Annotated in this window: 49 protein-coding genes and 1 pseudogene (1 of these 50 running past the window's edge); 30 read left to right on the top strand and 20 right to left on the bottom strand. The window is 61.8% G+C overall.

Translation table 11 applies throughout. The features are described from left to right. Positions 1–230: 230 nt before the first annotated feature. Together PMI26_RS27990 and bfr are read left to right on the top strand one after the other, a co-directional pair. Positions 231–1685, top strand: a complete 1455-nt coding sequence (locus PMI26_RS27990) for a catalase (protein ID WP_007970122.1) — start codon at positions 231–233, stop codon at positions 1683–1685. A gap of 148 nt (positions 1686–1833) precedes the next feature. Then, complete coding sequence (gene bfr, locus PMI26_RS27985) at positions 1834–2298, top strand: bacterioferritin (RefSeq protein WP_007970123.1); 465 nt, start codon at positions 1834–1836, stop codon at positions 2296–2298. Positions 2299–2362: 64 nt separating this feature from the next. Here the strand turns inward: bfr and uvrA are convergent, their stop codons facing one another. Beyond that, positions 2363–5197: an excinuclease ABC subunit UvrA gene (uvrA, locus tag PMI26_RS27980; RefSeq protein WP_007970124.1), complete on the bottom strand. Its 2835-nt coding sequence runs from the start codon at positions 5195–5197 to the stop codon at positions 2363–2365. A gap of 191 nt (positions 5198–5388) precedes the next feature. Between uvrA and PMI26_RS27975 the strand changes: the two genes are divergently transcribed. Then, positions 5389–6786, top strand: a complete 1398-nt coding sequence (locus tag PMI26_RS27975; RefSeq protein ID WP_007970126.1) for an MFS transporter — start codon at positions 5389–5391, stop codon at positions 6784–6786. 9 nt (positions 6787–6795) lie between these two features. Then, a complete protein-coding gene (locus PMI26_RS27970) occupies positions 6796–7311 on the top strand; it encodes a single-stranded DNA-binding protein (RefSeq protein WP_007970128.1) in 516 nt (171 codons plus the stop codon). A 103-nt stretch (positions 7312–7414) separates the two neighbouring features. Here the strand turns inward: PMI26_RS27970 and PMI26_RS27965 are convergent, their stop codons facing one another. Next, complete coding sequence (locus PMI26_RS27965; RefSeq protein WP_007970130.1) at positions 7415–7963, bottom strand: cysteine hydrolase family protein; 549 nt, start codon at positions 7961–7963, stop codon at positions 7415–7417. A gap of 100 nt (positions 7964–8063) precedes the next feature. On the opposite strand from PMI26_RS27965, the gene PMI26_RS27960 reads away from it, so the two are divergent. The 3 genes from PMI26_RS27960 (at position 8064) to PMI26_RS27950 (ending at position 11215) form a co-directional block, all read left to right on the top strand. Next, the gene (locus tag PMI26_RS27960; protein ID WP_007970131.1) at positions 8064–9056 is read left to right on the top strand and encodes a GlxA family transcriptional regulator; all 993 of its coding nucleotides are present in this window, start codon (positions 8064–8066) and stop codon (positions 9054–9056) included. 301 nt (positions 9057–9357) lie between these two features. Next, positions 9358–10467 carry a DUF3182 family protein gene (locus tag PMI26_RS27955; RefSeq protein WP_007970133.1) on the top strand — a complete coding sequence of 370 codons (1110 nt, stop codon included), beginning with the start codon at positions 9358–9360 and terminating at the stop codon, positions 10465–10467. Beyond that, positions 10457–11215: an alpha/beta hydrolase family protein gene (locus tag PMI26_RS27950; RefSeq protein WP_007970134.1), complete on the top strand. Its 759-nt coding sequence runs from the start codon at positions 10457–10459 to the stop codon at positions 11213–11215. Before PMI26_RS27955 ends, PMI26_RS27950 begins: the two co-directional genes overlap by 11 nt. Positions 11216–11281: 66 nt before the next feature. Here PMI26_RS27950 and PMI26_RS27945 read toward each other — a convergent pair whose 3' ends face one another. From PMI26_RS27945 to PMI26_RS27930, 4 genes are all read right to left on the bottom strand, one after another. Next, positions 11282–12268, bottom strand: coding sequence for a lysylphosphatidylglycerol synthase domain-containing protein (locus PMI26_RS27945; protein ID WP_007970137.1), 987 nt, complete (start codon positions 12266–12268; stop codon positions 11282–11284). After that, positions 12255–13547: a cardiolipin synthase ClsB gene (gene clsB, locus PMI26_RS27940; protein WP_007970139.1), complete on the bottom strand. Its 1293-nt coding sequence runs from the start codon at positions 13545–13547 to the stop codon at positions 12255–12257. Before clsB ends, PMI26_RS27945 begins: the two co-directional genes overlap by 14 nt. Further along, positions 13544–14308: an endonuclease/exonuclease/phosphatase family protein gene (locus tag PMI26_RS27935; protein WP_033047344.1), complete on the bottom strand. Its 765-nt coding sequence runs from the start codon at positions 14306–14308 to the stop codon at positions 13544–13546. Before PMI26_RS27935 ends, clsB begins: the two co-directional genes overlap by 4 nt. Before the next feature lie 252 nt (positions 14309–14560). Continuing rightward, on the bottom strand, positions 14561–15772 hold the full coding sequence (locus tag PMI26_RS27930) for an MFS transporter (protein ID WP_007970141.1): 1212 nt from the start codon (positions 15770–15772) through the stop codon (positions 14561–14563). Between the two features lie 368 nt (positions 15773–16140). Here PMI26_RS27930 and PMI26_RS27925 point away from each other — a divergent pair, with 368 nt between their 5' ends. Further along, a complete protein-coding gene (locus PMI26_RS27925; protein WP_007970142.1) occupies positions 16141–18264 on the top strand; it encodes a mechanosensitive ion channel family protein in 2124 nt (707 codons plus the stop codon). A gap of 164 nt (positions 18265–18428) precedes the next feature. On the opposite strand, the gene PMI26_RS27920 is transcribed toward PMI26_RS27925, so the two are convergent. Continuing rightward, positions 18429–22745, bottom strand: a complete 4317-nt coding sequence (locus tag PMI26_RS27920) for a DNA glycosylase AlkZ-like family protein (protein WP_033047346.1) — start codon at positions 22743–22745, stop codon at positions 18429–18431. 308 nt (positions 22746–23053) lie between these two features. On the opposite strand from PMI26_RS27920, the gene PMI26_RS27915 reads away from it, so the two are divergent. Together PMI26_RS27915 and PMI26_RS27910 are read left to right on the top strand one after the other, a co-directional pair. Next, complete coding sequence (locus PMI26_RS27915; RefSeq protein ID WP_007970144.1) at positions 23054–23938, top strand: sugar nucleotide-binding protein; 885 nt, start codon at positions 23054–23056, stop codon at positions 23936–23938. After that, positions 23931–24860: an NAD-dependent epimerase/dehydratase family protein gene (locus tag PMI26_RS27910; RefSeq protein ID WP_007970145.1), complete on the top strand. Its 930-nt coding sequence runs from the start codon at positions 23931–23933 to the stop codon at positions 24858–24860. Before PMI26_RS27915 ends, PMI26_RS27910 begins: the two co-directional genes overlap by 8 nt. Before the next feature lie 128 nt (positions 24861–24988). Here PMI26_RS27910 and PMI26_RS27905 read toward each other — a convergent pair whose 3' ends face one another. The 5 genes from PMI26_RS27905 to PMI26_RS27885 all read right to left on the bottom strand — a co-directional run bounded on the left by PMI26_RS27905 (position 24989) and on the right by PMI26_RS27885 (position 29143). Then, entirely contained in the window at positions 24989–25687 is a 699-nt protein-coding gene (locus PMI26_RS27905; protein WP_007970148.1) for an OmpW/AlkL family protein, read from the bottom strand. Between the two features lie 222 nt (positions 25688–25909). Beyond that, complete coding sequence (locus PMI26_RS27900; protein WP_007970150.1) at positions 25910–26428, bottom strand: DUF3299 domain-containing protein; 519 nt, start codon at positions 26426–26428, stop codon at positions 25910–25912. 11 nt (positions 26429–26439) lie between these two features. After that, entirely contained in the window at positions 26440–27705 is a 1266-nt protein-coding gene (locus PMI26_RS27895) for an ABC transporter permease (RefSeq protein ID WP_007970152.1), read from the bottom strand. A gap of 1 nt (position 27706) precedes the next feature. Further along, entirely contained in the window at positions 27707–28417 is a 711-nt protein-coding gene (locus PMI26_RS27890) for an ABC transporter ATP-binding protein (protein WP_007970153.1), read from the bottom strand. Between the two features lie 135 nt (positions 28418–28552). Next, entirely contained in the window at positions 28553–29143 is a 591-nt protein-coding gene (locus tag PMI26_RS27885; RefSeq protein ID WP_007970155.1) for a DUF2796 domain-containing protein, read from the bottom strand. A 135-nt stretch (positions 29144–29278) separates the two neighbouring features. Here PMI26_RS27885 and PMI26_RS27880 point away from each other — a divergent pair, with 135 nt between their 5' ends. Beyond that, positions 29279–29620, top strand: coding sequence for a hypothetical protein (locus tag PMI26_RS27880; RefSeq protein WP_007970156.1), 342 nt, complete (start codon positions 29279–29281; stop codon positions 29618–29620). Between the two features lie 89 nt (positions 29621–29709). Here the strand turns inward: PMI26_RS27880 and trxA are convergent, their stop codons facing one another. The 3 genes from trxA to PMI26_RS27865 form a co-directional block, all read right to left on the bottom strand. Further along, positions 29710–30582 carry a thioredoxin gene (gene trxA / locus PMI26_RS27875; RefSeq protein WP_007970158.1) on the bottom strand — a complete coding sequence of 291 codons (873 nt, stop codon included), beginning with the start codon at positions 30580–30582 and terminating at the stop codon, positions 29710–29712. Between the two features lie 174 nt (positions 30583–30756). Beyond that, positions 30757–31410, bottom strand: a complete 654-nt coding sequence (locus tag PMI26_RS27870) for a class I SAM-dependent methyltransferase (RefSeq protein WP_007970160.1) — start codon at positions 31408–31410, stop codon at positions 30757–30759. After that, positions 31407–31871, bottom strand: a complete 465-nt coding sequence (locus PMI26_RS27865) for a YbaY family lipoprotein (protein WP_007970161.1) — start codon at positions 31869–31871, stop codon at positions 31407–31409. The genes PMI26_RS27870 and PMI26_RS27865 overlap by 4 nt, the downstream gene beginning before the upstream one ends. A gap of 127 nt (positions 31872–31998) precedes the next feature. On the opposite strand from PMI26_RS27865, the gene nrdR reads away from it, so the two are divergent. The 12 genes from nrdR to PMI26_RS27805 all read left to right on the top strand — a co-directional run bounded on the left by nrdR (position 31999) and on the right by PMI26_RS27805 (position 40794). Further along, entirely contained in the window at positions 31999–32463 is a 465-nt protein-coding gene (nrdR, locus tag PMI26_RS27860) for a transcriptional regulator NrdR (RefSeq protein WP_003228656.1), read from the top strand. Continuing rightward, entirely contained in the window at positions 32460–33593 is a 1134-nt protein-coding gene (gene ribD, locus PMI26_RS27855; protein ID WP_007970162.1) for a bifunctional diaminohydroxyphosphoribosylaminopyrimidine deaminase/5-amino-6-(5-phosphoribosylamino)uracil reductase RibD, read from the top strand. The genes nrdR and ribD overlap by 4 nt, the downstream gene beginning before the upstream one ends. 47 nt (positions 33594–33640) lie before the next feature. Then, positions 33641–34303: a riboflavin synthase gene (locus PMI26_RS27850; protein WP_007906836.1), complete on the top strand. Its 663-nt coding sequence runs from the start codon at positions 33641–33643 to the stop codon at positions 34301–34303. Between the two features lie 16 nt (positions 34304–34319). Continuing rightward, complete coding sequence (gene ribBA / locus PMI26_RS27845; protein WP_007970163.1) at positions 34320–35411, top strand: bifunctional 3,4-dihydroxy-2-butanone-4-phosphate synthase/GTP cyclohydrolase II; 1092 nt, start codon at positions 34320–34322, stop codon at positions 35409–35411. Between the two features lie 91 nt (positions 35412–35502). Beyond that, positions 35503–35979, top strand: a complete 477-nt coding sequence (gene ribH, locus PMI26_RS27840; protein WP_003228649.1) for a 6,7-dimethyl-8-ribityllumazine synthase — start codon at positions 35503–35505, stop codon at positions 35977–35979. Beyond that, a complete protein-coding gene (nusB, locus tag PMI26_RS27835; RefSeq protein ID WP_007970164.1) occupies positions 35976–36476 on the top strand; it encodes a transcription antitermination factor NusB in 501 nt (166 codons plus the stop codon). Before ribH ends, nusB begins: the two co-directional genes overlap by 4 nt. A 28-nt stretch (positions 36477–36504) precedes the next feature. Beyond that, positions 36505–37470, top strand: a complete 966-nt coding sequence (thiL, locus tag PMI26_RS27830; RefSeq protein WP_007970165.1) for a thiamine-phosphate kinase — start codon at positions 36505–36507, stop codon at positions 37468–37470. Then, on the top strand, positions 37467–37970 hold the full coding sequence (locus PMI26_RS27825) for a phosphatidylglycerophosphatase A family protein (protein ID WP_007970166.1): 504 nt from the start codon (positions 37467–37469) through the stop codon (positions 37968–37970). The genes thiL and PMI26_RS27825 overlap by 4 nt, the downstream gene beginning before the upstream one ends. 35 nt (positions 37971–38005) lie before the next feature. Next, positions 38006–38746 carry a substrate-binding periplasmic protein gene (locus tag PMI26_RS27820; protein WP_007970168.1) on the top strand — a complete coding sequence of 247 codons (741 nt, stop codon included), beginning with the start codon at positions 38006–38008 and terminating at the stop codon, positions 38744–38746. A gap of 214 nt (positions 38747–38960) precedes the next feature. Continuing rightward, positions 38961–39578 (top strand): GTP cyclohydrolase II, encoded by a 618-nt coding sequence (ribA, locus tag PMI26_RS27815; protein WP_007970170.1) that lies wholly within the window; start codon positions 38961–38963, stop codon positions 39576–39578. Further along, positions 39575–39994 (top strand): hypothetical protein, encoded by a 420-nt coding sequence (locus tag PMI26_RS27810; protein ID WP_007970172.1) that lies wholly within the window; start codon positions 39575–39577, stop codon positions 39992–39994. The genes ribA and PMI26_RS27810 overlap by 4 nt, the downstream gene beginning before the upstream one ends. Then, positions 39994–40794 (top strand): cobalamin-binding protein, encoded by an 801-nt coding sequence (locus PMI26_RS27805; RefSeq protein ID WP_007970173.1) that lies wholly within the window; start codon positions 39994–39996, stop codon positions 40792–40794. Before PMI26_RS27810 ends, PMI26_RS27805 begins: the two co-directional genes overlap by 1 nt. Before the next feature lie 124 nt (positions 40795–40918). Here the strand turns inward: PMI26_RS27805 and PMI26_RS27800 are convergent, their stop codons facing one another. The 5 genes and pseudogenes from PMI26_RS27800 to PMI26_RS30235 all read right to left on the bottom strand — a co-directional run. Then, complete coding sequence (locus tag PMI26_RS27800) at positions 40919–42805, bottom strand: TonB-dependent receptor domain-containing protein (protein ID WP_007970175.1); 1887 nt, start codon at positions 42803–42805, stop codon at positions 40919–40921. A gap of 157 nt (positions 42806–42962) precedes the next feature. Then, a complete protein-coding gene (dxs, locus tag PMI26_RS27795) occupies positions 42963–44861 on the bottom strand; it encodes a 1-deoxy-D-xylulose-5-phosphate synthase (protein ID WP_007970177.1) in 1899 nt (632 codons plus the stop codon). A 90-nt stretch (positions 44862–44951) separates the two neighbouring features. After that, complete coding sequence (gene ispA, locus PMI26_RS27790; RefSeq protein ID WP_007970179.1) at positions 44952–45839, bottom strand: (2E,6E)-farnesyl diphosphate synthase; 888 nt, start codon at positions 45837–45839, stop codon at positions 44952–44954. Then, positions 45836–46078 (bottom strand): exodeoxyribonuclease VII small subunit, encoded by a 243-nt coding sequence (locus tag PMI26_RS27785; RefSeq protein ID WP_007970180.1) that lies wholly within the window; start codon positions 46076–46078, stop codon positions 45836–45838. Before PMI26_RS27785 ends, ispA begins: the two co-directional genes overlap by 4 nt. Positions 46079–46197: 119 nt before the next feature. Further along, positions 46198–46278 (bottom strand): annotated as a pseudogene (locus tag PMI26_RS30235) (DUF4172 domain-containing protein); the annotation flags it as partial. A gap of 275 nt (positions 46279–46553) precedes the next feature. On the opposite strand from PMI26_RS30235, the gene PMI26_RS27780 reads away from it, so the two are divergent. The 7 genes from PMI26_RS27780 to PMI26_RS27750 all read left to right on the top strand — a co-directional run. Next, the gene (locus PMI26_RS27780; protein ID WP_007970181.1) at positions 46554–47345 is read left to right on the top strand and encodes a YfaP family protein; all 792 of its coding nucleotides are present in this window, start codon (positions 46554–46556) and stop codon (positions 47343–47345) included. A gap of 38 nt (positions 47346–47383) precedes the next feature. Next, positions 47384–49096 carry a DUF2138 domain-containing protein gene (locus tag PMI26_RS27775; RefSeq protein ID WP_007970182.1) on the top strand — a complete coding sequence of 571 codons (1713 nt, stop codon included), beginning with the start codon at positions 47384–47386 and terminating at the stop codon, positions 49094–49096. Further along, positions 49093–49731, top strand: coding sequence for a DUF1175 domain-containing protein (locus tag PMI26_RS27770; RefSeq protein ID WP_007970183.1), 639 nt, complete (start codon positions 49093–49095; stop codon positions 49729–49731). The genes PMI26_RS27775 and PMI26_RS27770 overlap by 4 nt, the downstream gene beginning before the upstream one ends. Beyond that, positions 49728–54287 carry an alpha-2-macroglobulin family protein gene (locus tag PMI26_RS27765; protein WP_007970184.1) on the top strand — a complete coding sequence of 1520 codons (4560 nt, stop codon included), beginning with the start codon at positions 49728–49730 and terminating at the stop codon, positions 54285–54287. Before PMI26_RS27770 ends, PMI26_RS27765 begins: the two co-directional genes overlap by 4 nt. Before the next feature lies 1 nt (position 54288). Next, positions 54289–55908 carry a DUF2300 domain-containing protein gene (locus PMI26_RS27760; protein ID WP_033047350.1) on the top strand — a complete coding sequence of 540 codons (1620 nt, stop codon included), beginning with the start codon at positions 54289–54291 and terminating at the stop codon, positions 55906–55908. A 3-nt stretch (positions 55909–55911) separates the two neighbouring features. Beyond that, on the top strand, positions 55912–56724 hold the full coding sequence (locus tag PMI26_RS27755) for a YfaP family protein (RefSeq protein ID WP_007970187.1): 813 nt from the start codon (positions 55912–55914) through the stop codon (positions 56722–56724). A gap of 297 nt (positions 56725–57021) precedes the next feature. Next, positions 57022–57671, top strand: partial view of a PDDEXK nuclease domain-containing protein gene (locus PMI26_RS27750; RefSeq protein ID WP_033047351.1) — the 5' portion only. The gene runs 364 nt beyond the window's last position; 650 of the gene's 1014 nt are visible here — the first part of the coding sequence; its start codon is at positions 57022–57024; the stop codon falls past the right edge of the window.

Consider the following 57671-nt stretch of genomic DNA (forward strand, 5'->3'; position numbering starts at 1 on the left):
CTAGGTTTTCACACAGCCTGCTAGTGCCCGGTTTTTTGTGCCTGTAAGAAACGCGCCGTTTGTACAAGTATCCCCTTCGCCCACATCGTCATCATGTGATGGGGGATGATCATTAGTTTTTAACTATCGATGCCTGCAAGTTAATGAATTTGTAGGTGTAACATTGATGATCAATACTCCTTCTCAGCCGATAGCCGGCAGTTCAAGACCGACAGAAGAAGGAAGATCTCATGAGCCAAAACAAAACGCTTACCACGGCCAGTGGCGCTCCTGTTGCCGATAACCAGAATTCCCGTTCCGCCGGCCCTCGCGGCCCGTTGCTGCTCGACGACTTTCATCTGATCGAGAAGCTTGCCCACTTCAACCGTGAAAACATCCCTGAGCGCCGTGTGCACGCCAAAGGCTCGGGTGCCTACGGTACGTTCACCGTGACGCGCGATATCACTCAATACACCAGCGCAAAGCTGTTTGAGGCCGTCGGCAAGCAAACCCCGACTTTCCTGCGGTTTTCCACCGTGGGCGGTGAGCGTGGTTCTGCCGATACCGAGCGTGATCCGCGTGGCTTTGCCTTGAAGTTCTACACCGAGGAAGGCAACTGGGACATCGTCGGCAACAACACGCCTGTGTTCTTCATTCGCGATCCACTGAAGTTTCCGGACTTTATCCACACCCAGAAGCGTTTGCCGCAAAGCAACCTGAAGAGTGCCCAGGCGATGTGGGACTTCTGGTCGCATTCGCCCGAGGCGCTGCACCAGGTCACCATCCTGTTCTCCGACCGGGGTATCCCTGACGGATACCGTCACATGCACGGCTTCGGCAGCCACACGTACAGCCTCATCAACGCTCAAGGCGAGCGCCACTGGGTGAAGTGGCACTACAAGACCCAACAGGGGATCAAGAACCTTGCTCCTGCCGAGGCTGCGCGCCTGGCGGGTACTGATCCGGATTACGCCCAGCGCGACTTGTTCAATGCCATCGAACAGGGTGATTTCCCGAAGTGGCGCGTGTGCATTCAGATCATGAGCGAGGCTCAGGCGGCGGCGCACTACGAGAACCCGTTTGATGTGACCAAAACCTGGTCGCAAAAAGAGTTTCCACTGATTGAAGTCGGAGAGCTGGAGCTCAATCGCAATCCGCAGAACTACTTCGCGGAAGTCGAACAGGCGGCGTTCGGTCCCAGCAATATGGTGCCAGGCGTTGGTCTGTCGCCGGACCGCATGCTGCAAGGGCGGGTGTTCGCCTACGCGGACGCTCACCGCTACCGTGTCGGCACCAACCACCAACAGTTGCCAGTCAACGCTCCGCGCAGTCCGGTCAACACCTATCAGCGCGATGGCTCGATGGCCTTTGGCAGCAATGGCGGTGCGGCGCCGAACTACGAGCCGAACAGCTATGTCGAGTCGCCGAAGCAGGCACCTCGTTACGCAGAGCCCGCGTTGACGCTCAGTGGTGCCGCCGATCGTTACGACCACCGCGAAGACACTGATTACTACAGTCACGCCGGCGCGTTGTTCCGCTTGATGTCTGAACAGCAGAAATCGCTGCTGGTTAGCAACATCGCCGGTGCGATGGCGGGGGTGACGAGTGATGTGGTTGATCGCCAGCTGCAACATTTCTACAAGGCTGACCCGGCGTATGGAGAAGCAATCGCAAAGCTGCTCAACGTACAGCTTAACGAAGTCTAAATGAGAAGCAGAACCGCCCTTGTTTGGGCGGTTTTTGCGTTATTTCAGCTGGTTTTCTCAGAATATCTTCGCTTTTATTGCGTCTTGCGAGTGACGATAAGGGCATGTTGGTTCAAACTACAACTTTCAAGCAGGGAGATGTAGGGCGATGCAAGGCCACCCAGATGTGATCGATTACCTCAACACGTTGCTGACCGGCGAACTGGCCGCGCGTGATCAATATTTCGTCCATTCGCGGATGTATGAGGACTGGGGTTTCACCAAGCTCTACGAACGAATCAACCACGAGATGGAAGAGGAAGCAGGGCACGCTGATGCCCTGATGCGCCGGATCCTGATGCTCGAAGGTACTCCGCGCATGCGTCCGGACGATCTCGATGTCGGCACCACGGTGACCGAGATGCTCGAGGCGGATTTGCGCCTGGAATACAAGGTGCGGGCTGCGCTGTGCAAGGGCATCAAGCTCTGCGAGCAGCACAAGGACTACGTCAGCCGCGAAATGCTGCGGGTTCAATTGCATGACACCGAAGAAGATCACACTTACTGGCTCGAAAAGCAGCTGGGTCTGATCAAGTTGATCGGGCTTGAGAACTACCTGCAATCCCACGCCTGATTCAGCGAATACAAAAAAGCCCCTGCCACCGATGAAGTGACAGGGGCTTTTTCATGGCGTCCGGTTAAGCCCGGTCACGCTCCAGCAGCGGTTTGAGGTAGTAGCCGGTGTGAGACTGCTTCATCTCTGACACTTCCTCCGGTGTACCGACGGCGATGATCTGACCGCCCTTGGAACCACCTTCCGGACCGAGGTCCACCAGCCAGTCGGCGGTCTTGATCACGTCCAGGTTGTGCTCGATGACCACCACGGTGTTGCCGTGGTCGCGCAGGCGATGCAGCACGTCCAGCAGCTGCTGGATATCCGCGAAGTGCAGCCCGGTGGTCGGTTCATCGAGGATGTACAGGGTCTTGCCGGTATCACGCTTGGACAATTCGCGGGACAGTTTCACCCGCTGGGCTTCACCTCCGGAGAGCGTGGTCGCCGATTGTCCCAGCTTGATGTACGACAGGCCGACGTCCATCAACGTTTGCAGCTTGCGCGCCAGGGCCGGCACCGCATCGAAGAACACCCGCGCTTCCTCGATGGTCATCTCGAGGGTTTCGTGGATGCTCTTGCCCTTGTACTTGATCTCTAGGGTTTCACGGTTGTAGCGCTTGCTCTTGCACACGTCGCATGGCACGTAGATGTCCGGCAGGAAGTGCATCTCGACCTTGATCAGGCCGTCGCCCTGGCAGGCTTCGCAACGCCCGCCCTTGACGTTGAAGGAGAAGCGCCCCGGGCCATAGCCCCGGGAGCGGGACTCCGGCACGCCGGCGAACAACTCGCGGATCGGCGTGAACAGTCCGGTATAGGTCGCCGGGTTGGAGCGTGGCGTACGGCCGATTGGGCTCTGGTCGATGTCGACGACCTTGTCCAGGTGCTCCAGGCCCTTGATGCTGTCGTGGGCGGCCGCCTCAAGCGTCGTTGCGCCATTCAGCGCGGTGGCGCTCAACGGGAACAGCGTGTTGTTGATCAGCGTCGATTTACCCGAACCGGATACGCCGGTGACACAGGTCAGCAGGCCGATCGGAATCTCCAGGTCGACATTGCGCAGGTTGTTGCCACGCGCGCCCTTGAGCGCCAGCGTCAGCTTCTTGTTGCGCGGCGTACGTTTGGCCGGGACTTCGATTTTCACCCGGCCCGACAGGTATTTGCCTGTCAGCGAGTCCGGATGCGCCATGACCTCGGCCGGTGTGCCTTCGGCGACGATATGCCCGCCGTGCACGCCGGCGCCCGGGCCGATGTCCACCACGTAGTCGGCCAGGCGGATCGCGTCTTCGTCGTGCTCGACCACGATCACCGTGTTGCCGATATCGCGCAGATGCTTGAGGGTGCCCAGCAGCCGGTCGTTATCGCGCTGATGGAGGCCGATGGAAGGTTCGTCAAGGATGTACAGGACGCCCACCAGGCCGGCGCCAATCTGGCTGGCCAGGCGAATGCGCTGGGCCTCGCCACCGGACAAGGTGTCGGCACTGCGGTCCAGCGACAGATAGTCGAGGCCGACGTTGACCAGGAACTGCAGGCGTTCGCGGATTTCCTTGAGGATCTTGTCGGCAATTTCGCCACGCCGACCGGTGAGCTTGAGCCCGCCAAAATATTCGGACGCATCGCCGATCGGCAGGTTGGTCACCGCCGGCAGGGTTTTCTCGCCGACCCAGACGTGCCGCGCTTCACGCCGCAGACGGGTGCCACGGCAATCCGGGCACGACTGGGTGCTGAGGAATTTGGCCAGCTCCTCGCGCACCGATGCCGATTCGGTTTCGCGGTAACGGCGCTCCAGGTTCGGCACGATGCCTTCGAACGGGTGCGAGCGTTTGACGATGTCGCCGCGGTCGTTCAGGTATTTGAAATCGACGTTTTGCGAACCGCTGCCATGCAGGATGAATTTCTGCTGGTCGGCGGGCAGTTCGTTGAACGGTACTTCCAGGCTGAACTTGTAGTGCGCGGCCAGTGATCCGAGCATCTGGAAGTAATAGACGTTACGCCGGTCCCAGCCACGAATCGCCCCTTCGGCCAGGGTCAGTTCGCCGTTGACCAGGCGCTTGATGTCGAAGAACTGCTTTACCCCCAGACCATCACAGGTCGGGCAGGCGCCGGCCGGGTTGTTGAAGGAGAACAGCTTGGGTTCCAGCTCACTGATCGCATGGCCGCAGATCGGGCAGGCGAAGCGTGCGGAGAAGATCATCTCCTCGCCCGGCTCGTCGTCCATCGGCGCTACAAGGGCGATGCCGTCCGCCAGTTTCAGCGCGGTTTCGAAGGATTCGGCCAGGCGTTGTTGCAGGTCGGCGCGAACCTTGAAACGGTCGACCACGACATCAATGGTGTGTTTTTTCTGCTTGTCGAGCTTGGGGGCTTCGTCCAGCTCATAGAGCTTTCCGTTGATCCGGGCACGGACGAACCCTTGGGCGCGCAGTTCTTCGAAAACCGACAGGTGCTCGCCTTTGCGCTCGCGGATGACCGGGGCCAACAGCATCAGCTTGCTGCCCTCCGGTTCGGCGAGGACCAGGTCGACCATCTGGCTGACGGTCTGCGCTTCCAGCGGAATGTCGTGGTCCGGGCAACGGGGAATACCCACGCGTGCATACAGCAGGCGCAGGTAATCGTAGATTTCGGTAATGGTGCCGACCGTCGAACGCGGGTTGTGCGAGGTCGACTTCTGTTCGATGGAGATCGCCGGCGACAGGCCTTCGATGGTGTCGACGTCAGGCTTTTCCATCATCGACAGGAACTGCCGGGCATAAGCCGACAGCGATTCGACGTAGCGGCGCTGGCCCTCGGCGTACAGGGTGTCGAACGCCAGGGACGACTTGCCGGAGCCGGACAGGCCGGTGATGACGATCAGCTTGTCCCGTGGCAGGGTCAGGTCGATGTTCTTCAGGTTGTGGGTTCGAGCCCCACGAATCAGGATCTTGTCCAAGGTGGCCTCGCTCGGCGGGCGTCGAAAACGTAGGAGTATACGGCCAAATACTGGATGGATGCACACTATCAAACGAGAGGGTTACTGTCTTACATGAAGAGTGTGTCAGCAATGCGCGTCAAAGCGTCGCGATATACCCCGCCAATCGATGGGACTGGTAGAATCGCCGCCGGTTCACATGAGGTTTTTCCATGCACGATCCCCACAGCGAGCGCATGAGTGGTAGCGAGACCCGCGCGGCAAGCGGTCTGGCCCTGGTGTTCGCCTTCCGTATGCTTGGCATGTTCATGGTGTTGCCGGTACTGGCGACCTATGGGATGGATCTGGCCGGTGCCACTCCGGCCCTGATCGGCCTGGCGATTGGCGCTTATGGCCTGACCCAGGCGGTCTTCCAGATTCCGTTCGGTTTCATTTCCGACCGCATCGGCCGTCGCCCGGTGATTTACCTGGGCTTGATCGTCTTTGCCCTCGGCAGCCTGCTGGCCGCCAATGCCGATTCGATCTGGGGCGTGATCGCCGGGCGAATCTTGCAGGGTGCCGGGGCGATTTCCGCTGCGGTCATGGCCTTGCTGTCCGACCTGACCCGCGAGCAGCACAGGACCAAGGCCATGGCCATGATCGGCATGACCATCGGCCTGTCGTTTGCGGTGGCCATGGTCGTCGGCCCACTGCTGACCCGCGCGTTCGGGTTGTCCGGGTTGTTCCTGGCCACCGGCGGCATGGCGCTGTTCGGCATCGTGATCGTGATGTTCATGGTGCCGCGCTCCACCGGCCCGTTGCAGCACCGTGAGTCCGGAGTCGCGCGCCAGGCATTGATGCCGACGCTCAAGCATCCGGACCTGCTGCGCCTGGACCTGGGCATTTTTGTCTTGCACGCGATGTTGATGTCCAGCTTCGTCGCCTTGCCCCTGGCGCTGGTCGAGAAAGCCGGGCTGCCCAAAGAGCAGCACTGGTGGGTGTACCTGACGGCGCTGCTGATTTCTTTCTTCGCCATGATCCCGTTCATTATCTACGGCGAGAAGAAACGCAAAATGAAACGAGTTTTACTCGGCGCCGTCGTGACGTTGATGCTCACTGAGCTATTCTTCTGGCAGTTCGGCGACAGCTTGCGGTCTCTGGTGATCGGTACGGTGGTGTTCTTCACCGCGTTCAATCTGCTGGAGGCTTCATTGCCGTCGCTGATCAGCAAGGTTTCACCGGCAGGCGGCAAGGGCACGGCGATGGGGGTTTATTCCACCAGCCAGTTCCTCGGCTCGGCACTGGGGGGAATCCTCGGTGGCTGGCTGTTCCAGCATGGCGGTCTGTCGGTTGTGTTCCTCGGATGCGCCGCTCTCGCTGCCCTCTGGCTGGCCTTTGCTGTTACCATGCGCGAACCTCCCTACGTCACAAGCCTGCGCTTGCCGTTGTCGCCCGAGGCGATCCGCGAAGCGGGTCTGGTCGAGCGCCTGAAGGCGGTCGTAGGGGTAACAGATGCAGTCATCGTCGCGGAAGAGGCGGCGATTTACATCAAACTGGACACCGAACTATTGGATCGCACCACCCTTGAGCGCCTGGTGAACAACCCGGTCGGGGCAGCGTGCGTAGCCTAGGAGAACGTTATGGCCCGTGGGGTTAACAAAGTCATATTGGTCGGCACTTGCGGCCAGGATCCCGAAGTTCGCTACTTGCCTAACGGTAACGCCGTGACCAACCTGAGTCTGGCGACCAGCGAACAGTGGACCGACAAGCAAACCGGTCAGAAAGTCGAAAAGACCGAATGGCACCGTGTATCGATGTTCGGCAAGGTTGCAGAAATCGCCGGCGAGTACCTGCGTAAAGGTTCGCAGGTATACATCGAAGGCAAGCTGCAGACCCGCGAGTGGGAAAAAGACGGTATCAAGCGTTACACCACCGAAATCGTGGTCGACATGCAAGGCACCATGCAACTGCTGGGCGGCCGTCCACAGGGCGACCAGCAGGGCCAGGGCGGCGGTAACAACTACCAGCAATCCGCTCCGCGCCAGCAGGCTCCACGTCCTGCTCCGCAACAGCAGCCACAGCGTCCGGCCCCTCAACAGGCCGCACCGCAACCGGCTCCGGATTTCGACAGCTTTGATGACGATATTCCGTTCTAAAGCGGCTGCAAGCCTAAAGCTACAAGCAGCAAGCTGACAAAACAAAACCCGCACTTCGGTCTGAAGTGCGGGTTTTTTATGGGCGGTGAAATTTGGTGCAGACTCAGGCCGCGAGGAACTCGTCGGCCGACACCACGCTGGCATAGGCAAACGCCAGGGCCGCCATGAACGCCGCATGAACCTGGGCCGCCGGGACCGACACGCCATTGAATTCCAGGTCACGGGTGGCGCAGGCGTCGTGGATCACGGTCACCGTGTAGCCGAAGTCCGCCGCCGCACGGGTGATGCCGTCGACGCACATGTGGCTCATGCTGCCCACGATCACCAGTTCCTTGATGCCTTGCTCGTCGAGGATCGATTTCAGCTCGGTTTCGCGGAACGAGTTGACGAAGTGCTTGAGCACCACCGGTTCGTCAGCGCGGTTGATCACTTTGGGGTGCAGCTTCGCGCCTTCGGAGTTCGGGGTGAAGAACGGCGCCTCTGCGGAGGTGAATTCGTGGCGGATGTGCACCACCGGATCACCGGCATCACGGAAGGCCTTGATCAGGCGGACGGCGTTGTCGGCGGCGGCATCGGCGCCGACCAGTGGCCACTTGCCTTGGGGGAAGTAGTCGTTCTGGATATCGACTACGATGAGCGCTTGCTTGGCCATGACTGTTTCCTCGAAGTGTGTTTGGTGTGGAATGAAGTATTGGCGCTGGCAGGCGGTCCGGGGATTGGCCGCACCGACAATAAGAGGGGGAAAACTGACAATGGACGCAGAAAGGGCAATCGCCGAACTCGGTGTGCTGATCTATCCCGGCGCACAGATGGCGGCGGTGCATGGCTTGACGGACCTGTTCGGGGTGGCGAACCGGATCGCTGCTGAACATCAGTCTGCACAGTTGCCCCTGCTGCGGGTCAGCCATTGGCAGGTCGAGGGTGATCAGCCGCCAGTCCGGGTCTTCGACAGCCTTCCCGGCCCGCAGCGTGCCTTGGTGGCCGTGTTGATCCCGCCATCGATTGCCGGTTTTTCCGAGGGCCAGGCGCCACGGGGCTTGATTCGCTGGTTGCGCGAGCAACATGCCAGCGGCGCGACACTGGGCGGGGTTTGCGTGGGCTCGATCCTGTTGGCTGAAAGCGGTCTGCTCGACGGTCGCAGCGCCACCACCCACTGGACCTCGGCCAAGACCTTTGCCGAACGTTATCCGGCGATCCAGCTCAAGGCCGATACGCCGATTGTCGATGACGGCGACCTGATCACCACCGCCGGACTGATGGCGTGGTCTGAACTGGGTTTGCGCCTGGTCAACCGGCTGCTGGGACCGAGCATCGCCACCGGTACCGCGCGTTTTCTGGTGGTGGAACACAGCGACAGCGCCAGCGAGTGCGGCAGCAATTTTGCGCCGATTCTCAGTCATGGCGATGCGGCGATCCTCAAGGTGCAACACTGGTTGCAAAGCACCGGGGCGACCGATGTATCGCTGGCGGCGATGGCCGAAAAGGCAGGGCTGGAGGAGCGCACCTTCCTGCGACGCTTCCGCTCGGCCACCGGGCTCAAACCCACCGAATACTGTCAGCATCTGCGAGTCGGCAAGGCCCGGGAACTGCTCGAATTCACCAACGGTACCATCGACCATATTGCCTGGACGGTGGGTTATCAGGACCCCGGCGCGTTTCGCGCGACATTCAAGAAAATCACCGGGCTGGCGCCGAGTGATTATCGGATGCGGTTTGGGGTGAGCCCTGGATCGGTTGCACGGTAGTCGCATCACCCCCGATCTCCTGTGGGAGCGAGCTTGCTCGCGATGAGGGCATGACATTCAACATTGATGTGTCTGGAACACCGCTATCGCGAGCAAGCTTGCTCCCACAGGGTCGGGTGTGTGGGCTGGAGTCGTGCAAAATGCCGGTATATCAAAGTGCATCGTGCAGAATAAAACAGGCCTCATGCCATCATGTTTTAACCAACCGGCTGATTTGAAAACCGTTTCCCTGCACTGTGCCTTGGCCTGATCCCTGCACCCCTTCAACTACATTCATCAAGCGTCGATTGAAGGGGGATGCATGACCCCAACAAACCGCAAGAAACTGGTGGTTGCCCATTCGGTACGCGCCGACGCGCCGCTGCACGAAGTCGAGACCAACCGTGCGCTGGCGCGCTGGCTGGCGCAGATAATGGGACTCAAGTACGGCGGTAGTTACGATGCGCAATTGCACAACGGTCGGGACCTCTACCTGTTGCCGACCCAGACGCTGGTGGGCGCTCAGGCTGCCCGGCAGCTGGGGGTCAAGGGACCGGAGGATTTGTGGGGTGGTTATGTCGACCATGATTTCATCTGCACCAAAGCCATCAGTCATGGGCTGCTCAATCACCATGCCCATGCGCCGCCAGGCTGGGCTCCTTTGTTTTCCCAGCGGGTACGCAGCGTCGTACTCGACGGTCTCAGCGTGTTCTGCCTGGAGGATGCTCGCCCGGCGGCGGAACATCTGTTGTACACCGGACCGATCCGCCTGAAGCCGATACACGCTTGCGCCGGACGTGGTCAGGAAGTGATCCAAAGCCTCGACGAGTTCGACGAAATTCTGGCCAGACCCGAAGCTGACGCGACCTTCAGCGAAGGCGTGGTGCTGGAACAGGACCTTGATCAGGTGATTACCCATAGCGTCGGCCAGAGTTTCATCGGCGACAAGGTGCTGAGTTACTGCGGTGATCAATACTTGACCAAGGACGCAGAGGGCGAGGAGGTGTATGGCGGCTCGAACCTGTTGGTGGTGCAGGGCAGTTACGACGATTTACTGAAGCTGGACCTGGCCGATGACGTGCGGATGGCTATCAAGCAGGCGCAGGTGTTCGACAGCGCCGCGGATGAAGCCTATCCGCGTTTCTATGCGTCACGGCGCAACTACGACATCGCTCAGGGCATCGATAGCGACGGCAAACAGCGCAGCGGCGTGCTCGAACAATCCTGGCGCATGGGCGGTGCGAGCAGTGCCGAGGTGGCGGCTTTGCAGAGTTTCGTCAACCATCCGGGGATGCGCGCGATTCGTGTGTCTTCGGTGGAAACCTACATCGATCAGCCGCTGCCGGCAGATGCCATCGAGGTGTATCGCGGGCCGGCGCAAAGCAGTGACTTTCTTCTCAAGTACGTAACGGTTAAATCCTATGACGGCTAGAAGCGAATCCATTCAGATCGACATCGATAACGAACAGATGAGCGGGACTTTTCTGAGCCCCAAATCGAAAGTGCCCGGCGTACTCTTCGTACACGGTTGGGGCGGCAGTCAGGAGCGGGACCTGGAACGCGCCAAAGGCATCGCCGGTTTGGGTTGTGTATGCCTGACCTTCGACCTGCGCGGGCACACCGGCGGCACCGGCATTCCATTGTCCCGGGTGACCCGGGAGGACAATCTGCGCGACCTGCTGGCAGCCTATGACCGCTTGCTCGCGCACCCGGCCCTCGATACCTCGGCTATTGCCGTGGTGGGCACCAGTTATGGAGGTTATCTGGCCTCGATTCTGACTTCGCTGCGGCCGGTGCGCTGGCTGGCGCTGCGGGTGCCGGCGCTGTACCGCGACGAACAATGGCACACGCCGAAACGCGACCTGGACAAGCTGGATCTGCGTGATTACCGAGGCACCCTGGTGCGTGCCGACAGCAACCGGGCCTTGCATGCCTGCTCGCAATTTCGCGGAGATGTCCTGCTGGTGCAGTCCGAGACCGACGACTACGTGCCCCACGCGACGATCATGAGCTACCGGGCGGCCTGCCAGCAGACGCACTCAATGACTCACCGCATCATCGACGGTGCCGACCACGCCTTGAGCGACCCGGTTTCCCAGCAGGCCTATACCTCGATCCTTGTCGACTGGATTACCGAGATGGTGGTCGGGGAGCGGTTGAGCATTATTCAATCCCAGTGATTTGCGGTGTGCATGCGGACGCCTTCGCGGGCAAGCCCGCGATGGCGGACTAGCAGACACCACAGATCACTTGGGTTTCCTTGAGATTCGCAACGACTTGGCCTTGGCCTCCACCAACAGGTACATCACCAGGGTAATCAACAATGGCAGGATGAAATAAATCGCCCGATAGGCCAGCAGCCCAGCCACCAGGCTGCCCCGCGACACTTCATGCTGCAGCAGCGCCACGAACACCGCCTCGAGCACGCCGAGCCCGGCCGGGATGTGGGTGATGACCCCGGCGATGGCGCTGATCAACAGCACGCCCAGCACCAGTGGATAGTCCAGTTTGCTCGGCAGCAAGGTGAAGATCACCGCCGCCATCAGCGACCAGTTCAGCGCACCGAGGGTCAGTTGCAGCACTGCCATGCGCAAGGACGGAAGGTCGATTTCGATGCCGCGAATCGCCCACTCCCGACGTTTGGCAAACTGGCACGCCACCAGGTAGCCGGCGCTCAACAGCAACAACAAGACTCCCACGCCTTGCAGCGCACTGCTGCTGAGCTTCCAGCCCGGCGGCATGCGCACCAGCCCGCTGCTGAACACGGCGCCGGCAATGACCATGTAGCCGAACCAGTTGGTCGCCAGGCTCAGGCCAAGGATCTTCGCGATGTTGCTCTTGCTGACCCCGAGCCGCGAATACAATCGGTAGCGCATGGCGATGCCGCCGACCCAGGCGCTCAGGTTCAGGTTGAAGGCGTAGCTGATGATCCCCACGGGCAGAATCTGTTTCCAGGTCAGGTTCTGGCGTATGTAGGTGCGGCCGATCAGGTCGAAGCAGGCGTATACCAGAAAGCTCACCAGGGTCAGCCCCGACGCAATGATCAGCGTGCGCACCTTGAAATCGGCCAGGTTATCGAACACTTCGTTCCACTCGAGGCGCTGGGCGAGCATCGTGAACAACACGATCAGCATCAGGAAAAACAGCATCGTCAGCGGTCGTTTCCAGCGGCTCCAGTGCGACTTGCCCGGGCTTTTGGCGTCAGTTGCCATGTGAGGCTCAGCGCGGTTCATGGTCAGCGCTCCCGGTCGGAGGGGGGATGGGTTTCAGGCGAGGCTTGTGCGCCGGCAACCAACCGGCCCAAGCCGGGAAATGCCGCAGGAAGTGAAACACCAGAAAACCTATGGTCATGTGCCAGACACGCCCGCGCGGCGGGATGTCGTGAGACATGGCCTTGCAATGGTTATCGCTGAGGTCTTCCAGGCGATCGAACAGAATTCGATTGAAGCCACGGTCGCGGATCAGCACGTTGGCTTCCAGATTCATCGACAGGCTCAACGGGTCGAGGTTGCTGGAGCCGACGGTGCTCCAGTCTTCATCCACCAATGCGACCTTGCCGTGTAGCGGGCGGTCGCAATATTCGTAGATCTTCACTCCGGACCGGAGCAGGTAATCGTAGGTCATGCGCGCGGCGAGTTTGGCCACCAGCATGTCCGGTTGCCCTTGCAGGATCAGCCGCACATCCACACCCCGGCGGGCCGCGTTGCGGATATCGCGCAGCAGGCGCAAGCCGGGAAAGAAGTAGGCATTGGCGATCACCACCCGACGCTTGGCCTGGCGCAACACCTGGCGGTAAACCTCTTCAATGTCGCTCGGGTGTTCGCCGTTGTCGCGGTACACCAGACGCACCTGGCCATCGTGATCGCTGAAGGCCAGTTCCGAGCGTCGCTGCCGACGGCGTTGCCACCAGTATTTGGCGTGCGTCGGGCGACCGCATTGCAGCAGAGCGAAGTGATGGATGTCGGCCACCGCCGGGCCTTGCACCTCCACGGAATAGTCCTGCTTGGCCTCGGGGCCGAAGTCGGCAAGGTGATCGGCAGAAAAGTTGATCCCGCCGATGAAGGCAATGCTGCCATCCACCACCACTATCTTGCGGTGCAGGCGCCGGAACCAGTTGGTGCGGATGCCCAGGCGTTTGGGTGCCGGATCGAACATTTGCAGGTGCACGCCGGCCGCGGTCAGGGCGGTGAGGAACCCGGTGCTCAGTTCGCCACAGCCAAAGCCGTCGAGGCTGACGGTGGTGCGCACGCCGCGTTGAGCGGCTTCGATCAGGATTTGTTGCAGTTCATTGCCAACCTTGTCCTCGAACAGAATGAAGGTTTCCAGCAGGATTTCACTTTGCGCCTGGCGAAGGGCGTCAAATACCCGGGGAAAATACGCTTCGCCGTTTTCCAGCAACTCGACGCGATTGTTGCCTTGCCAGCCGTATTCAACGTCGACCGCTGTCGGCTCACGGATCGGCGGAGCGGGGATGTGATCCAGCGTGGTTTTTTCCATCGGCTGGCTGCTCATAACTCGATCTCCACCGACAGTGGGACGTGGTCGGAAAGGTGCGACCAGGGACGGGTGGTCAGCACTTGCGGATGGCTGGCCTTGAGATTGCGCAGGTAGATGCGGTCCAGGCGCAGTGCCGGCAGGCGCGCGGGGAAACTGCGCGCCGGTTTGCCGTGGTGCGCGGCGAAGGCTTCGCGCAAACCGCAGGGTTTGAGCAACGCGTCGGCGCGCTGACGCCAGTCGTTGAAGTCCCCGGCGACGATCACCGGGGCATCGGCGGGCAGGGCGTCCAGATGCTGGGCGAGCAGCTTCAGTTGCGCCGTGCGGTGACTTTCGCGCAATCCCAGGTGCACGCAAATGGCATGCACTTCCTGGACGTCGCCGGGCAGGCGCAACACACAATGCAGGATCCCGCGGTTCTCGTGACCGCTGATGGACACGTCGAGGTTGGCGTGGCGGATGATCTGGAATTTCGACAACAGCGCGTTGCCGTGATCACCTGCCGGATACACCGCATTGCGGCCATAGGCGAACTGCGGCCACAGGGTGTCGGCGAGGAACTCGTATTGCGGCATCGCCGGCCAGTTGGTGTAGCGCTTGGGGTGGTGCTCGTGGGTGCCGTGGACTTCCTGCAAAAACACCACATCGGCAGACACGCTACGCACCGCTTCACGCAGTTCCGGCAGGATGAAACGCCGGTTGAGCGCGGTGAAACCTTTATGGGTGTTGACCGTCAGCACCTTGAAGCGACAAGTCACGGACGGACCCGGTACCCGCATGTCGTTTGCATTTGCGTGTGCGGGAACATCGGTGTGATTCGCTGTCATGTCGCCTCCCGCCTGACGGCTCGTATTTTGGGATGACTCTGGGGCGGCGGCGAAAGTTTCGATGGGGCTACGGACGGTACACAGTTATCAGATCACAACAGATTCAATGTGGGAGCGAGCCTGCTCGCGATGGCGGTGTGTCGGACGCCTATGATGTCGACTGACACTCCGCCATCGCGAGCAAGCTCGCTCCCACAGGGTTTATCAGTGGCCCGTGATGATGCGGGCAGAACCGTCGGCCGGCTCGGCATAGGCCGGGCCAAGGCGATCAAGACGTCCGCTCCACGCCGTCAATGCCAGCGCCACCAGCACCACCAGGCCGCCGATCCACGCGGTGTGGATCAACCCCATGTGGGCGACGATCAGGCCACCGCCCCAGGCGCCACCGGCAATGCCGAGGTTGAACGCGGCGATGTTCAGGCCGGATGCCACGTCCACGGCATGGGGTGTGTGATGTTCGGCCTGGCGCACCACGTACACCTGCAATCCCGGCACGTTGCCGAATGCCACGGCGCCCCAGACCAGAACGGTGGCCAGCGCCAGCCAGGGATTGCCGGCCGTGAAGGTCAGCGCGAACAACACGGCGGCGAGCAGGGCAAAAATGATTTTCAGGGCACTGATCGGGCCGCGTTTGTCCGCCAGTTTGCCGCCCCAGATATTGCCGACGGCCACGGAGATACCGTAGACCAGCAACACCAGGCTGACGGCGCTGGCGCTGAAGCCGGAGAGGTCCTGAAGTATTGGCGCGAGGAAAGTAAAGGCGGTGAACGTGCCGCCGTAGCCGATGGCCGTCATCGCATACACCAGCAAAAGGCGAGGTTGCTTGAGCACCTGCAATTGCTGCAAGAACGACGCGGGTTTGCTGTGGGGGATATTTTTCGGCACGTAGATCAGGCTGCCGATGAAGGCGATGACGCCCAGTATCGAAACGGCGAGGAAGGTTTCACGCCAGCCGAAATGCTGGCCAATGAAGGTTCCCAGTGGCACGCCAGTGACCAGTGCTACGGTCAGGCCGGTGAACATGATGGCAATCGCGCTGGCGGCTTTTTCCTTCGGCACTAGACTGGTGGCGATGGTCGAACCGATCGAGAAAAACACCCCGTGGGCCAGGCCGGTGACGATCCGGGCGAGGATCAGCGACTCGTAGCCCGGCGCTTGCCATGCCAGCAGGTTGCCGAGGGTGAACAGCACCATCAACGACAACAGCAGTAACTTGCGCGGAACCTTGCCGGTGAGGGCGGTCAGCACCGGGGCGCCGACGGCAACGCCAAGGGCATACAGGCTGACCAGCAGGCCGGCGGATGGCAGACTGACACCGAGGTCGGCGCCAATGGTGGGTAACAGGCCAACGATGACGAACTCGGTCGTCCCGATGGCAAAGGCGCTGAGGGTCAGCGCGAGCAAGGCAATGGGCATGGCTACAACTCCGGAAGATGATTCGATGGAGCGCAGTGTCGGGGTTGAGGTTGTGCGGAAAAATACAGGGACGAGCATTTGATATTTGCGTACAGATCAAATATCGCGAAGGCGGGTGCATACTTGTGGCGAGGGGGCTCGTCGGATCGCCGCATCGCCCCGCTCGGCTGCGCAGCAGTCGTAAATCCCTGGAATGCGGTGTGTCAGATGAATCCGAACGGTAGGTTTTGGGGGCGCTTCGCACCCCAACGGGGGCGAGCCCCCTCGCCACAAATGGCGTCGCTGTCCTGCTATCCACTAGCAATGCCCGAACTTGCCCGGCATTTTTCGATCAGTTCCTTACCGACACAGCCAAAGGAGCGGGTGTTTTGATCAGGCTCAAGACCGCGATACTCCTGGGGGCGTTGCTGTTTGTGGGCAGCGAGCAACTGGAAGCCGCCGCGATACCGGGGCTGCCGGCCGCCGCGACCGCTGCGACGCCGCCAGCTCACCCCGAACCGCTGGTGCAAGGCGGCTTACTGGGGGCCATCAGTTCAAGCATCGACGAGGTCCAGGCCAAACTCGATCTCAACGAAAACCTCGTGGACGCCTGGCGCTTGCGTGCCGACCGCGCGGCCGACGAGGTGGATCAGTTGGTCAATCAGCCTTCGGCCCGCTCGCCCTGGGGCGTCACCGGCGATCTCCTGATACTGACCTGCGTGTGGGCCGCCGTGTTTGCCTCTCTTTGGCTGCTGGGGCGATTGTTGGCCAAACGCCTGTGCGAACATCGCCTGTTGCTCAGCCGCGAACGCGGCCAAGCCCTGCTCGGTTATGTATTGCCCTATACCCTTCCGGCGGTGGCCAGCCTGCCCCTGACGATTTATGCCAGCCAGTTTTTGCCGATATCCGCCGGTCGGGCGCTTGCGTTGTGCCTGGCTTATGCCACAAGCGCGGGGATATTTTCCGCGTCCTTGGTGCTGTCGCTGGTGGTGGTGTTCAATGCCGGCCACAAGCGCCGGGCGGTGCGGATTCTCCGCGAGAAGAGTGCCCGGCCATTGTTCGGCATCGGTTTTCTGGTGGCCTTGAGCGATGCCCTGACCAGTCCGCAAATCGCCCATCAACTGGGCAGCAATCTCACCAGCAGCATTGCAGTCTTCACTGGCTTGGCGGCATCGATTTCCTTCGGCTTGCTGGTGATCCGCACGCGCCGCCCGGTCGCTCAGGTGATCCGCATCCTGCCGCTGGCCCAGCGCCAAAGTCAGCCGGCATTGCGTGAGACCCTGCGGATATTTTCCGGGCTCTGGTATTGGCCGATCCTGTTGATGGTGCTGGTCTCGATCATCAACCTGATCGGCGTTGGCGCGGACAACCAGAGGGTGCTGCGCAGCGCGTTGTTCACCACGGTATTGCTGATCGCCACGGTGTTTCTCAGCACCACGCTGCACCATCTGTTCAAGGCGCGTAGCGAAGCGGACCTGCGCCGCAGCAGCGCCTACAAGGAGCGTTTTCTCAACTTGTCCCACGCCTTGCTGCGCATCGGCATGGCCATCGTGTTCATCGATATCCTCGGGCGGATCTGGGGCGTGTCGCTGTTCGAGTTCGCGGTGAGCAATGCCGTGGGCCGGGCGATCAGTGATTCCCTGAGCCACATCGGTTTGATCCTGCTGGTGACCTGGATGGTCTGGGTGGTGCTCGACACGGCGATTCAGGAAGCCCTGAAACCGCCGACCAACAAACGCTCGGCACGCCAGCCGAGTACGCGGGTGAAAACCATTCTGCCGCTGCTGCGCAACGCGATCAAAATCATCCTGGTGGTGATCTGCGCGATCACCACCATGGCCAACCTGGGGATCAACGTCGCGCCATTCCTGGCCGGTGCCGGGGTCATCGGCCTGGCAATCGGTTTCGGCTCACAGCAACTGGTGCAGGATGTGATCACCGGGCTGTTCATCATCATCGAAGACACCCTGTCCATCGGTGATTGGGTGGTGCTGGATTCCGGGCATGCCGGCACGGTCGAAGGCCTGACCATCCGCACCTTGCGCCTGCGCGACGGCAAGGGCTTCGTGCACTCGGTACCGTTCGGGCAGATCAAGGCCGTGACCAACCAGTCGCGGCAATTCGCCTATGCGTTTTTCTCGGTGCAATTCACCTACGACACCGACGTCGACAAGGCCATCGAACTGATCCGCGAGGCCGGGCACTCCATCAGCAACGACCCGTTCCTGCGCTACAACCTGCAAGGACCGCTGGATGTGTTTGGCGTCGACAGGATGGACCTCAACGGGGTGGTGCTGACGGCGCAATTCCGCACGGTGTCCGGTGGCCAATATGCGGTGAGCCGGGCCTTTAACCAGCGTTTGAAAAAGCTTGTGGATAACTGCCCGTGGGTGAACTTCGCGCAGACTTATCCACAGCAGGCGCTGGTGCCGCGGCATCCGGTCGAAGCGCCACCGGAGGCTGAGCCGGAACATGCGGCGGTGTTGATGCCGGATCGACCGCGGTCTCAATAGCCGGTTTTGTACTTGAGGCTTTCAGTGGCTGGTCTGGCCCCATCGCGAGCAAGCTCGCACACAGTGATCTCTGTTGTGCCAAAAATTTGTATTCACAGAAAATCCCCTGTGGGAGCGAGCTTGCTCCGGGCGGCGTTCCGACGATGGGGCCGGTCCAGACGACATTAATGCCGGATCAGCTTGCTGCGCACCTCGGCACTCGCCTGCTGATCCAGCTCCCCCCAAAACTGTGGCTTGCCGGCAATCTCGGCAGCAACCGGCAAACCATCGCGAAACACCAGCCGATTGCTCGCCAGTGCCGGGACTTTCGCACCAGGTAATAGTGTGCCGGCGAGGTTCAGCGGATCAACTCCGCACACCGCGACCAGGCTGCCGTCATGGGGCCGACGTCGCACCTCCCGCAGCAATGGAATCGCCTCGGGCAGGGCGAATTGCTCGCCCGCCAGGCCGCTGACAAACCGTCCCCCACGAATCTCGCCGCGTGCCTCCAGGCGATGAAAGGTGCGCAGCAGTTCGCGCCAGCTCGGCAGCCAGTCCGCCTCACGTTCCAGCAAGCGCCAGAACACCACGCCGTAACGACGCAGCAAGGTCATGGCGATGTGTTCCAGGGTATCGGCCGGCGTCGGCATAGGACGCTGGTTTTCCACCACAGGGGCCGTTGGCGCGCGTCGCAACAAGGCCCAGCGCCCGGCGTCGTCCATGCCACCGATGAATGCGCCGCGTCCACGCCGACTGTTGCGCGGCTGGCGCTTGCTGGCCGGGGTGATCAGCGCGCGCAAACCGGCAAAGCTGTCGGCGTTCACCAGCCCCGCGCCCACCAGTTCCTGCAGGGCGATTTCCAGTTCCGAACGCAGCAAGTGCGCCTCATGGATCAGCTCGTCGAAAAACAGCGCGCCGTGCTGGCTGAGGGCGGCGTGGACCTTTTGTGTTTTCGGCGACAGTTCGCTCACCGGTGTCTGTTCGGTCAAGCCGCTCCAGAGGCCGACCCGATTGCGCGGCAGCAAGACAATCGGTGTGCTGCGCAACGCGGTACCGGCGTTTTTGTTGTGCGCAGTCAGGCGCGTCCACACCAGTCTGCCGCTGCGGCACAACTCATCCAGCCAGGTCGCTGAGTAGTCCTTGATCCGTGCGGGCAGAATGTCGCTGTCCCAGGCGGAAGCGGCGGCGGGGTAGCCTTCGAATGGCCCGACGATGGCTGGCAACACCGCAGCGCCCTGGCCCTGGCTTGCAGTCGACACATGCTGCCAATCGAACAGGAATCGCATGAAATCCTGCAACGCCACCGGTTCGATTTCCCGGCGCAGGCGCTTGACCGTATAGCGGTGAATTCGCGCCAGCAAATGCCGCTCGCACCATTCTTCTTCGGCGATGCCCGGGGTGAAGCGACCGCGCAACACGTAGCCTTCGCGTTCCAGGTGCGCCAGGGCCTGGGTCACTTGTGCTGCGGGCATGCCGAGTGGTTCGGCAATGCGCTCAAGCGCAAGCGGGCCGAAGGCGCTGAGCCGTGCGCGGATTAGTTCGAGGACGGCTTCGTCGGGTGCCCAGCTTTCATCGAAGTCCGGCAGCGCTTGCAGCGGTGGCGTCAATTCGGCCTGTGGATAAATCGCCCGCAGGCAATTCAGGCGCTCCAGCGCCAGCCACAGCGATTGCCCGGCATTGATCTGCAAACGACTCGCGCGTCCGCTGTCGGCCAGGGTCTTGAGCCAGGCGAGCCATTGCGGATTGGCGCCGGCCTCGGTATCGGTGATGCACGCCAGGCTCATCAAGGCCTCGTGCATTTCATCGACACTGCAAGGCACCGGCCAGGCTTCGTCGCGCACGGCGGCAATCGCCTCGGCGTCCAGTGCACCGAGGTCGTCGGTGGATTGCGGATCGCTCCAGCGCCGATTGAGTACCGCTTGGGTGCGGCGCTCTTCAAGCGGTGCATCGTCGAGAAAGGTGTAGGGGCGGGCGCTGAGAATCTCCGCCGCCAGCGGCGAGGGCGCCGGCAAGTCGCGGCTGATCAGACGAATGTCGCCGCGTTCCATGCGTCGCAACAAGGTGAGCCAGCCTTCAGTGTCCATGGCTTCGTGCAGGCAATCGTCGAGGGTCTGTTCCACCAGCGGATGGTCGGGAATCTCCCGTTCGCCGGCGAGGTTTTCCACGCAGGCAATCTGATCGGGAAACACGCTGGCGATCAGGTCTTCGCTTTTCATCCGCTGGATCTGCGGCGGGACTTTGCGCCCGCCGCTGTAGCGCGGCAGCGCCAGGGCCACGCCGGCATTCCAGCGCCAGCGCACGCCGAACAGCGGCGCGTCGAGCACGGCCTGGATCAGGATGTGTTCGGCGCTGTTGCTGTGCAGGTAGCGCCAGACATCGTCCAGTTCAAAGCTGTGGCTGGTGGACAGCGACAGCACGATGGCGTCTTCGCTGGCGGCGGCCTGCAATTCGAAGTTGAAGGTGCGACAGAAACGCTTGCGCAGGGCCAGGCCCCAGGCGCGGTTGATGCGGCTGCCGAACGGCGTATGAATGACCAGCTGGGTGCCGCCGGACTCGTCGAAAAAACGCTCCATCAGCAGCGTGTCTTGCGAGGGCAGGGCACCCAGCGTCTGTCGTGCGCGGGCCAGGTAATCCACCAGTTGTTCGGCGCTGGGGAGGTTCAGGCCCAGGGTATTGGTCAGCCAGTCGAGCGCTGGCTGCAAGTTGCCAGGCGCGGTACCCAGCAGGTTGTCGAGTTTTGCCTGCAAGCGCGCCACAGCCGAAGACAATTCGGCGCTGCGCCCCGGCGCTTCACCAAGCCAGAACGGAATGGTCGGCGGTTGACCCTGGGCATCCTCAACCCGCACCTTGCCGGTTTCCACGCGCAGGATTCGATAGGAGGTATTGCCCAACTGGAAGATATCCCCGGCGATGCTTTCCACCGCGAAGTCTTCGTTGATGGTGCCGATGTTCAGCCCTTGAGGCTCCAGCAGCACGGCGTAGTCGGCGTTGTCCGGAATGGTCCCGCCACTGGTCACTGCGGTCAGTTTTGCGCCACGACGACCACGCAGGGTGCGGCTCACGGCGTCGCGGTGCAGGTAGGCGCTGCGCAGACCCTGACGCCCGTTGTAGCCCTCGGCGAGCATGTGCAGCAGCGCCTGATAGTGCTTGTCGTCGAGTCCGGCGTAGGGCGAGGCGCGGCGCAGCATCTCCAGCAGCGCTTGCTCCGGCCACTCCTGGCAACTGACTTCGGCGATGATCTGCTGCGCCAGCACATCCAGCGGCGCCTGCGGGATCAGCAAGGTATCGAGTTCACCCCGGCGCACGCAGTCGAGCAGCGCGGCGCATTCGATCAGGTCGTCGCGGGAGGTGGCGAACAAGCGGCCCTTGGGCGTGCCGCCGACCTGGTGCCCGGAACGGCCGACCCGTTGCAGAAACCCGGCAATCGAACGCGGCGAGGCGATCTGGCACACCAGGTCGACGTCGCCGATGTCGATCCCCAGTTCCAGCGATGCCGTGGCGATCAGCACTTGCAGGTCGCCGCGCTTGAGTCGCTGCTCGGCGTCCAGGCGAAACTCCTTGGCCAGGCTGCCGTGGTGGGCCGCTACAGAGTCCTTGCCCAGGCGTTCGCTCAGGTGGCGGCTCAGGCGTTCGGCCAAGCGCCGGGTGTTGACGAAAATCAGCGTGGTCCGGTGTTCCTGGGCGAGGGCGGCGAGGCGGTCGTAAACCAGTTCCCAGACATCGTTGGCCATCACGGCCGACAGCGGCACGGGCGGCACTTCGATGTCCAGGTCGCGGGGGCGGGCGTGGCCGATGTCGACGATCTCGCACGGGCGGTCGCGACCGACCAGGAAACGCGACACGGCTTCGATGGGTTTTTGCGTGGCTGACAGACCGATGCGCAGCAGCGGCTCGGGGCAGAGTGCCTGCAGGCGTTCAAGGCTCAGGGCCAGATGGCTGCCGCGCTTGCTGGCGGCCATGGCATGGATTTCGTCGATGATCACCGTTCGTGTGGTGCCGAGCATCTGCCGACCGGAGTCGGAACCGAGCAGCACATACAGGGATTCCGGTGTGGTCACCAGAATGTGCGGCGCCGTCTTGCGCATCGCCGAGCGGTCTTTCTGCGGTGTATCGCCGGTGCGCACGGCGGTGCTGATCTGCAGTTCGGGCAGGCCCATCACACGCAATTGCTCGGTAATGCCGGCCAACGGGTTTTGCAGGTTGATCCGGATGTCGTTGGACAGCGCCTTGAGCGGCGAGACGTAGACCACCAGCGTTGCGTCGGGCAATCCTTCGGGGTTTTCCAGGCCGCGGTGCACCAGGTCGTCGATGACCGCGAGAAACGCGGTGAGGGTCTTGCCGGAGCCGGTGGGCGCGGCGACCAGGGTCGAGCGGCGCTGGCGGATCAACGGCCACGCCCGGGCCTGGGCGGCGGTGACCGCTGCGAACGTGTGGCTGAACCAGGCACTGACGGCGGGGTGGAAGCCGCTCAGGGCGCTGTCTGCGGGGATGGGCAGGTTCATGCAGCAAGTTATGCGGGTGGGGGGCGCAAGATGCAAGTACCGCTCGGGGATCTCTGTTGACTGACAGGGCCCCATCGCGAGCAAGCTCGCTCCCACGGGGGGGGCGGTGTTCACAAAACCATTGTGGGAGCGAGCTTGCTCGCGATGAGGCCAGTGGCAGCACCACAAATCCCGGACATCTACACTTTACGGATGACGGTTGCGCACTAAACCCGCAAAATGCAACGATTCCGGCAATTACCAACGACATCGCCTGGAGGCGATGTCGATATAGCCATCGTTCCAATCAGACTGGGCCTGCTGACTCTATGCGAATGCGCCTTATGTTACTGGGCGGCGGAAATGCCCTTGGGCAGGCGCTGATTCGCCTCGGTGCGGAGGAAGACATCGGTTTCCTCGCCCCCCGCCCGCCGCAAGACGGCTGGGATGCCGCGAGCCTGACGCAACTGCTCGACGACACCCGTCCCGATGCATTGATCAACCTTGCCTACTACTTCGACTGGTTTCAGGCCGAAGCGGTCAGCGAACAGCGTCTGGCCGGCCAGGAGCGCGCGATCGAGCGTCTGGCGGAACTGTGCCAGCACCACAACATCGTTTTGCTGCAACCTTCCAGCTATCGCGTGTTCGACGGCTCCCGCGCAACGGCCTACAGCGAAAAAGACGAACCGGTACCCTTGGGCTTGCGGGGGCAGGCGTTGTGGCGGATCGAGCAAAGCGTTCGCGCCACTTGCCCGCAACACGTGCTGCTGCGTTTCGGCTGGCTGCTGGACGACAGCCCGGATGGTGCCCTTGGCCGTTTCCTCGCCCGTGCCGAACAACCCGAAGAACTGCTGATGGCCGACGACCGGCGCGGCAATCCGACGCCGGTCGACGATGCCGCCCGGGTGATCATTTCAGTGCTCAAGCAACTCGATTGCGCAGCGCCGCTGTGGGGCACCTATCACTACGCCGGGCATGAGGCGACCACGCCGCTGGCGCTGGGGCAGGCGATTCTGACCGAAGCCCGCAGCCTGCATCCGCTGGCCATCGAAGCCCCGACCGCCCAGGCCCACGCCGCGCGTCCGGATGCTGCGGAAGAGCCGCAACACGCGGTACTGGCCTGCAAAAAAATTCTGCACACCTTCGGGATCAAGCCACGCGCCTGGCGTGCGGCGCTTCCCGGTCTACTGGACAGGTTCTATCGCCATGGCTGACGGTCCCGTTTTGATCACCGGTGGTGCCGGTTTCATTGGTTCGCACCTGACTGACGCCCTGCTCGCCAAGGGCCATGGGGTGCGGATCCTCGATGACCTGTCCACCGGCAAGCGCAGCAATCTGCCGCTGGATAATCCCAAGGTCGAACTGATCGTCGGCGACGTGGCCGATGCGGCTTTGGTCGCCCAGGCAATGGCCGGTTGCAGCGCCGTGGCGCACCTGGCCGCCGTGGCGTCGGTGCAGGCTTCGGTGGACGATCCGGTGCGCACGCACCAGAGCAACTTCATCGGCACGCTGAACGTCTGCGAAGCCATGCGCCAGGCCGGGGTCAAGCGCGTGCTGTTCGCCTCCAGCGCAGCGGTGTATGGCAACAATGGCGAGGGCGAGTCGATCGACGAAGACACCCCAAAGGCGCCGCTGACGCCGTATGCGGTGGACAAACTGGCCAGCGAACAGTACTTCGATTTCTACCGTCGCCAGCATGGGCTGGAGCCGGTGATTTTCCGCTTCTTCAACATCTTCGGACCGCGCCAGGATCCGTCCTCGCCGTACTCCGGGGTGATCAGCATTTTCAGCGAGCGCGCACTGAAGGGCTTGCCGATCACGGTGTTCGGCGATGGTGAGCAGACCCGGGATTTTGTCTACGTCGAAGATCTGGTCGACTTGCTGGTGCAGGCCATCGAGAAGCACCGGGCCGAAGTGGGTGCGGTCAACGTTGGCTGGAACCAGGCGACGACCCTCAAGCAAATGCTCGAAGCACTTGAAGCCGTGGTCGGCCAGTTGCCGCCGGTAAGCTACGGGCCGGCGCGTTCCGGTGACATCCGTCATTCCCGGGCGAATAACCGGCGTCTGCTGGAGCGCTTCACTACCACGGAGCAGACACCGATGCGTGTGGGGTTGGCGCGGTTGCTGGGGCGCTGAGATTCTTGCAGCCACAAAAAAGGCGTCCATCAAGGACGCCTTTTTTGTGGCCGGAATTTGCTTTGACAGCTTATGTAATTCCAGTGGCCAGGTTCACCACCACGTGAACATTCCTCCAGCGATGTCGCTTAGAACTTGTAACCCAGGCCAACCATGTAGATGAACGGGTCAACATCGACGTCCACCCGTGCCCGGGTACCTGGGGCAATCGAGTTGTTCTCGACAGTGGCGCGGGTATCGATGTCGATGTAGCGCACCTGGGCGTTGATCATGATGTTGTCGGTCAGCATGTAGTCCGCACCGACCTGCCAAGCCATGCCCCAGGAGTTTTCCGCCTTGAAGTTGCTGAAACCGGCGGACTGCGCCTGGCTGCCAACGTGTTCGTCGTAGATATAGGTGTAGTTGATGCCGCCGCCGACATACGGCTGGAAGGCCGACTTCGGATCCAGCGGGTAGTACACCAGGCTCAAGGTCGGCGGCAGGTGCTTGAGGGTGCCGAGTTTGCCGTTGGCCGCGCTCAGGGCCGTGCCCTTGAGTTTCACGTCATGCTCGAACGGTGTGGCTGCCAGCAGCTCGATACCCAGGTGATTGGTCAGCATGTAAGCGAAGTTCAAGCCCAGTTGCGTGTCGCTGCTCATGGTCGCCTTGCCACCCAGGTCGGCACCAGCGAGCGGGCCTTGATCAACCTTGACGCTGGAGCTGTCAGCTTCCGGGTTGACGGTGATGGCGCCGGCACGAAGGATGATGTCACCGGCTTCGAAAGCATTGGCGAGCGGGGCTGCGAGCGCGAGGGCAACCAGCGAAGCGCTGAGCAAGGACTTGTTCATGGGGGCTCCAGAGGACGTTAAAAATGTTCGATGTCCAATGGTAAGGCGCCTAACGATTCAGTCTTTTGATGCAGCTCAATGAAAGTGGGAAGGGCGTGATTATTGTGGTGTTTTTGATGCCGCCTTCGCGAGCAAGCCCGCTCCCACAGGGGGAACGCATTCCAGTGTGGGAGCGGGCTTGCTCGCGAAAGCGGCATTTCTAATCACACAAAACGACCGGCTTCACTCCGGCAATTCATACAGATAAATCTTGTCCGCCTCCATCTGATATCCGGCATCCGCCAACTCGCTGGTGGACGCCTTGACCTGCAATGCGCCCTCGATCCAGTACGGCTGATACAACTCGTCGAGCTTCACGCCGACTTCGCTCTTGACGTGCACGATCTGGTTCGACGGCGGTGGCGGTACGTGGATGCAGGCGCCGAAATAGGGCACCAGCAGAAACTCCGTGGTGCGTCCTTCCTCGCTCACTTCCAGCGGCACGATGTAGCCCGGCAGACGAATGTTCTGGCCATCGAGGGTTTTGACCACTGGTGCGTTGGGCAAGTCTTGTTTGGCGGCGGGCGCCGACTCGGCCGACAGCGCATTGCTCATCTGCGACAGGTCATGCAGCGGCGTCATGTTCGGCACTTCTTTCGGCGCGTCCGGTGGAATCATCTCCGACCAGGTCAAATCTCGCGGCTGGGCTGCCCACAGGGGCAGGGCGACCAGCATCAACAGCGCAAGTACTGCGCGGGGCATGTTCAACGTCCTCATAAACGGATCGACAGGCCATCGGCCAGGGATTGGCGATAGGCGCGCCAGGCTGGCACGCTGCCCATCAGCAACGCGGCGATCAGGATGCCACCGAGCAGCGTCCATTCATACTCGCTCGGCCAGGACAGCGGCAGATACAGACCATAGTTGGCCTGCACATATCCCTGGGCCGCCGCGATGCACACATACAGCAACGCCACACCGGCGATCACGCCCGACAGCGCCAGGGCAAAGGCTTCGAGCACCAGCAGCGTCGCGATGTGCCAGGGTCGCGCACCCACCGAACGCAGGATCGCCATTTCCCGACGGCGTTCGTTGAGGCTGGTGAGAATGGCCGTGAGCATGCCGATCAACCCGGTCAGCACCACAAACAGCGAGACCACGAACAAGGCTTTTTCCGCGGTGCCCATCAGGCTCCACAGCTCCTGCAGCGCGACGCCCGGCAGGATCGCCAGCATTGGCTCACCACGGAATTCATTGATTTCCCGTTGCAGGGCAAAGGTCGAAATCTTGTTGTTCAGGCCAAGCATGAACGCGGTGATCGCTTGCGGCGTGAGGTCCATGTTGCGCGCCTGATCGGCGGTGATTCGACCCTCGCCCCGGGCCGGCACGCCGTTATGCCAGTCGATGTGAATCGCTTCCATGCCGCCAAGGCTGATGTGCAGCGTGCGGTCCACCGGCGTGCCGGTGCGTTTGAGAATGCCGACCACGGTGAACGGCTTGTCGTCGTGCTTGACCAGGCTGATCGCTGCCACGCCGTGGGCCAGCACCAGTTTGTCACCGAGTTTGTAGTGCAGTGCCTCGGCCACTTCGGAACCGAGCACCACTTCGAACGGGTCGGTCGCAAACGCCCGGCCATCGGCCAGCTCCAGGTGTTGCTGGCGACCGTACTGGTAATGCTCGAAGTAGGCTTCGGTGGTGCCCATCACCCGATAGCCGCGATGGGAATCGCCGAGGGACATCGGGATCGCCCATTTCACTTTCGGGTTGCTGGCGAAGTGCTCGAAGCTGTCCCAGCGGATGTTGTTGGTGGCGTTGCCGATGCGGAACACCGAGTACAGCAACAGGTTCACCGAGCCGGAGCGGGCGCCGACGATCAGGTCGGTACCGCTGATGGTGCTGGCGAAACTGGCCTTGGCTTCGGTGCGCACTCGCTCCACGGCCAGCAGCAGGCACACCGACAAGGCAATGGCGAACGCCGTGAGGATCGCGGTGAAGCGGCGGTTAGCCAGGCTGGCCATGGCTAGACGAAACAGATACATCTCAGACCTCGGACGGGGTGGCGGCGCGATTGAGTTCGGCCAGTGACAGGTTGTGGTCGAACAGCGGCGCCAGGCTCTGGTCGTGGCTGACGAACAACAGGCTCGAACCGGCCTCGCGGCACTCGGCGAACAGCAGGCGAATGAAATTCTCACGGGCATCGTAATCGAGGGCCGAGGTCGGCTCGTCGGCGATCACCAGTTCCGGTTGCCCGATCAGTGCACGGGCGGCGGCGACCCGTTGCTGCTGGCCGATGGACAACGAATCGGCGCGGCGACCGAGGATATTTGCATCCTTCAGACCCAGGTGGGCGAGCAGCGTCGCGGCCGCTTTGTCGACGCTGCCGTGACGCTGTTTCGCCCGTTCGGCACGCAGCTTCGAGAAGTGGCAAGGCAGTTCGACGTTTTCACGCACCGACAGAAACGGCAGCAGGTTGAACTGCTGGAAGATGTAGCCGGTGTGATCGACGCGGAAGTGGTCACGGGCGCCGGCCGACAGTTGCGTCAACTCCTGGCCGAGCAGGCGAATGCTGCCGCGATCGGGCTTTTGCACGCCACCGAGCAGGCCGAGCAGAGTGGTCTTGCCACTGCCGCTGGGGCCTTTGAGGAACAGGGTTTCACCGCGCTCCAGGCGAAACGCCGGGATGTCCAGCAGTGGCGGGTGACCGGGCCAGCTGAAGCCCAGGTCGGACAGTTCGATGAGTGCTTGGGTCATGTGAAACCGGTCAGGTTAGTGGTGAACCCCTGTGGGAGCGGGCTTGCTCGCGAATGCGGTGTGTCAGAGACATTGATGCAAACTGATACGGCGCCTTCGCGAGCAAGCCCGCTCCCACATTTGATTTGCGGTGGATCAGAACTTCAGCGCGGCAGCCTTGGCCGTCACATCAACGCCTTGCTGCCCGCTCGGGCCGATCAGTTGTACCTGAATCGTCCGAGTGGCCGGGAACGCGTTGAACATGTTCGCCAGGTCCAGGGTCTTCAATGCGTCCGGTGTGGCGCAGGTGAACTGATAATGAGCGTGGATTTCGCTGTGGTCGTGATGATGTTCGTGGCCATCTTCATCTTTGTCGTCTTCATCATGGTCATCGTCGGCATCTAGCGTGTCACCGAACAACGGGCTTTCCAGTTCCTGGTTTTCCACCACGCAACCGGCGGCTTTCGGCAGGTTGAACAGGGCCAGCGGTTGCTCAAGCAGAGCCCGGGCCGCGGCGACTTTGGCTTTGTCGGCATCGCTGGTGGCGACGTGTTCGAAACCCACCAGGTTCATGGCCGGGCTTTGCAGTTCCAGCGCCAGGGTCTTGCCGTCCAGCGCCGCGTTCAGGCGTCCAACGCCATGTTCGTGGGCTCCCAGGCTGCCATGCTCATGATCGTGTTCGGCGGCGGCATGGGCGACAGCCAGCGGCAGCATGGCAAACGGCAGAGCGAGAAGCAGACGACGCATGGCGAGTCTCCGAAAAGTAAAATGAAGAAAATGTTATGTAATCTTATAACGTCAGTGCCGAGAGTTTGACTGCCTGCTTGGCGTTGCACAAGTCCCATGGGAGCATGCAGGGAAGAAAATTGCGGGAGCAGACTGATGTTGCGAATTCGCGGAAGCATCGGCGACTGGCCGGTGGATTTGACCCTGGAGATGGACGATGCGGACTGGGCGCGACTAGGGGCGCAGTTGCAGGTAGAAAAATCCCCGGTCAGCGCCCCGGTGGCGAAGCCGCTGAATCAGGATGATGCGCTGTGGCAGATCGCCCGGGATTTGCTGCGTCAGGCCGGACAGTTGAGTGGACCGGACTTGCTCGATCAATTGGAAGGCCTGACCGGCAGTGCGGCGGCGGGCAAGCGCCTGCTGGTGCGTTTGCGCCATAGCTCGGATGTGAAAGTAGTGAGCGGTGGGGATACGCCGCTCTACAGCTGGATCGAGTAGACCGTAAAAAGATCGCAGCCTGCGGCAGCTCCTACAGGGTGAATACAAGTCCTCTGTAGGAGCTGCCGCAGGCTGCGATCTTTTGATTTTTAATAAAGCGCAGCAAACAGTTTACGACGGTACGTGCTCACCAGCGGGTGATCGTTGCCCAGCAACTCGAACACCTGCAGCAAGGTCTTGTGCGGCAAGCCTTCGCTGTAGCTGCGGTTGCGGATGAACAACTTCAGCAGAGCATCCAGTGCGGCGTCGTACTGCTGACGGGCCAGTTGCTGGATCGCCAATTGATAGACCGCTTCATCGTCCAGCGGGTCTTTCGCCAGCCGTGCCTTCAGGTCGGCGGCGTCCGGCAAGTCCTTGGCCAAACCGAGAAACTTGATCTGCGCCTTGGCGCCGGCCAGCGCGGCCTTGTGCTCGTCGCTCTTGACCGCATCCAGCACGGCTTGCGCCTCGCCCAGTTCACCGCGCTCGGTCAGGCAGCGGGCGTACAGGATCAGCGCCTTGGCGTTGGTATTGTCTTCACCCAGGATCACTTTGAGCAGCGCTTCGGCATCAGCAAAGCGGCTGTCGTCGAACAACGCCTGGGCCTGCTCGAACGGATCGGCGGCGGCCGGTGGCGGCATCTGCACATGAGGTTCGAGCAGGGCGCGCACGGCGGATTCCGGCTGGGCACCGGCAAAACCGTCGACAGGCTGGCCATCCTTGAACAGCACCACGGTCGGCAGGCTGCGGATGCCGAAGCGGGCGACGATGTCTTGCTCGAGGTCGCAGTTGACCTTGGCCAGCAGCAACTCACCCTGGTAGCTCTCGGCAATGCTCTGCAACATCGGCATCAGCACTTTGCAGGGCGCGCACCATTCGGCCCAGAAATCCACCAGCACCGGCTTGTGGAAAGAGTTCTCGATCACCGACTGGTCGAAATCGGCAGTCGTGGCGTCGAAGATGTATGGCGTTTCCTGACTCATGGGCAATCTCGTAGAAGCGTGAATGGGGCAACTATACGGCTTGGTGGGGGGGCGCCGAAAGCGGGGTAGTCATGAGAGGTATGTTGCCTGACCGGACGCCTTCGCGAGCAAGCCCGCTCCCACAGGGAAGAACGCATTCCAATGTGGGAGCGGGCTTGCTCGCGAAGCTCTTGGCTAACGCTGCGCGTGGTACAGGCTCACATGCCGAAACTCGTGGGGCTCGGCCAGATCCGGTAGCGTCATGGCTTCGAGCATTTCGATGCGTCGGTACAACGGATGGCGAAAATCCCGTACCCGGGAATCCGCCACCAGCGCCTCTCGGCCGCGACTGAGGAACTGGTCGAGCAGCGGCAGGTTCGCCCGGTCGTACAGCACGTCCGCCACCAGAATCAGATCGAAGCGATCAGCCTCGGCGAAAAAATCCGTCGAGTAGTTGAGCTGCACGTCATTGAGCTCGGCATTCGCCCGACACGCGGCAATCGCCAGTGGATCGAGGTCGCAGGCCAGCACCTCCAGTGCGCCGGCCCTGGCGGCGGCAATCCCCGCCACCCCGGAACCGGCGCCGAAATCCAGCACCCGCTTGCCTTCGACCCAGTGCGGGTTTGCGGCCAGATAGCGGGCCACGGCCAGGCCGCTGGCCCAGCAGAAACTCCAGTACGGTGGCTCATGCAGGATGCGCCGGGTTTCTTCGGGGCTGAAGGCGCGGTCCATGTTGTCGCCGTCGATCAGCCACAGCTTCAAATCGGTTGCCGGCAACGGGCAGGCCATCAGTTGTGCATCACCGAGCAATTCAGCCAGGGCCTGTTGCAGGTCGAGCGGTGCACTCATGGGGCTTTGACGAATTGCAATTGGCCCAGGGCCTGGGTGGTCGGCTGAGTAATGAGTTGCGACGGCAAGTGCAGGATCAACTGGCCGGACTGGCTGGCGCGGCCTCGCAGTTCCACGCGGGCGCCGGACGGGAAGGACTCCGGATTGAAGCGCAAGTGAAACGGCAGCACCTGGTTATTGCCGATCAGGCTGGAACTGGCGATCAATTGTTGCGGGCGGTCTTTTTCGTCGATCACCAGCAATGCCAGCTCGACTTCAGCGCCGGCCGGTACGCCTTGCAGGGTGCCGCTCAGCTCACGCTGATAGGCAGGCAGGGGGCCGAGGTCGGCGGCCTCCCTGGCTTTCTTCTGCGCTTGCTGCGGCGCCGGGCCAGGTGTTGGCGGCTGGGGCTTGGGTGCATCGCTGCCGCAAGCCACCAGCAGGCTGAAAACACTGAGCAAAATGAGCGGACGTAACGACATTGGTGGCTCCATAAAGCTGAATTCCATGGATCAAGTGATCATCCCGTCTGTATACCGCAAACCCTATGGCTTGTCTTGCCACCGGGATGCGCTACCATGGCCCTCCCTTTTTTTGTTGCCTGCCACCATGCACTGTCCCTTCTGCGGTGCCAACGACACCAAGGTCATCGACTCGCGTCTGGTCGCCGAGGGCGAACAGGTGCGCCGCCGGCGTGAATGCCTGGCCTGCGGCGAGCGTTTCACGACGTTCGAGACGGCTGAACTGGTGTTGCCGCGCCTGATCAAAACCGACGGCAGCCGCCAGCCGTTCGACGAAGAAAAACTCCGCGCCGGCATGCAGCGCGCGCTGGAGAAGCGCCCGGTGAGCGTCGAGCGCCTCGAATCGTCGCTGGTGCACATCAAACACAAACTGCGTGCCACCGGCGAGCGCGAGGTCAAATCCCTCGTGGTTGGCGAACTGGTGATGGCCGAGCTGCAGAAGCTCGACGAAGTCGCCTACATCCGCTTTGCCTCGGTGTATCGCCGCTTCCAGGACCTCAACGAGTTCCGCGAAGAGATCGATCGCCTGGCCCGTGAACCGGTGAAAGAATGACCACGCCCGCAGAACTTGCCATCCTCGATGCCCATTTCATGGCCCGTGCCCTGGAACTGGCGCGCAAGGGGCATTACACAACGCACCCCAACCCGCGTGTAGGTTGCGTGATCGTGCAGGATGGGCAGATTGTCGGCGAAGGCTGGCACGAGCGCGCCGGCGAGCCTCACGCCGAGGTCCACGCCTTGCGCGCGGCCGGTGAGCAGGCGCGTGGCGCAACCGCTTATGTGACGCTTGAGCCTTGCAGCCACCACGGCCGCACGCCGCCCTGTGCCGATGCGCTGGTGAATGCCGGCGTGGCCCGCGTGGTCGCGGCGATGCAGGACCCGAACCCGGAAGTCGCCGGTCGCGGTTTGCAACGCCTGGCTCAGGCCGGTATCGCCACCGAAAGTGGTGTGCTGGAGGGCGAATCGCGAAAGCTCAACCAAGGCTTCCTCAAGCGCATGGAGCACGGCTTGCCCTTCGTACGGGTCAAGCTGGCCATGAGCCTCGACGGTCGCACGGCGATGGAAAGCGGCGAAAGCCAGTGGATTACCGGTCCGGCTGCACGCTCGGCGGTGCAACGCCTGCGCGCCCAGGCCAGCGTGGTGCTGACCGGCGCCGACACGGTGCTGGCGGATAACGCACGCTTGACCGTGCGTGCCGATGAGCTCGGACTGGACGCCGAACAAACAGCACTGGCCATGAGCCGGCCGCCGTTGCGCGTGTTGGTCGACGGTCGCCTGCGGGTGCCGCTGGATGCACCGTTCTTCAAGGCCGGCCCGGCACTGGTCGCCACCTGTGTGGCGGTGGAAGAACAGTACGCCAATGGCCCGGAATGCCTGATCGTGCCCGGCTACGATGGCCAGGTCGACTTGCGTCAGCTGCTGGTCGAACTCGCCAACCGTGGCGTCAACGAGGTGTTGGTCGAGGCCGGTCCACGGCTGGCGGGTGCTTTCGCTCAGCTTGGGTTGGTGGACGAATTCCAGATATTCATCGCCGGCAAGTTCCTGGGTTCTTCGGCGCGGCCGCTGCTGGACTGGCCGCTCGCGCAAATGAAGGATGCGCCGGCACTCAAAATCACCGAAATTCGTGCAGTTGGCGATGACTGGCGAGTCATCGCCATCCCTGTGCCAGCAGCGAGCGTATAATTTCCGGCCATCGCTATAGCGCTGGCTTTGTTCTCGAGGAGAACCTCATGTTTACCGGCATCATCGAATCCATCGGCAGTATTCGTGCATTGACCCCAAAGGGCGGTGATGTGCGGGTACACGTCGAAACCGGCAAGCTCGACCTGAGCGACGTCAAACTGGGCGACAGCATCGCGGTCAACGGCGTGTGCCTGACGGCCGTTGAATTACCAGGCAATGGTTTTGCGGCGGACGTCAGTCGCGAAACCCTCGATTGCACCGCCATGAACGACCTGAAAAGCGGCAGCCCGGTCAATCTGGAAAAAGCCCTGACCCCGACCACTCGCCTTGGCGGGCATCTGGTCAGCGGTCACGTCGATGGTGTGGGTGAAGTGGTTGCCCGTACCGAAAACGCGCGCGCCGTGGAATTCCGCATTCGCGCGCCCAAGGACCTGGCCAAGTACATCGCCCATAAGGGCTCGATCACCGTCGACGGCACCAGCCTGACCGTGAACGCAGTCGATGGTGCCGAGTTCCTGCTGACCATCATTCCGCACACCCTGAGCGAAACCATCATGGCGTCGTATCAGCCTGGTCGCCGGGTGAACCTGGAAGTGGACTTGCTGGCCCGTTACCTGGAACGCCTGCTGTTGGGCGACAAGGCTGCAGAGCCGACCTCCAGTAACATCACTGAAAGCTTTCTGGCCGCCAATGGCTACCTCAAATCCTGACCCAAGGGGGTGCCTTGTGGCGCTCAATAGCATCGAAGAACTGGTTGAAGACATCCGCCAAGGCAAGATGGTCATCCTCATGGATGACGAAGACCGCGAGAACGAAGGCGACCTGATCATGGCCGCCGAGTGCTGCAAGCCCGAGCACATCAACTTCATGGCCAAGCACGCCCGTGGCCTGATCTGCATGCCGATGAGCCGCGAGCGCTGCGAACTGCTCAAGCTGCCGTTGATGGCACCGCGCAACGGTTCCGGTTTCGGCACCAAGTTCACCGTCTCCATTGAAGCGGCCACCGGCGTGACCACTGGCATCTCCGCCGCGGACCGCGCGCGTACTGTGCAAGCGGCTGCCGCCCGTGATGCCAAGGCTGAAGACATCGTCAGCCCGGGCCACATCTTTCCGCTGATGGCCCAGGCCGGCGGCACCCTGGCCCGTGCCGGCCACACCGAAGCGGCCTGCGACCTGGCGCGCATGGCCGGTTTCGAGCCGAGCGGGGTGATCTGCGAAGTGATGAACGACGACGGCACCATGTCCCGTCGCGCCGAGCTGGAAGCTTTTGCTGCCGAACACGACATCAAGATCGGCACCATCGCCGACCTGATTCACTACCGGATGATCCACGAACGTACCGTTCAGCGGATTGCCGAGCAGCCGCTGGACAGCGAACTGGGCCAATTCAACCTGGTGACCTATCGTGATTCGGTGGAAGGCGACGTGCACATGGCGCTGACCTTGGGCAACGTGTGTGCCGAAGAACCGACCCTGGTTCGCGTGCACAACATGGACCCGCTGCGCGACCTGCTGATGGTCAAGCAACCAGGTCGCTGGAGCCTGCGCGCCGCCATGTCAGCGGTTGCCGAGGCCGGCAGCGGTGTGGTGCTGTTGCTCGGTCACCCGCTTGATGGCGATGTATTGCTGGCGCATATTCGTGAAACCGCCGATCACGCCGCGGTGAAAAAACCGACCACCTACAGCACTGTCGGTGCCGGTTCGCAGATCCTGCGCGACCTGGGCGTACGCAAAATGCGCCTGATGTCGGCACCAATGAAATTTAATGCGATATCCGGTTTCGATCTGGAAGTTGTAGAATACGTGCCCTCCGAATAATGACCGGTTGTTCCCGGCCTTGAATTCGCGGTTCAAATATCACTGAGGGACGCGTACGAGACGCGTCCCGGCTCTTTAAGAGATCTAACGAATGACCCTGAAGACCATCGAAGGTACCTTCATCGCCCCTAAAGGCCGCTACGCTCTGGTAGTGGGCCGTTTCAACAGCTTCGTCGTTGAAAGCCTGGTCAGCGGTGCCGTTGATGCCCTGGTTCGCCACGGCGTGAGCGAAAGCGACATCACCATCATCCGCGCTCCTGGCGCCTTCGAAATTCCGCTGGTTGCACAGAAAGTCGCTCAAAAGGGCGAGTTCGCGGCAATCATCGCCTTGGGCGCAGTCATTCGTGGCGGCACTCCGCATTTCGAATACGTGGCTGGCGAATGCACCAAGGGCCTGGCCCAGGTGTCCATGGAGTTCGGCGTACCGGTTGCATTCGGCGTGCTGACCGTTGACTCCATCGAGCAAGCCATCGAGCGTTCCGGCACCAAGGCCGGCAACAAAGGTGCTGAAGCTGCCCTGTCCGCTCTGGAAATGGTCAGCCTGCTGGCGCAGTTGGAGGCCAAGTGATTAGCGACGATAGCGATCGTTTCAACCCGCGCGATCCAAAGCCTGCGGATGCCGGCAAGCCATCGAAAAGCGCCAAGCGCCGCGAAGCCCGTCAGCTCGCGACTCAGGCGCTGTACCAATGGCACATGGCCAAGCAGTCGCTGAACGAGATCGAAGCGCAGTTCCGGGTCGATAACGATTTCAGCGATGTCGACGGCGCGTACTTCCGCGAAATCCTGCACGGGGTTCCGCAGTTCAAGACCGAAATCGACACCGCACTCAAGCCTTGCCTCGATCTGACCATCGAAGAGCTGGACCCGGTTGAACTGGCGGTTCTGCGCCTGTCCACCTGGGAACTGCTCAAGCGCGTCGACGTGCCGTACCGCGTTGTGATCAACGAAGGTATCGAACTGGCCAAGGTCTTCGGTTCCACCGACGGCCACAAGTTCGTCAACGGCGTACTCGACAAGCTGGCCCCGCGTCTGCGTGAAGCTGAAGTGAAGGCGTTCAAGCGCTGATCGGCGCTTGGAATGTCGACACGAAGCCATGGGCGAGTTTGAGCTGATCCGCAATTTCTTCGCCGCCGCGCCTTGTGCGCAGGGCGGCGAAGGCGTTGCCCTCGGGATCGGCGATGACTGCGCCTTGCTGGCTGTTCCTCCCGGGGAGCAGTTGGCGATTTCTACCGATACGCTGGTGGCCGGCATGCATTTCGCCGACCCCTGCGATCCCTTTCTGCTCGGTCAGCGCTCGCTGGCCGTGGCTGTCAGCGACCTGGCCGCCATGGGCGCGACTCCAATCGCCTTTACCCTTGCCCTGACCTTGCCGACGGTGACCGCCGATTGGCTGCAAGCCTATGCCCGTGGTTTGAACCAGATGGCGCAAGGCTGCGGCGTGGCGCTGGTGGGCGGTGACACGACACGTGGGCCGCTCAGCCTGACCATGACCGTGTTCGGGCGCGTGCCGGTTGGCCAGGCGCTGACCCGCAGCGGTGCGCAACCGGGCGATCTGCTGTGTGTCGGCGGCGACCTGGGCAATGCCGCCGGTGCCTTGCCATTGGTGCTCGGCCAGCGCACGGCCGACGCGAGCATTGCCGAGCCGTTGTTGGCCCACTACTGGTCGCCGCAACCGCAGCTTGGCCTGGGGCAGGCGCTGCGGGGCAAAGCCACTTCGGCGATGGACATCTCCGACGGCCTGCTCGCTGATTGCGGGCATATCGCGTTGGCCTCGAAGGTCGGTATCGAAGTCGAGCGGGAGCGTTTACCGCTGTCGCAGAGCCTGGTCGACTTTCTTGGCCGATCGGACGCCCAGGTGGCGGCCCTGAGCGGCGGCGACGATTACGTGCTGGCGTTCACCCTACCGTCCGTCGAGTTGCCGCTATTGCTGGCCGACGGCTGGCCGATCCATGTGATTGGGCAGGTGGCGACGGGGCAGGGCGTGACGTTGCTGGACGCCGATGGCCAAGACATCACCCCGCAAACCCGGGGTTATCAACATTTTCGGGAGTCACCGTGACAGATCATCCCAAACAGGTCCCGGCGGAATTCGTACCGCCGTCGGTCTGGCGTAATCCATGGCATTTCCTGGCGTTTGGTTTCGGCTCGGGCACCTTGCCAAAGGCGCCCGGCACTTGGGGATCGTTAGTTGCGCTGCCCTTTATTCCGTTGTGGCAGATGTTGCCCGACTGGGGTTACTGGCTGATGCTTGGCATCACCATGCTGTTCGGCTTCTGGCTGTGCGGCAAAGTGGCCGATGATTTGCGGGTTCACGACCATGAAGGCATCGTCTGGGACGAAATGGTCGGGATGTGGATCACCCTGTGGCTGGTGCCGGAAGGTTGGCAGTGGTTGCTGGCAGGCTTCTTGATGTTCCGCTTCTTCGACATCCTCAAGCCATGGCCGATTCGCTGGATTGACCGGCATGTGCATGGCGGCGTGGGTATCATGCTCGATGATGTGCTGGCCGGGGTGTTCGCCTGGTTGGCGATGCAGGGACTGGTGTGGTTTTTCGCCTGATCAAGGGTGACCAGGCGTTAATCGGGGGAGCAGGGATGGTTCTACGTGGATGGATGGTGTTGGTGCTCGCGATGTTTTGCTCTTTCGCCCAAGCAGGAGGAGGGGGTGCTACGCCGCCGTCGGTGATTCATCTGGCCAGCGAAGACTGGGAAGACTACACCGCCGCTGACGGTCATGGCCTGGGCTGGGACGTGCTGCGACAAGTGTTCGAGCCGGCAGGTGTCAAAGTGGACATCCGCACCGAGCCCTACGTGCGTTCGCTGGGCCTGGCCGAACGGGGTGAAGTCGATGCCTGCGTCGGTTCCTATCGCGACGAGTCCGAGGCTGTGCTCTATCCCCACTGGAGCTTCGACACCGATCACATCTATGCCCTGGGCCTGGCGAGCAGTCCGGTGCCAACTCCGGAAACCCTGGGCAATTATCGACTGGCCTGGGTCCGTGGCTACGATTACCAGGATTATTTGCCCAACGTGCAGCACTTTGCTGAAGTGCAGCGGCGCGACGGCATCGTGTCGATGCTGACCCACAACCGTGCCGACTATTACATCGACGGGCAGACCGAAGTCGATTACGTGCGCAATCGTGCCAAAGACCCCTCCCAGTTGCGCAGTACTCATATCGCCGAGTTGCCGCTGTATCTGTGCTTTGCCAAGACCGCAAAGGCGCGTAGCCTGATGGCGCTGTTCGATCAGCGCATGGAGCAGTTGGTCAAAAGCGGAGAGCTGAAACCTATCTTCGAGCGCTGGAAACAGCCATACCCATTCGAAGACAATTGAACGGGGCCAATGTAGGCGCTGCCGAAGGCAGCGATCTTTTGATTTTGAAGATCAAAAGATCGCAGCCTTCGGCAGCTCCTACAGAGATTGATCGGCCCGCATATCAAACTTTTTGATAGTTATCGCCGATAATTCAGCCTAAGCGTCGCTCGGAACCTGCTGTTACAATGCCGGCTCTGCGAATCTTCAGAACTTTTAGATCAGGAGCACACCGGTGCCTGTCGTTTTTGTCGCCGCTTCCAAGCTGCCAACGCCTTTTGCGCAATTCACCATGCATGGCTTTCTCGATGAAGGCACTGGCCGCGAGCACGTTGTGCTGAGCCTGGGTGAGTTCGACGACGGTGCCCCGGTACTCGGCCGGTTGCACTCCGAATGCCTGACTGGCGATGCCCTGTTCAGCCAGCGTTGCGACTGCGGCTCGCAACTGGAGGCCGCTTTGCAGGCTATCGCCCGTGAAGGTCGTGGCGTATTGCTGTACTTGCGCCAGGAAGGTCGTGGCATTGGCCTGCTGAACAAGATCCGCGCCTATGAGTTGCAGGACGGTGGCGCCGATACCGTCGAAGCCAACGAGCGTCTGGGCTTTGCCGCCGACCAGCGTGACTACGCCATGTGCCTGCCGATGCTGGAGCACCTGGGCGTGAAGTCATTGCGCCTGATGACCAACAACCCGCGCAAGGTCAAAGCCTTGACCGACATGGGGATCGCGGTGGCCGAGCGCGTGCCGTTGCACACTGGGCACAACCCGCATAACCGACTCTACCTGGCGACCAAGGCCAGCAAGCTCGACCACATGATGGGCAATGAACATCAGGGCGAGGTAGACCGGGCGTGACCCGGGGTCAGGTTCGGCGGCGACTGTCCGTCAACTGGTGGCAATACCTGGCACTGGCCCTGTTGCCGCTGTTCGTGATCAACGCGGTGTTCGGCCAGAGCGAAGCCATTCTGCCGGTGCTGGCGATGCCGTTGTTCATCGCCGGTGTCGCTTCGATGTTTGTCAGCCTGAAGTTTTTCGGCGCCTACAAGCATGCGCTGATCGCCACCCAGAAAGCCCTCGATACCCCTGAAGAACCTGGCGCGTGGATCAACCTGGCGGCGAAACGCCGTACAGCGTTCCTTGTCGCTGGCCTGCCAGCGTGGATCGGTGCCCTGGCGGTGTTCGTCGGGCTCGAAGCGGTGCCGCTGATGCTGTTGGCGCTGTCGACCGCCGTGCTGTTCTACCTCTACCGTATTCCGCGTCAGCTCGGTTGATGCGCGCGCTCTGGCTGGCGGTTTTGCTGCTGGCCGCCAGCCGCTCGGCCATCGCGGTCGAGCGGGTCGTCAGCCTTGCACCGTCACTCTCTGAAATCGTCGTGGAACTGGGTTCTGCCGACCTCCTGGTCGGTGTGCTGGACGCCGGTGAGCGACCGGCTGAACTCAAGAACCTGCCCTCCGTTGGCCGCTATGGCCAGTTGGACATGGAGCGGCTGCTCAGTCTGCAGCCCGATCTGTTGCTGCTATGGCCCGGTAGCGTCGGCCCGGCCCAACGCGACCAACTCAAACGCCTGAGCATTCCCACCTACGTCGCCGAACCCCACAGCCTGGAGCAGCTTGCCGCGCAGATCGAGGCCATTGCCGCTCAGATCGCTCGGCCTGACCGCGGCGTTTCATTGGCCGGCGACTTGCGCCAGCGGTTGGATGCACTGCGTCAACGCTATCGACGGGATCAGCCGTTGCGGGTGTTCTATCAGATATGGGATCGGCCGTTGTACACCGTCGGCGGCGAGCAGATCATCAGCGATGCGCTGGAGGTCTGCGGAGCCCAAAACGTGTTTGCCGACCTGAAACTGCCGGCACCGCAAGTCAGCGTGGAAGCCGTGTTGCAGCGTAATCCCGAGGTGATTCTGGCCAGTGATCAGGCGCAGCTCGATGCGTGGAAAGCCTGGCCGCAGGTGGCGGCGGTAGCACAGGGGCAATTGCGCCTGGTGACGGACAAGGGCCTGGAGCGGCCGAGTGGGCAGATGGTTGAGGCAACAGCAAAGCTTTGCCAATTGATCGCACCCGACCGCTGAAATGTACTGCTACTGACACTCTGGCCACGCCTTTGTAGGAGCTGCCGAAGGCTGCGATCTTTTGATTTTTCTTTTAAAGACAAGATCAAAAGATCGCAGCCTTCGGCAGCTCCTACAGGTGATCTCAGCGGATGTCGGGGGTCCATGTCACCCCGAACATCCACGCCCGACCTTCCTCGCGATACCCGTACTGGCTGCCTTGGTAACTGTACAACGCCCGGCTGTAACCCTTGTCCAGCAGGTTGTCGACCTTCAGCTCCAGCCGGACTTCACGATTGAGCGCCCAACTGCTGCGCAGCCCCAGCAAGGCATAGCCGCCGAGGGGCTGTTGATTGTTCAGGTCGTCATAGCTGCTGCTGACCGCTTGCCAACTGGCGCCCAGGCCCAGGCGGTCGAACTGTCGGTCCAGATCCCAGCTCAAAGTGCGGCGCGCGCGGCGGGCCAGGGTATGACCCGTGTCGCGGTCGCGCGGGTCGATGATCGCCACGCCGAGATTGCTTTGCCAGTCGAACAATTCCTGTTTCAGCGCTGCTTCGAAGCCGTTGATCCGCGCCGAGGCGACGTTCTCGGGGCGCGAGTTGCTGCCGAAGATGATCGCGTCTTCAAGGTCGGTGCGATACAGCGACGTTTCCAGACGACTGCTCTCGGTCAATTGGCTGCGCCATTGCAGCTCATAGCTTTTCGAGGTTTCAGGCTTGAGGTCCGGGTTGCTGAAGTCGGGGTAGTACAGATCGTTGAACGTCGGTGCGCGGAAGCCTTCGCTGTAGGTGAACAGCACTTCGTTGTCCGGGTTCAGTGGCAGGGTGAAGGTACCGCTCCAGGTGTTCTGGCTGCCAAATTGCTGGTTGTCGTCGTGACGCAGACCCAGCTCCGTGGAGAAACGATCAGCCCGATAGCGGTGCTGGATGTACGCCGCACGGTTCCAGCGACTGTCTTCATCGAACGCGGTGCTGCTGTTGATCCGGTCTTCATACCAGTCACCTCCGAGCAGCAGACTGTTGCGCTCGTCGAGCGTCAGGTCGTTCTGCCAGTTCACCGAATCCCGGTAGGTGTTGAACACGCTGCGTTCGTCACTGAGTTTGTCGAGGGTCTTCTCGCGGTTTTCGCTGTGGCCGAACTCGATGCGGGTTTGCCACAGATCATTGATGCCCGCGTCGATGTAGCTGCTGACACTGCTCACATCGAATTCGTTGTCGGGCTGCTGTTGGACCGATTCGAACGTATTCATGTCGAAGCGCCCGAACGGGTTGTCGAATTCGCTTTTGCCGCGATTATCCAGCGCGTTGACGCCGATCTCGATGTCATCGCTGAGTGCGTGGCTAACGCTCAGGCTGAACGACTGGTTTCGGTACTCGTCATGGTCACCGTCGCTGGGGTAAGACTCGTGGGTGCGATTGATCCCGGCGCTTTCGTCGAGGCTGGCACCGAGGTTGAAGCGGGTGCGCTCGTCCCCACCGGACAGACCAAGGCTGCGCTCCCAGGTCTGGTTGCTGCCAAACGCCGTGTGCAGGCGTGGTTGCAGGCCCTGTTCGCCGCCACGGCGGGTGAAGATCTGGATCACCCCGCCAATCGCATCGCTGCCATAAATCACCGAACGGGAGCCGCGCAGCACCTCCACGCGCTCGACCTGTTCGATGTTGAGGTGCTGCAGGTTGCTGTCGCCGGAGGTCGAACTGCCGATGCGCTGGCCGTCCACCAGCACCAGGCTCTGGGCCGACTGGGTGCCGCGAATGTAAACCCCCGGCACACTGCCGCGCCCGCCGGCCTGCGAGACTTGTACGCCCGGTACACGGCGCAGCAGGTCGGTGACGCTATCGGGTTGCAGGCGATCGATGTCGTCACGGGTGAACACGGTGTTGGCGGCGCTGCTGTCGTTGCGCGCTTCGACCTGGCGGTTGGCGCTGATCAGCACGTCGGGCAGCTTCAGCGCTTGATCGCGTTCTAAGGTGTCGGCAAGGGCGTTGGCGGTGGGTAGCAGGAATAGGGGCAGGGCGAGGCGGGAGAACTTCATGGGTGGTCCGATGGTGCTTTGAGGCAAATACAATTTTGAGGGGGCCACAAAACACTGTGGGAGCGGGCTTGCCCGCGAAAGCGTCGGTACAGCCAACATTGATGTTGGATATACCGGCCTCTTCGCGGGCAAGCCCGCTCCCACAGGGAGAGTGTGTTTAGCGGTTCAGCAGTTGCAGGCGCTCGCGGATCGAAGCCTCGATCCCGGCTTCATCCAGCCCACACTCGGCCAGCATTTGCGCAGGCTTGGCGTGCTCGACGTAGATGTCCGGCAAGCCCAGGTGCAGCATCGACTTGAGGATGTTTTCCCGGGCGAGGAACTCGCTGACAGCGCCACCGGCGCCGCCCATGATCGCGTTTTCTTCGACAGTGACCAGCAACTCGTGACTGCCAGCGATTTCGCGCACCAGCGCTTCATCCAGCGGTTTGACGAAACGCATGTCGACCACGGTCGCATCCAGCGTCTCGGCGACTTTCAGGGCTTCGGCCAGTTGCACGCCGAACACCAGTAGGGCGACTTTGCTGCCTTGGCGGCGGACGATGCCCTTGCCGATCTCGATCGGCTCGAGGTCTTTCTCGATGGTCGCGTTCGGGCCATTACCGCGTGGATAACGCACAGCCGCCGGGCCTTCGTACAGGTGACCGGTGGTGAGCATCTTGCGCAGCTCGTTTTCATCGCTCGGGGTCATCACCAGCATGCCGGGGATACAGCGCAGGAACGACAAATCGAAGCTGCCGGCGTGGGTCGGACCGTCTTCGCCCACCAGACCCGCGCGGTCGATGGCGAACAGCACGTCGAGGTTCTGCACCGCGACGTCATGCACCAGCTGGTCGTAGCCGCGCTGCAGGAAGGTCGAATAGATGGCCACTACGGGTTTGGCGCCTTCGCAGGCCATGCCGGCCGCGAGGGTGACGGCGTGCTGCTCGGCAATGGCCACGTCGAAGTAGCGCAGCGGGAAGCGTTCGCTGAACGCAACCAGGTCCGAGCCTTCCTTCATCGCCGGTGTAATCCCGACCAGACGCGGATCGGCCGCCGCCATGTCGCACAGCCATTCACCGAACACACCGGAGTATTTCGGCCCGCTGGCCTTTTTCGGCGCGGCGGCCGGGGCGTCCAGAGGCTCGAGTTTGGTGATGGCGTGGTAACCGATCGGGTCGACTTCCGCCGGGGCGAAGCCTTTGCCTTTCTTGGTGACCACGTGCAGGAACTGCGGGCCTTTCAGATCGCGCATGTTGCGCAGGGTGGCGATCAGGGTCGGCAGGTCGTGGCCATCGATCGGGCCGATGTAGTTCCAGCCCAGCTCTTCGAACAGCGTGCCGGGAACCAGCATGCCCTTGGCGTATTCTTCGGTGCGGCGAGCGATTTCCCAGGCGCCGGGCAGGCGCGACAGCACTTTCTTGCTGCCTTCGCGCATGCTCGCGTAGGTGCGGCTGGAAAGGATTTTCGCCAGATAGTTCGACAAGCCACCGACGTTACGCGAGATCGACATGTCGTTGTCGTTGAGGATCACCAGCATGTTGGCGTCCACTTCCGGCGCATGGTTCAGCGCCTCGAACGCCATGCCCGCGGTCAACGCGCCGTCGCCGATCACCGCGATCGCCTTGCGCTCGCTGTTTTGCAGGCGGGCGGCAATCGCCATGCCCAGCGCGGCACTGATCGAGGTGCTGGAGTGGCCGACGCCAAAGGTGTCGTACTCGCTCTCGGAGCGGCGCGGGAAGGCAGCGACGCCGTCCTTCTGGCGCAGGGTGCCCATGCGCTCGCGACGACCGGTGAGGATCTTGTGCGGATAAGCCTGATGACCCACGTCCCACACCAGCCGGTCGTCCGGGGTGTCGAAGACGTAATGCAGCGCGATGGTCAGCTCGATCACGCCCAGGCCGGCACCGAAATGCCCACCGGTCTGGCCGACCGTGTAGAGCAATTCCAGGCGCAACTCATCGGCCAGGGTTTCCAGCTCGGCTTCGCCTAACCGGCGCAGGCCGTCCGGCGTGTTCGCGCGGTCGAGCAGGGGCGTGGTCGGGCGCTTGCGGGGAATCTCATGAAACGTCGTGGGCATCAGGCGAATCGTTATAGGTATAAAAGATGCGGCAGTTTACCTGATGCATCGTCCCCTGCCCACGCGTTGGTTTTTTTTGGCGATTCGCCGTCAGCTGCGGCGATCGACGATATACCGGGCCAGATCCCGCAACGGCTCGGCCGCCGCGTCAAACGGTCGCAGGGCGTGCAGGGCCTGGTCACGCAACTCCAGGGCATAGGCCTTGGCGGCGTCGAGGCCGAGCAGGGCCGGGTAGGTCGGCTTGTCCCGGGCAATGTCCGCGCCTTGGCGTTTGCCGAGGGTGGCGGTATCGCTTTCGACGTCGAGAATGTCGTCCTGGACCTGGAATGCCAGGCCGATGGCCTGTGCATAAGTCTGCAGGGACTTGAGTTCGTCTTTCTCGGCACGGCCGCTGGCCAGGGCGCCGAGTTTGACGCTGACCTCGATCAACGCACCGGTCTTGTGCCGGTGCATGTACTCCAGGGCTTTCTGGTCAAGCTTCAAACCGACCGAGCCGAGGTCGATGGCCTGACCGCCGACCATGCCCGCCGGGCCCGCCGCCAGTGCCAGGGCGCTGACCATTTGCAGGCGGATTTCGGCCTCCGACGTGCTCAGGCGCGGGTCTAGCAGGGCGCTGAAGGCCAGGCTCTGCAAGCCGTCACCGGCGAGGATCGCGCAGGCTTCATCGAATTTCTTGTGGGTGGTGGGCTGGCCGCGACGCAGATCGTCATCGTCCATGGCCGGCAAATCGTCATGCACCAGTGAATAGGCGTGGATCAGCTCCACCGCACAGGCCGCACCGTTGGCTTGCTCAGGCTTGCCGCCCAACGCTTCACAGGCGGCATAGGCCAGCAGTGGACGCACGCGTTTGCCGCCATTCATCACGCTGTAGCGCATGGCTTCGTAAAGCCGCGCCAACTCGGGGCCTGGTGCCGTGAACAGGGTTTCCAGCGCCGCATTGACGCGAGCCTGACTGGTGGCCGAGTACGCTGCAATCATTCTGGCTGATCCGCGTCGAAGGGTTCCTCGGCCAACTCGCCATCACGCTCGAGCAGCACCTGAACCTTTTGCTCGGCCTGGGCCAGCGCCGCCTGGCAATCGCGGGTCAGACCGATGCCTTGCTCGAAAGCGGCCAGCGAGTCCTCCAGCGACAATTCGCCATTCTCCAGACGCTCCACCAGCGTTTGCAGGTCGGCGAGGGACTGTTCGAAATCCAGTGCAGCTTTTTTGCGGGCCATGGCGGCGATTTCCGGTTGACGTTAAACCGGCGCGACACTAGCAGACATGGGGTTTATGGGCAAACTCACAGACGACGCACACCCCCGTAGGAGCTGCCGGGTTATCAGGATAGTGGATCGCGTAACAAGGGCGCCAAGCGTTCGGCACTCCAGGTGAACTCTGGCCAATCAGGCTGCTGCCATATCCATTGAGGTGTCATGCACTTGATGCTCTAAATGGGGGGGAGCCGATTAGATTGGCTATTCGGCTCACATAATGAGCCGAATATGGCGCGTATTCGGCTCACCGTCCCGTTATCGTGATTCCCACCGCAATTTCGGAGCCATCCGATTGTTAAAAAACACCCGAATGGCTAACCTTCGAGCCCTATACGACCTGGCAGTCACGGGTCTTTCAGACGAAACGCAGTATGCACATCTGTAACGCGCCCAGGATCAGGCGCAAGGTTTCGTCAGGCATGGCAGGAGGCGTCGCATGCGCTCATTTCTTTTGCTGCTGATCGGGCTGGGTTTCGCGCCCGGGATTCTGGCCGCGCCGGATGCCGAGTTGTCGGAGCCGGTGGGCGGCTGGCGCTATAACGGTTTGCTGGATCGCACGGAAAACCCGCAAGTCGCCTATCCCACGCCGCCCATCGACCGGGGCGTGCAGCGCAATCGCACGATGATCGAAGGCCAACTCAAGGCCCTCGGCACTCAGCGTGGGCCGCACACGCTGGCGGTCAACGGCAATCCCTTGAATCTGTACACCGACGACCAGGGCCGTTTCGCCCGGCCCTATGCGTTCGGCGCCGGTTCCAACAGCGTCGAAGTGCGTAGCGTTGAAGGCCTGTCGCTCAAGCGCGTTCAATTCTATGAAGCCAATAATCTGCGCACTCCCGCGCGGATTCGTGTGGTGCTGGGCTGGGACGACCCGAAGGCCGAACTCGATCTGCACATCATTACCCCCGACGGCCAGCACGCTTTCTGGGCGCACTCAGCGCTGACCAATGGCGGCGGCCTCGACCCGGACGGCGTCGATGGACCCGGCCCGGAGATGTTCACCATGACCGCGCCGCTGCGCGGCACCTACCTGGTTTACGTGAACTATTGGGGCAACTTCGGCAGCGAAGGCTATAACTTCGATGAGACCGGCAACCAGAACGAGGTGATTACCTCGCAGATCAACCTGGTGCTCAACGAAAACACCGTCGATGAAAAACGCGAGACCTTCATCGTGCCCCTGCGCGCAATCGGCGACTTGTTGCTAGTCAAGACTTTCAACTATTAAGCATCCCGCTCCACGGATGAACATCGGGTTTTGTGAACATGAGTGATAGCACTGTTACTCCGGCCGCTGGCGCACCCGCGGCCAAACCTTCCCTGCATTGGCCGACGCTGCTGATCGGCATATGCCTGGTCGCTGGCGTGGCCGGTGGGTTGGGGTGGCTCATGCACAAACCCAAGGCGCCGGCGCCTGCGTTGGCCAGTGACAAACTGGGTATGGGCCGGCCGGATGGTTTGCTGGAAACCCACTCCTTGAGCCAATTGCCCAAAGACCTGCTCGCGGTGCCATTCCTCAAGGAAACCCTGACCGAAGATTTCGTCTTCTACTACGAAACCCACGCCGATCGCCTCGGCTTGATCGGCAGTTTGCGGCGGATCATCTACGAACATGACCTGAAGTTGCAGGACACCCTGATCGAGCAACTGTTCGATCAGCCTGCCGACGTGGCGTTGTGGCGCGGGGCGGACGGGCGGCTCAAGGATTTCCTGCTGGTGATGGATCGCGGCGGTCTGGCCAAGGTGCTGGAACCCTTGGCCAAAGTCGCGCTGGACGACTCGCAGTTGAGCAAGGTCGCTGAGGTGAAGGTCGGCAGCGAAGACGTGGCGCTCTATCAACTCAATTACAACGCCAGCAAGGCGCTGTTGTTCGCGTCCCATGGCGACAAACTGGTGGTGCTGTCCAATCCGGCGAAGCTCTACGATCCGCAAAACGGTGCAACGGAGGAGCCGGGCAGCGTATCGACCACGGCCGTTGCCGCGCTGCTCAGTGGCGAAAAACTGTTTCCCGAAGCCTTCGGTCTGCCGCCTCGTGCGCCGCAGGTGAAACAACGCCTGTCGGTGAATGCCAGCGTGCTGGCCATGGGTTACCAGCGTTTCATTCCGAACTTCGCCGGCCTGCGTTTCGACATGGACGACAAGGGCTGGCACAGCTTCCTGGCCATGGATGAGCTAGAGAATCAGCCGGATTTCGATTTCAAACCGATCTGGCAAGCCATGCCCATGGGGGCTAGCGCTTGCGTGGCGTTGCCGCTGGCTGCCGAACAACAGAAACCGCTGCTGGTGAAACTCGGTGCCGAGGAGAAGGTGGCCCAGGCACTGACCGAACACATGGCCGGCGCGGCGGGGCTGTGCTGGTATGCCGATTCGCGGTTGTACACGCCCTTGCTGGTGGCCAGCCTCAACGATGACGACAGCGGCAAACTCGATGGGGATCTGGGCAAACTATTCGGCTCGATGGTCGGTGCGCACGAGAGCAACGTCGAAGACGGTGCCTTCCCTGTGCTGGAAAAACAGGAAGGCCAGAGCCATCAGTGGCAACGTCAGGTCAGCTCCAGTTTCGGTCCTTATGCGGCCAAGGAAGCTCAAGATCCCGATGCCATCACCGGCAAGGCGTTCATGAAAGTCAGCCTGGCGCGCCATGGTTCGACGCTGCTGTTTTCCCTCGACGACAAGCTGGTGGACAAGGCCCTCGGCACCCTCGACAAACGCTTCCCGCCGATGGCCGACGTGGTGCCGAAGGACTTGCTGATGCCAGTCTATTTCGGCCCCGATTCCATGGCGCAACTGATGCAGCAGGAAACTCTCGACAGCCTGCCTCAGGACATGGAACCGGTGTTCTACAACGCCGCGCAAACCTTCCTGATTCCGAAACTGCGCACCCTCGGTGGCTACGGCAAATACGCCCTGACCTTGCCCGAAGGCAGCGAGCCAGACGGCCACTGGCAGTGGCTGCCGCTGGAGTGGAAAGCGCTGTGACGGCGTTGATCCGCAGTCTCGGCCTGCTGGCGTTGTTGCTGAGCGCAGGTGCCCGCGCTGTCGAGACGCCATCGCTCGACCCGCAGCAATCCCAGGTTTTTCGCGCCTGGTTCGTGCGCATCGCCCAGGAGCAACTGAGTCAGGGGCCGAGCCCGCGCTGGTATCAGCAGGACTGCGCCGGACTGGTGCGCTTTGCCGCCAATGAAGCGCTAAAAGTCCACGACGACAAATGGCTGCGCAGCAATGGCCTGTCCAACCGTTACCTGCCGCCGGAGTTGCAATTGAGCGATGCCCAGCGCGGTCTCGCCCAGCAGTGGCAGCAGGGCGGCGGCAAGGTCGGGCCGTACGTCAACGCGATCAAATTGATCCAGTTCAACAGCCATCTGGTTAGCCGCGATGTGTCACAGGCACGCCCTGGCGACCTGATGTTTTTCGATCAGGGCGACGACCAGCACCTGATGATCTGGATGGGTCGCTACATCGCCTATCACACCGGCACCACCACACCCACCGACAACGGCATGCGTTCGGCAAGCCTGCAGCAACTCATGACATGGAAGGACACCCGATGGATACCCGACGCAGCCAACCCCAACTTCATCGGCGTCTATCGACTGAATTTTCTCTCCCAATGACCGGTGCCCGCATGCTGCGTTTTCTGTCTCTGATGTTGGTGTGGATGCTGCCACTCTCGGTGGTTAACGCCGATGACTCGGTCCCGGCCAGCGGCTATGCGCCAGTGGCCGGCGAGAGCTTCTTCCTGCTGGCCGACAGCAGTTTCGCCAGCGATGAACCAGCGATGGTGCGCCTCGAAGCACCGGGCCGCGACTATCGCCGGTTTCGCATGGAGCCTTATGGCGGCGCGGACATTCGGGTGTATCGCATCGACAAGCCGCTGGACTTCCTCAAGCGCCAGAAGAATCTGCATCGGGTGGTCAGCGATGGCCAGTTCAAGGGTGAAGGTTTGTCCAACACCCTCGCGTACCTGTGGGACAACTGGTATCGCAAATCCCGCCGGGTGATGCAGCGGGCGTTTTCCTACGAGTCGCGTAAACAAGTCACCGAGGAAGTGCCGGAACTGAAGATGGGCAATGCGATGGCCGCGCCAACGCCCTACGATGCACAGCCGCAATTCGCGTTGATACCGGGTTTGCCGGTGGTCAGCCAGTTCCGTTACCCGTTGTGGCAGGCCAAGCCGATTCAGCCACCTGCGGGGGTGAACCTGGCCGGGTCTTCCAGCGAGTTTGTCAGTGTCGCGCCGGGCAATGTGTACATCCCGCTGGGCACTCTCAAACCGGGTCTTTATCTGGTGGAAGCGCTGATCGGCAAGTACCGCGCGACCACCATGGTGTTCGTCTCCAACACCGTGGCGGTGAGCAAGATTGCCGGTGACGAATTGCTGGTGTGGGCCGCGCGCAAACACGAAGGCAGCTCGGTGCCGAAGGTCAATGTGCTGTGGACCGACGGCCTGGGTGTGATGAGCAGCGGCGCCACCGATAGCGACGGCTTGCTGCGCCTGAAGCACGTCAGCCCCGAGCGTTCCTTCGTGATCGGTGAAGACGAAGAGGGCGGGGTGTTCGTCTCCGAGAATTTCTACTACGACAGCGAAATCTACGACACCAAACTCTATGCCTTCACCGACCGGCCGCTGTATCGACCGGGGGATTGGGTGTCGCTGAAAATCGTCGGACGTGAATTCAAGAACGCGCGGGACTCGGTGCAGCCAAGCGCTGCCGACGTCAATGTGAGCGTGCTCGATGCCACCGGCACGGCGCTGCAATCCCTCGATCTGAAACTCGATTCCAGGGCTGGTACCCAAGGCCGATTCCAGTTGCCGGACAATGCCGTGGCCGGTGGTTATGAACTGCGTTTTACGTACAAGGATCAGACCTACAGCAGCGCCTTCCGCGTCGCTGAATACATCAAGCCGCACTTCGAGATTTCGCTCAATCTGGCCAAGCAGGATTACCGCACCGGCGAGCCGGTCAAGGGCAACCTGGTGCTGCTGTACCCGGACGGCAAACCGGTGGCCAATGCGAAATTGAGCCTGAGCCTGCGCGCCCAACAGCTGTCGATGGTCGACAACGAGCTGCAGTACCTCGGGCAATTTCCGGTGGAGCTGACCAGTACCGAACTGACCACCGACGCCAAGGGCAACGCAACGCTCGACCTGCCCGCCGCCGACAAGCCGAGTCGCTACATGCTCACCGTGTTCGCCAGCGACGGCGCGGCGTATCGGGTCAAGACCACCAAGGAAATCCTCATCGACCGTGGTGCGGCGAACTTCCGCTTGAGCGCGCCCCGACGCTTCAGCGCGGTGGGCGACAAGGTTGCGTTCAGCTACACCCGCGAAGGCGAGCAGGCGCAGGCCGTTACACCGGGCAGCTACGGCTGGGTACGTCTGGAAGACCAGAGCACCGGTGAAGGAAAACTCGCGGCAACCGACAAAGGTTTCACCCTGGCCTTTGACCGCCCGGGCACCTACAACCTGACGCTCAAGGATGACCACGGTCGCGTGGTCGGCGCCACCGGGCATTCGGTCACCGGTGAAGGTGTCAAAGCCGTGCCCGGCACCGTGGAAATCGTCCTCGACAAGCCCGAGTACATCACCGGCGATGAAGCGCTGGCGCTGATCACTTTCCCGGAACCGGTCAACGATGCCTTGCTGTCGCTGGAGCGGGACAAGGTCGAGGCGACCGCGCTGCTGTCCAGAGGCGGTGACTGGCTGAAGACGGAAAAACTCAGCGATACCCAATATCGCGCGCGCATCCCGGTGAAGGACGGCTTCGCGCCGAACCTGACCTTCTCGGTGCTGTACACCAAGGGCGGCCAGTACAGTTTCCAGAACGCCGGCATCAAAGTGCTGACGCCACAAATCGACGTGGCCATCGCCACCGATAAAGACACCTACCAGCCGGGCGAAACCGTCTCGGTGGACCTGACGACTCAATTTGCCGGCAAGCCGATCCCGGCGCACCTGACGGTCAGCGTGGTCGATGAAATGGTCTACGCGCTGCAACCGGAAGTGGCGCCGAGCATCGACCAGTTCTTCTATCACCCGCGGCGCAACAACGTGCGCACCAGCGCGAGTTTGTCGTTCATCAGTTATGACGTCGCCTTGCCGGGCAGCCCCGGTGCGCCGGGCAAAGCCAATCGCAGTGAGCGCGGCGTGAAAGTGCTGGAACGGCCGCGTCGCGAGGATGTCGACACGGCGGCGTGGCAGCCAGAGTTACTGACCGATGCCAACGGAAAGACCCGTTTCACCTTCAAAATGCCCGACTCACTGACCCGCTGGCGCATCACCGCCAGGGCCATCGCCGATGACGGTCAGGTCGGACAGAAGAAGCAATTCGTACGCTCGGAAAAACCGCTGTACCTGAAGTGGAGCGGGCCGAGTCGATTCCGTGCCGGCGACAAACCGGACCTTGGTGTGTTCGCCTTCAGTCAGGGCGAGAAACCGGTCAAGGTCGAGCTGGTGACCCGTTACGCCGGCAACGAACAGCGCTTGCCTGTGACCCTGAACAGCGGCATCAACTACATCCCCTTGCCAGCGTTTGAACTGGCCAATGGCGAGTGGAGCGCCGAGCTGGTGCAGGACGGCAAAACCGCTGATGCGTTGACGGTGCACCTGAGTGCGACCGGTGAAGGTTGGCGGGTGACGCAATCCCAGAGTCTCGATGTGAGCAGCGGCGATACACCGCTGACTCTGCCGGCAGACGCAACCGATATTCGCCTGCGCCTGGATGACAGTCCGCAAGCGTTGTTCCGTTCGGCCCTCGACGACCTGTTGAGCTACCCCTACGGTGGCGTCGAGCAGACCGCCAGTCGATTGTTGCCGTTGAGCATTGCCTACCCGACGCTGGCGGCGAATCCGCAGATCCGCGATCGCTTGCGCCTGATCATGCAAAACAGTCGCCTGCGCCTGGTACAAATGGCCGGTCCTTCGGCGAGCTTTACCTGGTGGGGCATGGACGGCGAGCCGGACGCGTTCCTCACCGCCTATGCCTATTACGCTGACTGGCACGCCAGCCGGGTGCTGGACCTGAACCTGCCGCCGGAGCATTGGCAGCGTGTGCTGGAGGTCTACGCCAAACAGGCGAACAACACGCCGCTGCTGCAGCGGGCGCTGATCCTGTCGTTCGCCAAACAGATGCAGTTGCCGGTCAACACCTTGCTCAGTGGCCTGATGGAAGACTTGGCGAAAGCAGGCGAGGGCACGGCTGCGAACCTGATGGAGGACGGCGAAGACAGCCTCGTCATGAGCGATCCTGACTCAGCCCTGGGGCTGGCTGCCGCGAGAGTGTTGACGGCCGCGCTGGCCAGGCAGGCGAAGGTTGTTTTGCCGAATGCGTTCAACCGGCAACTGGCCGACGCGCAGCAACGTCTGGCGGTCAGTTCCCAGCCGTTCGCCGAAGCGCTGAACCTGTCGCTGCAACCCTTCGATCAGGTTCGCGCCCAGGCATTACTGCAACGCCTGTTGCCACAGCAATCGACCCTGGAACGGGCATTGGCGCTCACCTGGCTGCAACGCAGCATCGAGCAGGCATCGCCCACCATTGCATTGGCCCCGGGTGAAGGCTGGAAGAAACAGTACGGGGTTTCTGGTGAGATGTTTTGGACGTGGCAGGGGTCTGCGCCAGTGCCGGCGGTGTTGACGCTGAGCGGGGTGCAGGAGCGTCCGCTACGCGCTGCATTGAGCTATCGCAGCCAGCAGCCGGCGGTGGATCCGATGGCCGTGACCATCACCCGTCGCCTGTCGCGACTGGTGCCGGGTGATGAGGCTTTCACTTTCAAACTCGAGGCAGTCGGCAACGCGCCGCTGTCCAGCGACAATCTTTATCTCGACGAAGTGATCATCACCAGCAAAGCCGCCAAACCGCTGCGCTACGGCCTGCTGGAAGTGCCGCTGCCACCGGGCGCTGATGTCGAGCGCACGACCTGGGGCATCAAGCTCATGGGCAAGGCTGGCACCGAACCGACATCGCTGGAGAAGGCGCGTTTCGAGCCGGGGCAAATGGCTTATGCCATTCCGGTCGATGCCTTGAGTGGCGAATTGCGCCTGCGGCATCTGGTGCGTTTCTCGCAGAAGGGGCAGTTCAACTTGCCGCCGGTGCGATTCACTCAGGTGTATGCGCCGCAGCATCAGGCGATGGAACAAAAGGCAGCCCTTGGCCAGGTTACGGTTCACTGACGTGCACAGGTTGCTGCTGGGGTGGCTGCTGTGTTTGATCCCTGTGCTGGCGACAGCACAGGACGAACCGCTGCGCCTGGCCTTCAAGGGCGACTTACTGTCTTTGAGCCGAACTCAGGTGATCGCCCGCGAGCCACTGCCGCAGACCTTGCAGACACCCTTGGGCAGTGTGTGGAAGTTGTTCGTCTACGCCTGGCTAGTGGACACCGGTGCGCGTGAGCCGGCTTATGAATGTCGCGGCCAGTCTAAGGAAGAAGTCTATTGCTGCACGGCGGGCGGCAGGATCGAACGCGATCAGGCGTTGGTGAAGTCATGCGGTCTGTATTTCGAACCCGCGCGACTGGGCATCCGCGAGGCCGACTGGCGAGCCTATTGGCAGGCACGGCAGGCGCCGCAATGGCTGCTGGATTTGCCTTCGTTGCAACCGGCTACCCGGGTTTCGGTGGCGCAGCTGTTGAAGGTGTTGGCCGTGCTGCCGGCGCAGGATCAAGCCCGACGTGTGTTGCTCGACGTGGTGCTCAATGCCGCTGATGGCAATGTCGTCGGCGAACTTGGAAGCCGCCTGCGGGTGAAGACCTGGAGCTGGTTGGCAGATCAGGATGCCACGTCACGCCAGGGCGGATTTGCCGGTTGGACGGCGGAGGGTGCACCGGTCTGGGCTGGGGGGCGGGGCACCAGTCAGCGGGTACTGCGTGATTACGCGCAGGCATTGTCCGCGGCGATTCCTGTTGCCTGGCCTGCGGATGCAGGGAAGTGTGTAGAGGTCGACCTGTTCTCCCGCTATCCACTTCGGCGTGTCTTGTCAGGAGGCTCTGCGGTGTCTTCCGGAGCGTTACAGGGTAACTACCGCGTCGAATTCGCCAACGGCAATGCGCTGGATATCCACAGTGACGGCGAACTCTTTCTGCTGAACGACAAGCTCGTCGCCCGGCTGGATCGCGAAGAGTACGTCGCCCGTGTGCTCCAGCGCGAAGCCACTGCCGAGCCGGTCGAGGCCGCCAAAGCCCTCGCGGTGGCCATCCGCACGTACCTGCTGCAAAACGCCACGCGCAGCGGCGATTGCCTGAGCATCGACGACAGCAGTAGCCGTCAGCGGGTCGCGCCGCGTCCGGCATCCTCCGAATCCCGCGATATCGCTGCGTGGACCAGCGACCTGGTCCTGACCGGCAGCACCGTCACCTATCATTCCGATCAACCCGGCCCGGACAAGCTGTCCTGGCAGCAAGCCGTCGAACAGGCCGGTGCCGGCCAGCGCTACGACGCCATCCTGCTGCACGCCTACCCACGCGCCAGTCTCAGTCGCTGGGACAACCCGGTCGCGTCCTGCGAAGCGTTGCCTGCCGCGCAAGACTGGCTGCAGAAACAGCGGCGCGGCTGGCGTGCGCGATTGCAAGGCGAGGTCGGCTACAACGAAGTCGGCACCTTCGCCGTATGCCGCCTGGCCTTCGGACACCCCTATGTCGACCGCGAACGTCAGCGTATCTACGTGCGTGGCGTGCTGACGTTGCAAGACCGCCTCGACCTGACCCACGAATACCTGCACCTGACCTTCGAGGCTCACCCCAACGGCCAGGATGAAACCTACATCGAAGGGCTCGCCCGCCACCTCTTGCTGGAATAGACCATGAAACTCCGTTATCCACAGGTCTTGCTGTGTCTCTGCTCGCTGCTGGCGTTGCCATCAGTGATGGCGGCGGACAGCGTCAAACTCGACACCCCCGCAGGCGGCTGGCGCACCGGCGCACCCGAGGGCGAGGGGGAAAGCTTCCGGCAGGTCGTCAACTACCCGGCCTCATCGGTCAACACCCCGGCAGGGCAGGCCAACACCGCACGCATCAGCGGCCAGATCAAAGCCACAGCGAAATCCACAGAGCCCGGCCGGCTGATCGTCAACGGGGTGAGCATGCCGCTGAAAATTGACCCGGCCGGCCGCTTCGATCGCCCGTTCTCATTCCCCAACGGCAGCAACAGCGTCGAAGTTCGCAACCCCGATGGCCAGCAACGTCACCGCACGCAATTCCTCAACAGCAGCGGCGGTGCGACCCCGGCCAAGTTACGTGTATTACTGGCATGGGACAGCGACAACACCGACCTCGACCTGCACCTCATCACCCCCGACGGCGCGCACATCTGGTACGGCGACCGCATCGCCCCCAACGGCGCAGCACTCGACGTCGACGTCACTACCGGCTACGGCCCGGAAATCTTTGCCATGCCTGCACCGATCAAGGGGCAGTACCTGGTATATGTGAACTACTTCGGTGGCGGCTACAGCAGTGATGAGGAGGGGCAGGAAGACGCGGTACAAGCGCTGACCACCGCGCAGGTGACGGTGATTACCGAGGAAGGCACGCCGAGCGAGAAGATGGAGACCTTCCTGGTGCCGATGCGGGCGGTCGGGGAATTGACGTTGGTGAAATCGTTCAGCTATCCGTGAGGTTGAGGTACAACTTGCGCAGGGTTTGCACACGATTGCGCCCGTGATCCTTGGGCCATACAGGGCTTCATCGTTGAGCTTGAAAGCGAAGTCCGACCGGCAGAGCCTCTTCCGGGGTACGGGGAGCGGTTTTTGGACGGGGTGGATTTAGCATCGGCCATTTTGGCTTGGCAAGTGTTCTCTGGGTGGGGGGATGCTTGTTAGCGTTGTTTCATGCAGAAATACATTGTGAATGTTCCTGCGTCGGTTTCAGGAGTAATTGAGAAAGCCCTCCAGCTGACATGGAAATGTCCTGACGTGAATGATCTTCCTGGCAATACCTCTCTCGATTCTGCTTTCAGTGAAGTTACCCAACTGATTGTGACTGCTCGACAACGCGCCATGCAGGCGGTCAACACCGAGCTGATAGAGCTGCACTGGCAGGTTGGGGCCTACATCAGCCGCAAGATTGAAGCGGCGGAGTGGGGTGATGGGGTGGTGGCTCAACTGGCTCAGCACCTGGCCTATACGCAGCCTGGATTGCGGGGGTTCACCCGTACGAATCTTTTTCGCATGCGCAAGTTTTACGAGGCTTATAGGCATGACGCAAAAGTCGCAGCACTGCTGCGACAATTACCCTGGACCCAGAACTTGGTCATCCTCAACCAGAGCAAACACCCGGAGGAGCGCGAGTTTTACCTGCGCATGGCAATCCAGGAAAAGTGGTCGAGCCGCGAACTGGAGCGGCAGTTCAAGGCAGCTTTGTTTGAACGTTCAGTGGTCAGCCCGGCAAAAGTCTCAGCACCGCTGCGACAAATTCATCCCCAGGCCCTGAACGTGTTCAAGGACGCCTACGTGGTCGAGTTTTTGGCTCTGGAGCGTGGTCATGCAGAGACGGACTTGCATGGAGGCCTGCTGCACAAGCTCAGGGATTTTCTGATCGAACTGGGCAGGGACTTCTGCTTTGT

The sequence above is a fragment of the Pseudomonas sp. GM33 genome (assembly GCF_000282295.1).
Taxonomy (GTDB): Bacteria; Pseudomonadota; Gammaproteobacteria; order Pseudomonadales; family Pseudomonadaceae; genus Aquipseudomonas; species Aquipseudomonas laurylsulfatiphila.

What these genes read in the sequence shown, in the direction of transcription:
- PMI26_RS27975 (WP_007970126.1), top strand. Translation starts at nt 5,389, where the DNA reads ATGCACGATCCCCACAGCGAGCGCATGAGTGGTAGCGAGACCCGCGCG.
- PMI26_RS27765 (WP_007970184.1), top strand. Translation starts at nt 49,728, where the DNA reads ATGACCGGTGCCCGCATGCTGCGTTTTCTGTCTCTGATGTTGGTGTGG.
- PMI26_RS27820 (WP_007970168.1), top strand. Translation starts at nt 38,006, where the DNA reads ATGGTTCTACGTGGATGGATGGTGTTGGTGCTCGCGATGTTTTGCTCT.
- ribH (WP_003228649.1), top strand. Translation starts at nt 35,503, where the DNA reads ATGACCCTGAAGACCATCGAAGGTACCTTCATCGCCCCTAAAGGCCGC.
- thiL (WP_007970165.1), top strand. Translation starts at nt 36,505, where the DNA reads ATGGGCGAGTTTGAGCTGATCCGCAATTTCTTCGCCGCCGCGCCTTGT.
- PMI26_RS27885 (WP_007970155.1), bottom strand. Translation starts at nt 29,143, where the DNA reads ATGCGTCGTCTGCTTCTCGCTCTGCCGTTTGCCATGCTGCCGCTGGCT.
- bfr (WP_007970123.1), top strand. Translation starts at nt 1,834, where the DNA reads ATGCAAGGCCACCCAGATGTGATCGATTACCTCAACACGTTGCTGACC.
- trxA (WP_007970158.1), bottom strand. Translation starts at nt 30,582, where the DNA reads ATGAGTCAGGAAACGCCATACATCTTCGACGCCACGACTGCCGATTTC.
- PMI26_RS27920 (WP_033047346.1), bottom strand. Translation starts at nt 22,745, where the DNA reads ATGAACCTGCCCATCCCCGCAGACAGCGCCCTGAGCGGCTTCCACCCC.
- PMI26_RS27800 (WP_007970175.1), bottom strand. Translation starts at nt 42,805, where the DNA reads ATGAAGTTCTCCCGCCTCGCCCTGCCCCTATTCCTGCTACCCACCGCC.
- PMI26_RS27910 (WP_007970145.1), top strand. Translation starts at nt 23,931, where the DNA reads ATGGCTGACGGTCCCGTTTTGATCACCGGTGGTGCCGGTTTCATTGGT.
- PMI26_RS27990 (WP_007970122.1), top strand. Translation starts at nt 231, where the DNA reads ATGAGCCAAAACAAAACGCTTACCACGGCCAGTGGCGCTCCTGTTGCC.
- PMI26_RS27880 (WP_007970156.1), top strand. Translation starts at nt 29,279, where the DNA reads ATGTTGCGAATTCGCGGAAGCATCGGCGACTGGCCGGTGGATTTGACC.
- PMI26_RS27780 (WP_007970181.1), top strand. Translation starts at nt 46,554, where the DNA reads ATGCGCTCATTTCTTTTGCTGCTGATCGGGCTGGGTTTCGCGCCCGGG.
- PMI26_RS27905 (WP_007970148.1), bottom strand. Translation starts at nt 25,687, where the DNA reads ATGAACAAGTCCTTGCTCAGCGCTTCGCTGGTTGCCCTCGCGCTCGCA.
- PMI26_RS27930 (WP_007970141.1), bottom strand. Translation starts at nt 15,772, where the DNA reads ATGCCCATTGCCTTGCTCGCGCTGACCCTCAGCGCCTTTGCCATCGGG.
- PMI26_RS27900 (WP_007970150.1), bottom strand. Translation starts at nt 26,428, where the DNA reads ATGCCCCGCGCAGTACTTGCGCTGTTGATGCTGGTCGCCCTGCCCCTG.
- PMI26_RS27935 (WP_033047344.1), bottom strand. Translation starts at nt 14,308, where the DNA reads ATGCGGGTACCGGGTCCGTCCGTGACTTGTCGCTTCAAGGTGCTGACG.
- PMI26_RS27805 (WP_007970173.1), top strand. Translation starts at nt 39,994, where the DNA reads ATGCGCGCGCTCTGGCTGGCGGTTTTGCTGCTGGCCGCCAGCCGCTCG.
- PMI26_RS27865 (WP_007970161.1), bottom strand. Translation starts at nt 31,871, where the DNA reads ATGTCGTTACGTCCGCTCATTTTGCTCAGTGTTTTCAGCCTGCTGGTG.
- PMI26_RS27775 (WP_007970182.1), top strand. Translation starts at nt 47,384, where the DNA reads ATGAGTGATAGCACTGTTACTCCGGCCGCTGGCGCACCCGCGGCCAAA.
- PMI26_RS27870 (WP_007970160.1), bottom strand. Translation starts at nt 31,410, where the DNA reads ATGAGTGCACCGCTCGACCTGCAACAGGCCCTGGCTGAATTGCTCGGT.
- PMI26_RS27960 (WP_007970131.1), top strand. Translation starts at nt 8,064, where the DNA reads ATGGACGCAGAAAGGGCAATCGCCGAACTCGGTGTGCTGATCTATCCC.
- PMI26_RS27850 (WP_007906836.1), top strand. Translation starts at nt 33,641, where the DNA reads ATGTTTACCGGCATCATCGAATCCATCGGCAGTATTCGTGCATTGACC.
- PMI26_RS27915 (WP_007970144.1), top strand. Translation starts at nt 23,054, where the DNA reads ATGCGAATGCGCCTTATGTTACTGGGCGGCGGAAATGCCCTTGGGCAG.
- PMI26_RS27755 (WP_007970187.1), top strand. Translation starts at nt 55,912, where the DNA reads ATGAAACTCCGTTATCCACAGGTCTTGCTGTGTCTCTGCTCGCTGCTG.
- nrdR (WP_003228656.1), top strand. Translation starts at nt 31,999, where the DNA reads ATGCACTGTCCCTTCTGCGGTGCCAACGACACCAAGGTCATCGACTCG.
- ispA (WP_007970179.1), bottom strand. Translation starts at nt 45,839, where the DNA reads ATGATTGCAGCGTACTCGGCCACCAGTCAGGCTCGCGTCAATGCGGCG.
- ribD (WP_007970162.1), top strand. Translation starts at nt 32,460, where the DNA reads ATGACCACGCCCGCAGAACTTGCCATCCTCGATGCCCATTTCATGGCC.
- PMI26_RS27945 (WP_007970137.1), bottom strand. Translation starts at nt 12,268, where the DNA reads ATGAACCGCGCTGAGCCTCACATGGCAACTGACGCCAAAAGCCCGGGC.
- PMI26_RS27890 (WP_007970153.1), bottom strand. Translation starts at nt 28,417, where the DNA reads ATGACCCAAGCACTCATCGAACTGTCCGACCTGGGCTTCAGCTGGCCC.
- PMI26_RS27785 (WP_007970180.1), bottom strand. Translation starts at nt 46,078, where the DNA reads ATGGCCCGCAAAAAAGCTGCACTGGATTTCGAACAGTCCCTCGCCGAC.
- PMI26_RS27950 (WP_007970134.1), top strand. Translation starts at nt 10,457, where the DNA reads ATGACGGCTAGAAGCGAATCCATTCAGATCGACATCGATAACGAACAG.
- clsB (WP_007970139.1), bottom strand. Translation starts at nt 13,547, where the DNA reads ATGAGCAGCCAGCCGATGGAAAAAACCACGCTGGATCACATCCCCGCT.
- PMI26_RS27970 (WP_007970128.1), top strand. Translation starts at nt 6,796, where the DNA reads ATGGCCCGTGGGGTTAACAAAGTCATATTGGTCGGCACTTGCGGCCAG.
- dxs (WP_007970177.1), bottom strand. Translation starts at nt 44,861, where the DNA reads ATGCCCACGACGTTTCATGAGATTCCCCGCAAGCGCCCGACCACGCCC.
- PMI26_RS27895 (WP_007970152.1), bottom strand. Translation starts at nt 27,705, where the DNA reads ATGTATCTGTTTCGTCTAGCCATGGCCAGCCTGGCTAACCGCCGCTTC.
- PMI26_RS27965 (WP_007970130.1), bottom strand. Translation starts at nt 7,963, where the DNA reads ATGGCCAAGCAAGCGCTCATCGTAGTCGATATCCAGAACGACTACTTC.
- PMI26_RS27955 (WP_007970133.1), top strand. Translation starts at nt 9,358, where the DNA reads ATGACCCCAACAAACCGCAAGAAACTGGTGGTTGCCCATTCGGTACGC.